At 55.6% G+C, this 57,671-nt stretch carries 46 protein-coding genes and 6 pseudogenes (2 of these 52 running past the window's edge); 38 read left to right on the forward strand and 14 right to left on the reverse strand.

Translation table 11 applies throughout. From position 1 onward, the window contains the following. Window positions 1-968, forward strand: the 3' portion of a protein-coding gene (locus tag LVY71_RS04345) for a phage terminase large subunit family protein (protein WP_235098521.1). 502 nt of this gene lie to the left of the window's left edge; 968 of the gene's 1,470 nt are visible here — the last part of the coding sequence; its start codon lies beyond the left edge, outside the window; its stop codon occupies window positions 966-968. Between the two features lie 62 nt (window positions 969-1,030). Here the strand turns inward: LVY71_RS04345 and LVY71_RS04350 are convergent, their stop codons facing one another. The 4 genes from LVY71_RS04350 to LVY71_RS04365 all read right to left on the reverse strand — a co-directional run bounded on the left by LVY71_RS04350 (window position 1,031) and on the right by LVY71_RS04365 (window position 4,619). Beyond that, entirely contained in the window at window positions 1,031-1,420 is a 390-nt protein-coding gene (locus LVY71_RS04350) for a hypothetical protein (RefSeq protein ID WP_184086141.1), read from the reverse strand. 107 nt (window positions 1,421-1,527) lie between these two features. After that, window positions 1,528-2,256 carry a recombinase family protein gene (locus tag LVY71_RS04355; protein WP_184086139.1) on the reverse strand — a complete coding sequence of 243 codons (729 nt, stop codon included), beginning with the start codon at window positions 2,254-2,256 and terminating at the stop codon, window positions 1,528-1,530. Between the two features lie 135 nt (window positions 2,257-2,391). Beyond that, entirely contained in the window at window positions 2,392-3,375 is a 984-nt protein-coding gene (locus LVY71_RS04360) for a hypothetical protein (RefSeq protein WP_184086137.1), read from the reverse strand. Continuing rightward, a complete protein-coding gene (locus LVY71_RS04365) occupies window positions 3,372-4,619 on the reverse strand; it encodes an MBL fold metallo-hydrolase (RefSeq protein ID WP_184086135.1) in 1,248 nt (415 codons plus the stop codon). The genes LVY71_RS04360 and LVY71_RS04365 overlap by 4 nt, the downstream gene beginning before the upstream one ends. 72 nt (window positions 4,620-4,691) lie before the next feature. On the opposite strand from LVY71_RS04365, the gene LVY71_RS04370 reads away from it, so the two are divergent. The 6 genes from LVY71_RS04370 to LVY71_RS04395 all read left to right on the forward strand — a co-directional run bounded on the left by LVY71_RS04370 (window position 4,692) and on the right by LVY71_RS04395 (window position 10,421). Continuing rightward, a complete protein-coding gene (locus LVY71_RS04370) occupies window positions 4,692-4,952 on the forward strand; it encodes a helix-turn-helix domain-containing protein (RefSeq protein WP_184086132.1) in 261 nt (86 codons plus the stop codon). An 854-nt stretch (window positions 4,953-5,806) separates the two neighbouring features. Beyond that, on the forward strand, window positions 5,807-6,124 hold the full coding sequence (locus LVY71_RS04375; protein WP_184086130.1) for a 2Fe-2S iron-sulfur cluster-binding protein: 318 nt from the start codon (window positions 5,807-5,809) through the stop codon (window positions 6,122-6,124). A gap of 37 nt (window positions 6,125-6,161) precedes the next feature. Continuing rightward, window positions 6,162-7,433 (forward strand): cytochrome P450, encoded by a 1,272-nt coding sequence (locus LVY71_RS04380; RefSeq protein WP_184086128.1) that lies wholly within the window; start codon window positions 6,162-6,164, stop codon window positions 7,431-7,433. Between the two features lie 159 nt (window positions 7,434-7,592). After that, window positions 7,593-8,834 carry an NAD(P)/FAD-dependent oxidoreductase gene (locus LVY71_RS04385; protein WP_235098523.1) on the forward strand — a complete coding sequence of 414 codons (1,242 nt, stop codon included), beginning with the start codon at window positions 7,593-7,595 and terminating at the stop codon, window positions 8,832-8,834. 103 nt (window positions 8,835-8,937) lie between these two features. Beyond that, the gene (locus tag LVY71_RS04390) at window positions 8,938-9,750 is read left to right on the forward strand and encodes a GntR family transcriptional regulator (RefSeq protein WP_235098525.1); all 813 of its coding nucleotides are present in this window, start codon (window positions 8,938-8,940) and stop codon (window positions 9,748-9,750) included. A 170-nt stretch (window positions 9,751-9,920) separates the two neighbouring features. Next, entirely contained in the window at window positions 9,921-10,421 is a 501-nt protein-coding gene (locus tag LVY71_RS04395; protein ID WP_235098527.1) for a transposase, read from the forward strand. A gap of 79 nt (window positions 10,422-10,500) precedes the next feature. Here LVY71_RS04395 and LVY71_RS04400 read toward each other — a convergent pair whose 3' ends face one another. The 3 genes from LVY71_RS04400 to LVY71_RS04410 all read right to left on the reverse strand — a co-directional run bounded on the left by LVY71_RS04400 (window position 10,501) and on the right by LVY71_RS04410 (window position 14,865). Next, the gene (locus tag LVY71_RS04400; protein WP_184086117.1) at window positions 10,501-11,295 is read right to left on the reverse strand and encodes a hypothetical protein; all 795 of its coding nucleotides are present in this window, start codon (window positions 11,293-11,295) and stop codon (window positions 10,501-10,503) included. Between the two features lie 177 nt (window positions 11,296-11,472). After that, a complete protein-coding gene (locus tag LVY71_RS04405; protein WP_184086115.1) occupies window positions 11,473-13,104 on the reverse strand; it encodes a GMC family oxidoreductase in 1,632 nt (543 codons plus the stop codon). 492 nt (window positions 13,105-13,596) lie between these two features. Next, on the reverse strand, window positions 13,597-14,865 hold the full coding sequence (locus LVY71_RS04410; RefSeq protein WP_184086113.1) for a CaiB/BaiF CoA transferase family protein: 1,269 nt from the start codon (window positions 14,863-14,865) through the stop codon (window positions 13,597-13,599). 337 nt (window positions 14,866-15,202) lie between these two features. On the opposite strand from LVY71_RS04410, the gene LVY71_RS04415 reads away from it, so the two are divergent. The 4 genes from LVY71_RS04415 to LVY71_RS04430 are packed head-to-tail and all read left to right on the forward strand — an operon-like array spanning window position 15,203 to window position 19,568. Then, window positions 15,203-16,363, forward strand: a complete 1,161-nt coding sequence (locus LVY71_RS04415; RefSeq protein WP_184086111.1) for an ABC transporter ATP-binding protein — start codon at window positions 15,203-15,205, stop codon at window positions 16,361-16,363. Next, window positions 16,323-17,684: an ABC transporter substrate-binding protein gene (locus tag LVY71_RS04420; protein ID WP_184086109.1), complete on the forward strand. Its 1,362-nt coding sequence runs from the start codon at window positions 16,323-16,325 to the stop codon at window positions 17,682-17,684. The genes LVY71_RS04415 and LVY71_RS04420 overlap by 41 nt, the downstream gene beginning before the upstream one ends. Window positions 17,685-17,712: 28 nt before the next feature. After that, window positions 17,713-18,585, forward strand: a complete 873-nt coding sequence (locus tag LVY71_RS04425; protein ID WP_184086107.1) for a carbohydrate ABC transporter permease — start codon at window positions 17,713-17,715, stop codon at window positions 18,583-18,585. Next, the gene (locus tag LVY71_RS04430) at window positions 18,582-19,568 is read left to right on the forward strand and encodes a carbohydrate ABC transporter permease (RefSeq protein WP_184086105.1); all 987 of its coding nucleotides are present in this window, start codon (window positions 18,582-18,584) and stop codon (window positions 19,566-19,568) included. The genes LVY71_RS04425 and LVY71_RS04430 overlap by 4 nt, the downstream gene beginning before the upstream one ends. A 610-nt stretch (window positions 19,569-20,178) precedes the next feature. Here the strand turns inward: LVY71_RS04430 and LVY71_RS04435 are convergent. Further along, on the reverse strand, window positions 20,179-20,910 hold the full coding sequence (locus LVY71_RS04435) for a FadR/GntR family transcriptional regulator (protein WP_184086103.1): 732 nt from the start codon (window positions 20,908-20,910) through the stop codon (window positions 20,179-20,181). A gap of 267 nt (window positions 20,911-21,177) precedes the next feature. Between LVY71_RS04435 and gor the strand changes: the two genes are divergently transcribed. The 11 genes from gor (at window position 21,178) to LVY71_RS04490 (ending at window position 35,470) form a co-directional block, all read left to right on the forward strand. Then, window positions 21,178-22,563: a glutathione-disulfide reductase gene (gene gor, locus LVY71_RS04440; protein ID WP_184086101.1), complete on the forward strand. Its 1,386-nt coding sequence runs from the start codon at window positions 21,178-21,180 to the stop codon at window positions 22,561-22,563. A 235-nt stretch (window positions 22,564-22,798) separates the two neighbouring features. After that, complete coding sequence (locus LVY71_RS04445) at window positions 22,799-24,340, forward strand: class I adenylate-forming enzyme family protein (protein WP_184086091.1); 1,542 nt, start codon at window positions 22,799-22,801, stop codon at window positions 24,338-24,340. Window positions 24,341-24,386: 46 nt separating this feature from the next. Beyond that, entirely contained in the window at window positions 24,387-25,835 is a 1,449-nt protein-coding gene (locus LVY71_RS04450; RefSeq protein WP_184086090.1) for an NAD-dependent succinate-semialdehyde dehydrogenase, read from the forward strand. 337 nt (window positions 25,836-26,172) lie between these two features. Beyond that, entirely contained in the window at window positions 26,173-27,807 is a 1,635-nt protein-coding gene (locus LVY71_RS04455; RefSeq protein WP_184086089.1) for an FAD-binding oxidoreductase, read from the forward strand. A gap of 51 nt (window positions 27,808-27,858) precedes the next feature. Continuing rightward, the gene (locus LVY71_RS04460) at window positions 27,859-28,158 is read left to right on the forward strand and encodes a glutathione S-transferase N-terminal domain-containing protein (RefSeq protein ID WP_347339977.1); all 300 of its coding nucleotides are present in this window, start codon (window positions 27,859-27,861) and stop codon (window positions 28,156-28,158) included. Between the two features lie 27 nt (window positions 28,159-28,185). Beyond that, complete coding sequence (locus LVY71_RS04465; RefSeq protein WP_184086087.1) at window positions 28,186-28,512, forward strand: NIPSNAP family protein; 327 nt, start codon at window positions 28,186-28,188, stop codon at window positions 28,510-28,512. A 274-nt stretch (window positions 28,513-28,786) separates the two neighbouring features. After that, window positions 28,787-30,229: an FAD-linked oxidase C-terminal domain-containing protein gene (locus LVY71_RS04470; protein ID WP_184086086.1), complete on the forward strand. Its 1,443-nt coding sequence runs from the start codon at window positions 28,787-28,789 to the stop codon at window positions 30,227-30,229. 18 nt (window positions 30,230-30,247) lie between these two features. Then, window positions 30,248-31,435 carry an FAD-binding protein gene (locus tag LVY71_RS04475; RefSeq protein ID WP_184086085.1) on the forward strand — a complete coding sequence of 396 codons (1,188 nt, stop codon included), beginning with the start codon at window positions 30,248-30,250 and terminating at the stop codon, window positions 31,433-31,435. 18 nt (window positions 31,436-31,453) lie between these two features. Then, window positions 31,454-32,755 (forward strand): glycolate oxidase subunit GlcF, encoded by a 1,302-nt coding sequence (gene glcF / locus LVY71_RS04480; RefSeq protein WP_184086084.1) that lies wholly within the window; start codon window positions 31,454-31,456, stop codon window positions 32,753-32,755. Window positions 32,756-33,105: 350 nt separating this feature from the next. Then, window positions 33,106-34,743: an FAD-binding protein gene (locus tag LVY71_RS04485; RefSeq protein WP_184086083.1), complete on the forward strand. Its 1,638-nt coding sequence runs from the start codon at window positions 33,106-33,108 to the stop codon at window positions 34,741-34,743. Window positions 34,744-34,786: 43 nt separating this feature from the next. Next, the gene (locus LVY71_RS04490; RefSeq protein WP_184086082.1) at window positions 34,787-35,470 is read left to right on the forward strand and encodes a glutathione S-transferase N-terminal domain-containing protein; all 684 of its coding nucleotides are present in this window, start codon (window positions 34,787-34,789) and stop codon (window positions 35,468-35,470) included. 569 nt (window positions 35,471-36,039) lie between these two features. Here LVY71_RS04490 and LVY71_RS22940 read toward each other — a convergent pair. Further along, window positions 36,040-36,333: a DDE-type integrase/transposase/recombinase gene (locus LVY71_RS22940; RefSeq protein WP_184086081.1), complete on the reverse strand. Its 294-nt coding sequence runs from the start codon at window positions 36,331-36,333 to the stop codon at window positions 36,040-36,042. A 604-nt stretch (window positions 36,334-36,937) separates the two neighbouring features. On the opposite strand from LVY71_RS22940, the gene LVY71_RS04500 reads away from it, so the two are divergent. The 6 genes and pseudogenes from LVY71_RS04500 to LVY71_RS04525 form a co-directional block, all read left to right on the forward strand. Next, window positions 36,938-37,954, forward strand: coding sequence for an ABC transporter permease subunit (locus tag LVY71_RS04500; RefSeq protein ID WP_235098530.1), 1,017 nt, complete (start codon window positions 36,938-36,940; stop codon window positions 37,952-37,954). Then, window positions 37,954-38,859, forward strand: a complete 906-nt coding sequence (locus LVY71_RS04505) for an ABC transporter permease (RefSeq protein WP_210312041.1) — start codon at window positions 37,954-37,956, stop codon at window positions 38,857-38,859. Before LVY71_RS04500 ends, LVY71_RS04505 begins: the two co-directional genes overlap by 1 nt. A gap of 27 nt (window positions 38,860-38,886) precedes the next feature. Then, window positions 38,887-40,587, forward strand: a complete 1,701-nt coding sequence (locus LVY71_RS04510; RefSeq protein ID WP_184086080.1) for an ABC transporter substrate-binding protein — start codon at window positions 38,887-38,889, stop codon at window positions 40,585-40,587. Between the two features lie 82 nt (window positions 40,588-40,669). Further along, window positions 40,670-41,650, forward strand: a complete 981-nt coding sequence (locus LVY71_RS04515) for an ABC transporter ATP-binding protein (protein ID WP_184086079.1) — start codon at window positions 40,670-40,672, stop codon at window positions 41,648-41,650. Beyond that, window positions 41,643-42,617, forward strand: coding sequence for an ABC transporter ATP-binding protein (locus LVY71_RS04520; protein WP_184086078.1), 975 nt, complete (start codon window positions 41,643-41,645; stop codon window positions 42,615-42,617). Before LVY71_RS04515 ends, LVY71_RS04520 begins: the two co-directional genes overlap by 8 nt. Before the next feature lie 133 nt (window positions 42,618-42,750). Next, window positions 42,751-43,005: pseudogene (locus tag LVY71_RS04525) on the forward strand (transposase); the annotation flags it as partial. A 74-nt stretch (window positions 43,006-43,079) separates the two neighbouring features. On the opposite strand, the pseudogene LVY71_RS04530 reads toward LVY71_RS04525, so the two are convergent. Next, window positions 43,080-43,241, reverse strand: a pseudogene (locus tag LVY71_RS04530) (transposase); the annotation flags it as partial. Window positions 43,242-43,323: 82 nt separating this feature from the next. On the opposite strand from LVY71_RS04530, the pseudogene LVY71_RS04535 reads away from it, so the two are divergent. After that, window positions 43,324-44,004 (forward strand): annotated as a pseudogene (locus tag LVY71_RS04535) (IS3 family transposase); the annotation flags it as partial. Between the two features lie 77 nt (window positions 44,005-44,081). Here the strand turns inward: LVY71_RS04535 and LVY71_RS04540 are convergent. Beyond that, window positions 44,082-45,683 carry a GMC family oxidoreductase gene (locus LVY71_RS04540; RefSeq protein WP_184086077.1) on the reverse strand — a complete coding sequence of 534 codons (1,602 nt, stop codon included), beginning with the start codon at window positions 45,681-45,683 and terminating at the stop codon, window positions 44,082-44,084. A gap of 837 nt (window positions 45,684-46,520) precedes the next feature. Here LVY71_RS04540 and LVY71_RS04545 point away from each other — a divergent pair. Beyond that, window positions 46,521-47,252: a FadR/GntR family transcriptional regulator gene (locus LVY71_RS04545; protein ID WP_235098532.1), complete on the forward strand. Its 732-nt coding sequence runs from the start codon at window positions 46,521-46,523 to the stop codon at window positions 47,250-47,252. Window positions 47,253-47,353: 101 nt separating this feature from the next. After that, a pseudogene (locus LVY71_RS23035) lies at window positions 47,354-47,738 on the forward strand (transposase); the annotation flags it as partial. Here LVY71_RS23035 and LVY71_RS04555 read toward each other — a convergent pair. After that, window positions 47,730-47,945: pseudogene (locus LVY71_RS04555) on the reverse strand (transposase); the annotation flags it as partial. The pseudogenes LVY71_RS23035 and LVY71_RS04555 sit on opposite strands and share 9 nt — an antisense overlap. A gap of 373 nt (window positions 47,946-48,318) precedes the next feature. Between LVY71_RS04555 and LVY71_RS04560 the strand changes: the two are divergent. From LVY71_RS04560 to LVY71_RS04570, 3 genes are all read left to right on the forward strand, one after another. Further along, entirely contained in the window at window positions 48,319-48,714 is a 396-nt protein-coding gene (locus tag LVY71_RS04560) for an oxidoreductase dimerization domain-containing protein (protein ID WP_283814036.1), read from the forward strand. 222 nt (window positions 48,715-48,936) lie between these two features. After that, window positions 48,937-50,484, forward strand: coding sequence for a class I adenylate-forming enzyme family protein (locus tag LVY71_RS04565; protein ID WP_184086074.1), 1,548 nt, complete (start codon window positions 48,937-48,939; stop codon window positions 50,482-50,484). A gap of 84 nt (window positions 50,485-50,568) precedes the next feature. After that, on the forward strand, window positions 50,569-50,850 hold the full coding sequence (locus LVY71_RS04570) for a helix-turn-helix domain-containing protein (protein WP_184086072.1): 282 nt from the start codon (window positions 50,569-50,571) through the stop codon (window positions 50,848-50,850). 28 nt (window positions 50,851-50,878) lie between these two features. Here LVY71_RS04570 and LVY71_RS04575 read toward each other — a convergent pair. After that, window positions 50,879-52,020, reverse strand: a protein-coding gene (locus LVY71_RS04575) for an IS3 family transposase (RefSeq protein ID WP_184086070.1) whose coding sequence is annotated in 2 segments (ribosomal slippage) — window positions 50,879-51,756 and window positions 51,756-52,020 — 1,143 coding nt in all. Because the reading frame shifts where the segments join, the coding sequence is not laid out codon by codon here. Window positions 52,021-52,084: 64 nt separating this feature from the next. On the opposite strand from LVY71_RS04575, the pseudogene LVY71_RS04580 reads away from it, so the two are divergent. The 4 genes and pseudogenes from LVY71_RS04580 to LVY71_RS04595 all read left to right on the forward strand — a co-directional run. Then, a pseudogene (locus LVY71_RS04580) lies at window positions 52,085-52,357 on the forward strand (cysteine hydrolase family protein); the annotation flags it as partial. Window positions 52,358-52,531: 174 nt separating this feature from the next. Next, the gene (locus LVY71_RS04585) at window positions 52,532-54,397 is read left to right on the forward strand and encodes a heavy metal translocating P-type ATPase (protein WP_235098536.1); all 1,866 of its coding nucleotides are present in this window, start codon (window positions 52,532-52,534) and stop codon (window positions 54,395-54,397) included. 334 nt (window positions 54,398-54,731) lie between these two features. Beyond that, the gene (locus LVY71_RS04590; protein WP_235098538.1) at window positions 54,732-55,610 is read left to right on the forward strand and encodes a universal stress protein; all 879 of its coding nucleotides are present in this window, start codon (window positions 54,732-54,734) and stop codon (window positions 55,608-55,610) included. A gap of 190 nt (window positions 55,611-55,800) precedes the next feature. Next, window positions 55,801-56,643, forward strand: a complete 843-nt coding sequence (locus tag LVY71_RS04595) for a universal stress protein (protein WP_184086066.1) — start codon at window positions 55,801-55,803, stop codon at window positions 56,641-56,643. Between the two features lie 468 nt (window positions 56,644-57,111). Here LVY71_RS04595 and LVY71_RS04600 read toward each other — a convergent pair whose 3' ends face one another. Next, window positions 57,112-57,671, reverse strand: partial view of a Crp/Fnr family transcriptional regulator gene (locus LVY71_RS04600; protein ID WP_184086064.1) — the 3' portion only. It continues 163 nt past the right edge of the window; the window shows 560 of its 723 coding nt (coding positions 164-723); its start codon lies off the right edge, out of view; its stop codon occupies window positions 57,112-57,114.

Here is a 57,671-nt window from a genome sequence, read left to right on the forward strand (position 1 = left end):
ACGAAAACTTTGACGCGATGATCGCGTCGCGCCTCGACGACCAAATCAGAGGCGCCATGATCGTGGTCGGCCAGCGTATGCATGAGGATGATCTGTCCGGCAGTCTGCTTCAGAAGGGCGGCTGGAAGCACGTCTGCCTGGCTCTGGTGGCCGAGGAAGACGCGGTTTATTCCTTCGGCAACTCGACCTGGGATCGAAAGACCGGCGAGCCGCTGCTGACAAATCAGTGGCCTGCCGAGGTCATCAAGCGGAAGCGGGAAGAGGTTGGCGAGTCGATCTTTGCTGCCCAGTATCAGCAGAACCCGTCAGCGGCACTAGGTGAGCTGATCCGGCCGGGCCAGATCAAGCATTTTGATGACCTGCCGCCGGACGCGCGGCGGATTACGCTGAGCTGGGACACGGCCGTCAAAACCGGATCGGACAATAGCTACACGGTGTGTCTCGTGATCGCCCGCGATATCCGGCGTCACTATGTCATCGACGTGCTGCGCTCACGTCTCGACCCCGTTCAGATGCGCGATGCCGCTCTCGAACTGATTACGGCCTACAAGCCGGCAAAAATCCTGATTGAGGATGCCAGCTCAGGAAGCGGCCTTTACAGCATGCTGTTCGAGCGTGGTCATCATGCCGAACTTCGCCCGACCGGTGGACGCGGCAAGGAAGAGCGGCTTGAGAGCCAACTCCACGTTTTCGCGCAACACCGGGTTCTGATCAAAAAGAATCAACCCTGGACGGTTGAACTCGAAAGTGAGCTGATGCGTTTCCCATTCGGAAAGCACAACGATCAGGTGGACGCGCTGACGCAGTATCTCGCCTGGGTCGCTGAAAGTCCCATGGCCAACCCTGTGGTGATGGGCACCGGCGGGATGGATGCGCGTATCGAGCGCGCGCTTTCTCGGCGACTTTGGCCCCTCGCAAAGGGCGACAATCCACTCCGTCCACGCGGCAAACCCCTTCGCCGGCGGTAGTGACGATCGGAGGATGCGACCGGAAGGTCTCCATACGGACGTCGAAGGCCTCCTGATTGCCGTCAGAACGGCAGCATGGGTGCCTCGAGGTAGACTTGCCTTTTTTCGACGTCGGCCCAGGACATGTTGAAGTACACCGGCTTCCGCCCAAGGTTCGTAAAGACGTCGGCGACGCAAACGCGGTGACGGACTTCGTTGTTATCGTCGAGCAGGTCCTTCCCAACGACTCCTATTTCGCCGATCTTGAGCAACTTCAGGCCGAGCGCAGCTTGAGGCGCATTCTTGAAGGCATCCTGCAGCATGTCGCGGGTGGTGTTGCTGTTGCATTCGGGAATGCTGGCTGGGCCACCATAGCCGCCTGTTGCAAGGCGTAGCGTGGCGATGACACCTCCGAACAGAGTTGCGAACGCAATACTGGTCATAAGGTTCGATTTTGAAAACGACATTGTCATGGGTGGCTCTTTCTCTGTGGGAGTTTCGAAACGATCAGGTGATGGGCATGAGGCATCGTTCGCCGCCGCCGTTGAAAGGCGTGCGTCGAGGCGTCGAAGAGTGAGTATTATTTTTTCAGGTTGAGGTAGGCCGATGACAAGGGCGCAGCGCCGAGGAGTGCCGTCAGTCGCTGCGCCTGTTCGTACTGATCAATCAACGTGATCTCGAAGGCGGTGACAAAATCGCTGTCGAACATCGGATTGTAGCGATCAATCACAGCGGCGCAGCGCGCATCCAGCCGGTCGAGCGAAAATGCGGTCGGTGTCGTCGATAAGGGCTGTTCGGAGGCAGAGCCAGTCTCGTCAGCGATGGTCGGATTTGGTGTTATGAATTTCGAAGTCAGGCCGATCGTCCTGACCGTGATGGTACGAATGGCCGCATCTGTGCCATTGCACAGATAGACCGGCATGGTCTTCGGGCTGCGGAAGTCCGGAAAATACAGAGTGAGGCTGGCCGGCGCTTTCTCAGGTGCCGGGGTGACATAGCCGCGCTCCCGCGATGGCTCCGGCGCGAACGCTACCGGAATGCTTGAAATCCGCGGCGAAAACTCCGACCCGCTGCCGATGGCCTCGGTACGCGCGATCAGCAGGGTGGCGCCGGACTGTTTGCTGTCCTCCATGGCTTGCCGCAATTGCGGGCGCGCGAAGCCGTCAGTCTCGGGCTCAATGTATTCAGCCTGGACAGCTGCCTGATGGGCTTCGATCCAGGTTTTGACGGCCTCACGTTGTTCTTGCAGTGCAATATCAGAGTATGCGGGTTCACTCGATCGGATGCGGTAATAGGCAATAACCTTCATGTAGAATCCCAGATTAAAGGCACGGACAGCCCGTGCCCCTTAGATTCAAATGAGGCCCCGAGGAATTGCGGGGTTTTGCAAAGAAAGACCGAGTGTCTCCCGAAAGCCGCATTTCAGGGCGCGGGCACTGCGACATCAGAAGAATTCACCCGCCGACCGGGTGCTTCCGATCGCTTTGATTTTAAGAGCTGGCTGGTGCTCCCGCAGGCGCTTGGCGTCTCGTTCCCAGCGCCCATCGCGCTGATCGCCATCGAAACCGAACACAATCAGCCGGGGATCAGGATCAATCTCGGCCTTGACTTGGCCTGAGGCGATGGCGGCGATCAGGGGATCAGGTTCGAGTGGCAATCTGCTTGAGGGAAGGGCAGTGCGGGCCGCAGTTTGCATGGTGTGGAGACGGACCAGCGCCTGACAGACAGCGACGTAGCGCTGTCGCAGTGTTGCATCATGCTGTCTGAGCGTTGCCTGGTAACGCACGATCTGAGCCAAAACGGCAGGCTCACCTTTGGCCCTCAAGGCCGGATTGCTGAAATGCTTGGCCTCATGGAAAACGATGAACGGCTTGCCGCCGCGGTTCTCTACGGTGACGACATCCAGCCGGTCCTGAGACCGATCAATCGGCGGGGCGTCCGCTGAATGGGCATCAGTGTCTGCCAGACTTTCGTCTATGGAAGAGTTTGCCCGCAGCAGCGACAGTTCGACGTCGATCACTTTTGAACTGCCGACGATCAGCGGATGCAATCCGCTCTTTTCAGCTCCAGCAAGATCGGTGGCCGAGCGGATCATGTCGGAGAGTGTCGATGGGCCAGCGTATTGCGACCAACCGATATCGGATGGTTGAAAGTGTCCATCGTGATGAAGCTGAGCCAGCACCTGCTGCTGACGGATCAGGTATTTAGTATGGGTCCAGGGAATAAGTCGGCCGTTTCCGCCATCGTCGATCCGGAAGATCGAGGCACCCCGGTGGTAGACATTGAGTGAGTTTGCTCGCACCGCAATGAACACGTCGTCCCGTAGCAAAACGTCGCGCCACCACGATGGCTTCTGAGCGAGATTGTCGAGCGCATCGAGGAACGCCTTACTCACACCGTAGCTTGAGGACGTCTGCTGAATGGTCATGTTGCAACGTCCCACCATTCGCCATCATTCTTGAGACTGACAGCCTGGAAATGCGCTGGAAACTGCTCCGGCTCATAGGTATGGATCGGCACCAGCATCTTCGGCTGGATCGCCTCCGCCAATCGCTTCAGATCGGGGATGCTGGCGTGGCCGGAGGTATGGGCGTGATCGAGCGGGATGCCTCGTGCTTCGAGCTCGGCGAGGAGGGCGAGGCCGCGCTCCTGTTTGAGATAGCCGTCCCATTGCGACCAGATGGCGCGTGCGCCGGACAGGCAGCCGGCATGATCGAGATCGCGCAGCATAGCCGGTCGAAAGAGCATCGCCGCCCGAGGAGCCAGGTCCTCAAGTCGCTCCACGAAAACGCGGTTGGTCTTGTGAGGATCGAGCAGGTCAAAGCGGCCGCCGCGCTTGATCTGGATGCGCTGATACTGCGGGACGTACACCGCAATATGTGGCCAGTCCGATTGAGGGATACTGGCGTTCTCCGTCGCGCGAAGAATCTCGGCGGCATAGAGATCGATGATCAGCGTTCTGCCGGTGCGCTTGCAGGCCCGATACAGGCTGACCATGCGATCGATGTTTTGCGCCGAGGCTGCGACCAGCGCTAGGCCGTCCGTTGCCTCAAACAGGTCAACGAAGCGCTGTTCAACTTCGGCCTCGGCCGGAAAGACGTGATCAGAGCTGAGGCGGCCAAAACTCGATCCTTCCATCAGCATCACGTCGATGGATCGTGGAGGATGGGTCACAAGGCGCTCGAACAGTGCAGCTTTGCGGCCGTGCGCCCGGATATCGCCAGAATAGAACAGGCGCTTGCCGTCAGCTTCCACCTCAAGGGCGTAAGCATCATAGGCGGAATGATCGACCAGATGTGGCGTTACCCGGAACGGGCCGAACTGCAGCGCCGTGCCACTTGAGAACTCGATTGGTCTTACCGGCACGTATGGCTTGGGCACGAACGGGGCTGCGGCCTTCAGAATGCGGTGGGTTGCAGCGCCCAGCGCAACCGGCAGATCAGCGCCCGCGAGGTGGGCCAGCCCCCAATGATCGACATGACCATGGGACAGAACCAGAGCCAGCAAATCCCCGCCGCCTGCAAGTCCGTCTACTGACGGATGGACGCTGACCTCGTCCGCATCGCCGTTCAGAGGCAGTCCTAAATCCAGCAGAATTCGGCCACCCTCGGCGGCCAGTTCGATGCAGGTCCCGCCAATTTCCTTAGTCCCGCGATGAATGCGAATGCGCACAACTGCCCCAAATCAGTAATAGGGACATTATAGTGCGTGTTTTAATGGGCCGCCAAGTCGTTTGTTTCGCTTATGAAAGCGACAGCGCTCGTGGCCTGGAATGTCCGAAAACTGCGGGTTAAGCGCGGCCTGTCGCAGGAAGCGCTGGCGGTCGATGCCGGTGTGGACAGGTCGTACGTCGGGCGAATTGAGCGTGGGGTCGAGAATCCTACCGCCGAGACATTAGAGAGATTGGCCGCGGCCTTGGACGTCCCTGTCGCTGACCTTCTGATTGTCCCAAAAGCAAACGAAAAGCCGCCGGCTACGCTTCGGAAGGGGCGGAAGAAGCGATAGGTCGGCTTTGTTCTACGATAATAAAGTTCTGCTTGAACCCACCGCCGCATCTTCGGAATTGCTGATGCATTCACAGCAGCTCTGTCGAGTTGCCGCGTCCTACCGACGAGGCTTAGGTAATAGTGGGAATGCAGATAAGGGTTGCGTAAAAGAAGAAATCGACTCGCGGACCGCGCACTAGGCGCTTGCCTTGCCCGAGACGAGTACCTCGTGAATGAGGGGCTCCTAGCGCAAAGGCGATCTGCTGATCACTGAACTTCGACTTCTTCATCGGCCAGGCTCCCTTCGATATTAGACTAACCGGAAAACTCTCATTCAGATCGGTCCAAACTTCTCAATGCAGACCACTTCGATCAATGGGCATTCGTGATCGACCGACGTCGCGGCGTTCACCTGGCAAAACGCATTTGCTGAACGACTGATCGGTTCCATCCGACGGGAGTGTCTTGACCATGTGGGTGTGTTCGGCGAGCGCATCTCCGTCATGTGCTGCTGTCGTATATGAATTACTATAATGAAACGCGCACGCACCTTTCCTTAGATAAGGATACGCCGGTATCGCGCGCCGTCAATCGCGCCGGGCGCATTCTTTGTCGCTCAATCCTCGGCGGACTGCATCACCAATATGTTCGGAGTTGATTTACGACAGGCACAGGAAGGAGCCGTGGAAAGTATTGGCGCGCGATGTGTCGAGCGCTCGTCACCCCTGCCGTCAACGAAGATTCTCGCAGGGCATAACCGTGCCGCTGTAGGTAAGGGACGCTCAAGTTGATCCAGATTTGTTTATTATTGACATACTTATAATTTTTTACTAATATACATTATTAGGCAAGGCAGCAAGCGAAGGGAATCTCATGTCGAAATTGGTCTTCATATTGCCTGACGGTACAACGCAGACGGTAGCCGCCGTCCCTGACGCAAGTGCAATGAGGCATGCTGTCGATAACGGGGTTCCTCTCGATGCGGATTGCGGCGGCGAATGCATGTGCGCCACCTGTCATGTCCACGTTGATCCGAGATGGTTCAGCAAGCTTGAGCCAGCCGAAGAACAGGAAATCGATATGTTGGGTATCGTAGATGACCCGAGCCCAACTTCACGCCTGTCGTGCCGAATCCGAATGACCGAAAGGCTTGACGGTCTTGTACTGCATCTGCCTCCGACGCACCGCTGACCGCGCCGTCCGACGTCAACTGACGGGGAGATCTTTTATGAGTGTTGTGACCACCGAAGTCGTTCGTAACTTAGTCGCTGAGCACGAGCGTTTGGCCTATGCAATGCCTATCGAGGACATTGTCGTGGCAGACTCCGCGCTGTTTCAGCAGGGGGTATGGATGCCGTATTTTCAACGTCTGCGGCACGAGGATCCCGTTCACTTTACGCCCAAGAGCCGCTTTGGCGCGCATTGGTCAATCACGAAATTCAAGGACATCCAAACCGTTGACTCAAACTGGCGCGTGTTCTCATCCGATACTGACCGCGGTGGAGTGCATATAGGCGACAAGCCGCCGGAGAAACGCATACGTAGCTTCATCGCGTCGGATCCGCCGAGGCAAGCAGAGCAGCGGAAAGCCATCCAGCCAATTGTATCCGCCGGTAGCCTTGCAGAGATTGAGACACTCATACGGCAACGAACTGGAGCTCTTCTTGATCGATTGCCGCGTAATGAGACGTTCGATTGGGTAGCTCGCGCTTCCATCGAGCTAACGTCGATGACTCTCGCAACTATCTTTGATTTTCCGATCGAGGATCGGCGCCTACTTGCCCATTGGTCGGATGCCTCAATTGTCGATCTGTTGGCTGGTGGCCCTATAGATAGCGAGGAGAAACGAGGTGTAGAACTCGCAAAATGTTTGGATGCGTTCAAACTGCTTCGGGAGGAAAAACTTAAGCGTCAACCGGAGAACAATCTCATCTCCATGATCGCTCACAGCCCGGCTTATCAGGGCATTTCTGAGAGGGAATTTCTCGGCAATCTACTGCTGCTCATAATCGGTGGTAATGAGACAACGCGAAACTCTATGAGTGCAAGCGTTTTGCTCCTTAATGAAAATCCCAACGAGCAATGCAAACTACGTGAAAATCCTGAATTAATTGAGAGCATGGTAAGTGAGGTTATTCGCTTCCAATCACCAATTCTCGCGTTCCGGCGAACCGCGACTCAGGATACGCAGTTGGCTAATAAAATCATTCGCGAAGGCGAGAGAGTGGTAATGTGGTATATTTCGGGAAATCGGGACGAAGACGAGTTCGAAGAGCCTCACCGTTTTCTGTTGGGTCGCGACAACTATCGCAAGCACATCGCATATGGTTTCGGAGTGCACCGTTGCGTTGGGAATCGGCTAGCAGAGATGCAGTTGCGCGTACTTTGGGAAGAGATCCTCGCTCGCGACCTCAAGATTGAGGTAGTGGGTCCGCCTAAGCGGCAGTATTCGACCTTCGTGCATGGCATCATGGAATTGCCAGTGATCATCCGGCCGTAAGCAGAAAAAATTGCAGCGTTTGCGGACGATCTGTCACGCTGCATCTTGCAGGATACCCGCGAGCGCACGCAGTCTTTCGGAAACGTGCAATTCAAGCGGTCGTCACTCAGGCTGCGCAGTTTGCCCTATTAGCTGCATTATCTTTGGGAGCGCGATGACTTGGCACTCGATCCTATCGTTATCATCGGCGCCTCTCATGCGGGAGTACAGATGGCAGCTTCGGCTCGTGACGCGGGTTGGGAGAATGAAATCGTTCTCTTAGCGGAAGATGCGCTCCTACCTTATCATCGCCCACCTCTATCCAAAGGTCTCCTTACGGGAAAAATCTCCGTTGCGGAAATCCCTCTGCGTGGAGAGTCTTGGTACGAAAAGAACAATATAGTTCGCCTGACCGGACGCCGAGTCACTGCGGTCGATAGACAGCGCCATCGAGTAATTCTTCAAGGTGGCGAGCAAATTCCATACTCTCGTCTCGGACTTGCAACAGGCGCCCGTGTGCGACGTCTTTCCTTACCGGGAGGTAAACTAGACGGCATATTGTATCTAAGAGATTTCGCAGACGTCGAGAAATTGAAGTCGCAGCTTAGACATACACACTCGGTTGTTGTTATCGGAGGTGGTTTCATAGGATTAGAGGTGGCATCTAGCCTCTGCAAAATGGGCAAGAAAGTGACCGTGCTTGAAACGTTTCAGCGCCTTATGCCCCGCGCGGTAAGCTCGGTGATTTCCGGCTGGTTTGGCCGTCGCCATACAGAACGAGGCGTCAATCTAATTTTCAATGCACGAGTTGAAATGATTTTGAATGACGGCCGCGGACGCGCGGCGGGAGTGCTCCTCAGTAACGGGCAAAAAATAGCCGCCGATTTGATCGTCGCGGGGATAGGGGTTACGCCCGCTGTTGAACTTGCCAAGGCGGCGGACCTTACCTGTAGCGATGGGATCGTTGTTGATTCATTAACTCGTACAAGTGATCCCTTTATTTTCGCCGCTGGGGATGTAACCAATCATCCGTCTGTATTTTCCGGTGGGCAACTGAGACTCGAGTCGGTCCAGAACGCAACCGATCAGGCCAAAGTAGCGGGACAGATGTTGGCCGGAATAGCCTCTATCCCTTATGACGGTGTGCCTTGGTTTTGGTCCGATCAGCACGACGTGCCATTGCAGATAGTCGGCCTAGCAAGCAGCGCGGACAACTGCGTGGTACGCGGTGATTATGCTGGTGGCAAATTCTCGGTTTTCTCTTTCTCCGGGAGGAAGTTGGTGTGTATAGAAAGCGTCGATAGCTCCCGCGATCACGTCGCGGGACGCAAGCTTTTGGCTCTAACGAACGCACGATTGACCCCCGAGGAGGCCGCAGATCCCCAGTTTGATTTACTCGCAGCCGCCCGTGAAAGAAGCTGAATCTCGGCAGAAGAGGAACATAATCCAGGCGACGATGGCCCAGATTGTCGATACCCGCTAGGCAACGGCGGTACTTGAATGCGATCTGCATTGAATGCTAAAATTGCGTCTGGAACTCGTCGATATGATAGATGACGCGCAAATACCCCGTAAAGGACCTCAACGCTCTGGATCGGCGCGGAGTGTCGATAGCGCTTCGCGCGTTGTCGCTTCAAAAGTGAAATTTACGGGCTTGGGTGCTGATCTGATCAACCACGAAGTAGATTATGGACCGGAGCCGGAGCTCAATCTAGCCGATAGCGCCTACCGCGCGATCGAGGAGATGATTTGCACCCTAGAACTGCAGCCAGGAGCTCGAGTTTCGGAAAGTTCTCTCGCAAAGCGTTTAGGAATCGGGCGCACGCCGGTGCGAGAGGCCTTGCAGCTGCTGTCACGCGATGGCCTTGTTGTTGTCTTGCGAAGACATGGGGTCCTCGTTAGCGAGATTGATGTCCGCACTCAGCTGCGAATTATCGAGGTTCGGCGGGCTTTAGAATCGCTCATGGTGCGCTTGGCTGCAGAACGAGCCACTGAGGAAGAAATTGCGCAATTCGCCAAAATCGCTGCCGCTATTTATGCCGCCGTTGATGCTAACGACGATCTTGCCTTCGTTCGGCTTGATTCGCAGCTAAATGAGCTACTCGCCCGCGCCTGCGGGAACCGTTTTGCTAGTGGCTCAATGAGTTTGATGACCCCGCTTTCGCGGCGTTTCTGGTATCGGAATTACAAATCTGCCGGTGACATGATGCTGGGTGCTCGTCTCCACGCTGAGATCGCTGACGCGATCGCCCGCAGGAAACCCGATGAAGCGGAGCAGGCAGTGAAGCGCTTGCTCGATTATATCGAAGATTTCTCTCGCAAAACACTGGATCGCTAGGGTTCGGACCCAAAACCGGGTAGCGCGACCGGGATTCCAAAAGGCTGGCGAGTCGGATTCCGTTCTCCCAAGGAGGACGGCGATGGGAGATTACGTCTGGTTTCCGGATGCGTAGTGGGCTCGGATTGAGCCGCTTTTGCCGAAGGATGTGCGCGGTAAAATGCGTAAGGATGAACGGCGGATTCCGAGCGGGATTGTCCACGCGCTCAAATGCGGTGGACGGCTGGGCCGACTGCACCGATGTCTACGGACCGAGAAGACGCACTACAATCGCTAATTGCTTTGTGCGCTGGTTTGAGCGCGGTATCTGGGGAGACATTTGCAGTACGCTGGCAGAGGTCGAGGGTGTGCTGGACCGGATATCTATCGACAGTTCCTGCATCAAGGTCCATCGTTGTGCGGGCAGCGGAAAGAGGGCCTTGGCTCATGATATCGGCCGCACGAAAGGCGGACGCAACACCAAGCTCCAGGCTATCTGCTACGAGAAAAGCCGCCCTTGGGTCCTGCTCCTGACGCTCCGAAACGTTAATGATTGCAAGGTTGCGCAGCTTTGCATCGCGGCCGCGCCGCCATCTGCCGAACTCGTCGCCAACAAGGGCTATGACAGCCAGGCGTTGTGCGAACGGCTTGAGGCGCGCCTGCGGCCGACATTGTCGCTCTCGCCGATATAGGCGATACAGAAATCAGACATCGCCGACTCGATCGCGTTCGCGGTACACCTCATAAGTATGTCAGCACCGGGAGCATGCCTCATACAGCTTGAGGTCGAGGCTGGTAGATCGCAATATGCTGGCAATGGGCGACAGGAGTCCGGCCGTTAGCAACGATGAGGGCGTCCAATTCCACAAACAAATGGCCCTTCTTTTCGTAGTTGCCCGTGATCCGTGCACGTGCGGTCAGTTGGTCGCTGTCGATAGCGGCTGATATCAGTTGCATGCGGCTGCCGATATGAATCCATGGCCCGAGAAGGGCATTTTCCATGAGCACCCTATTCATGATCTGTTGCAATACGCCAGGATGGACGAGGCCTTCGCGCGCATAGATTGGGTCGGTCTCGCGCACTCCGGCGCGGTATTCTGCACCAGCCTTACCCTGCCAGGAGCGCGGAGCAGTGCCGAGCCATTTGCCGATTCGATAAGTGTCAGCGTCGATGGGCTTCCGCGTCGCAACCGGTTCGGTCTCCGGAAAATCGGCGAGCGAGAATACCGGCGCTGTTACCGCCAACGAGGCATGTCCTGTGGCTTTGGCCTCGCCGTGTTCGACGGTTAGCGAGAGTCCTTCGCTGGACTCCTCCGCTTGAACCAGTAGGGCTTCACCATCATAGATCGGCTTAATGAACCGCGCCTCGATCAATCCTCGTTCGAGGAATGCTCGACTCCAGTTCGCAACTGGAACGTGGATCATGTAGGCGAGAATATCGATCCCCGGCACCAGACCACCTCTGAAACCGTACTTCAGGGCCACGGAATCATCGTGCATCTTATTTTCGGATAGTTTGGCGGTGTTGTAAGCCTCTACACGATACGGTTCGAGCCGCTCAGTCATGATCCATCCTTATGATTGCGGGAGACGACGGTGTTGCTTCGCGAATTACCGCAGCCTAAAGTCACGGTCTGGCATTTACCCCACGCAGTGGTCCATCAACGAAATGGGTTACTCAGTGGTTCCGAAATATTCGGACCCGATGAGTGACATGTACTCCCGCATCAAGCTGGCTGGCTTCTAGGGGCACCCGGCGCCCGGCAAGAACTGCCTTGTCTCATTACCCTCCGTAATCAACTCGGCAGCTTTTTCCGCCATAGCCATGATCGGCAGATTGGTATTTCCACTGATCACTGTCGGCATGATCGAACCATCGATGACTCTGAGATTGTCGATTCCTCGGACCCGCAACTGACCGTCGACAACAGCGTTGCTGTCTTCGCCCATGCGACAGGTGCCAACAGGATGGTAGATCGTTTCGGCGCGCTCCCGTATCCATTTTTTGCGGGAGTCCACACTGGTAAACGCATCGATGTCGATCCTTCGTTTCACGAATTTACTCAGACCCGGTTGATCGATAATCTCAGACAGTTGTCTGACACCTTCTTGCATGCTGACGAAATCCGAATCATCAGAGAGAAAACGAGGATCGATAGCGGGAGTGTCAGATGGGTCCGCCGATCGCAATCGCAGTGTTCCACGGCTCTTGGGCCGAAGTTGGCAAACGCGAATCGCGAAACCGTGAGCGATGCGTTCGTTGGGTGGCGGGTTTCGGAGCGCGACGATGAGATGAGCTTGCCACTCCGGCAGTGACGAATTTTTGTCAGGCCCCCAGAAGGCGCCAGCTTCGACGCCTTGAGACGTTGCGGGACCCGTGCCTCGGAGAATGTATTGTGCGCCCGCGAGGCCGCCCTTGATCAAGCCGAGATACGGCGTCAGCGTAACTGGCTGAGATGCCTCTAGGCGAATAGCGCAGTCCAGATGGTCGTGCAGGTTGTCTCCGACGCCAGCGGAATCGAGAACGGGCTTGATGCCAAGCGATTGCAGGTGATCCGCCGGCCCGATCCCCGACAGCATCAGCAGTTGCGGTGAGCCGATGGCTCCAGATGTCAGCAACACCTCGCGCTCTGCCGAGATGGTTACCTCGCGTCCTCCCTTCTCTATTACTACGCCGCGCGCGCACGTCCCTTCCATGGCGATCCGGCGAACTCTGCAGTTGGCCATAACGGTGAGATTGCTTCGTCCCTTCGCTCGATCAAGATATTTGAAGGCTCCGGATCGCTTCCCTTCCGCGATGGTGAGTTCGTAGAATCCGGCACCAACCTGGGACGGGCCGTTGAAGCCATTGTTCTCCGGCAAACCTGCTGACACCGCGCTTTCAATGAACGCCTTTGAAATGGGATGCTGCAGGGTGCCATAGGACAGACGAATAGGGCCGGAGTATCCCCTGTCCTGATCGCGCTTCCTTGTGACCAGGGTGGCGTCCTCGATTTTTCTGAGGTAAGGGCGCAGGTTTTCATAGCTCCATGACGGGAGGCCCTGGGCGGCCCACGAGTCGTAGTCCCAAGCGTTGCCTCGAATCGCAATCATTGAGTTAATGGAGGACGATCCACCCACAACCCGGCCACGCGGGATGTAAATCTTTCGATTATTGAGTTGAGCTTGGGGCTCGGTCCAGAACTGCCAGTTATACTTAGGACTTGTGTAGAGCACGCGAATGCCGGCCGGCATGTGGACGAAGACAGACGCGGAGGGGGCTCCGGCCTCAAGCAGCAGGACGTTAACATTTGGATCTTCGCTCAGTCGCGAAGCCAGCACGCATCCCGCCGATCCCGCGCCGACGATGATGTAGTCATATCCGGATAGTTTCATTTTCGAATCCCTCTTGGGAATGCCGGCGGCTAGTTAGCGTGTCTGGTGTAGCATGAAGCGAGTAGCCGCCGGACAAGATCCATTCCGATACGGGTGTCGTACATCGCCGTTGTATTTGAGCCGCTTTGGAATATCATTTTGGTATGTCCAAATGTATTGGCTGCGGTTCTGGCGTCAACAGAGAGATGTTTCGATGATCAGTCGCGTGTTGACTGCGGCGCTTGTGGTGTTGGCCTTCGTTGTTCTTCTTTGGGGACCGAAAGGCCCACAGCATTGGGATGCGAATATGTCCCCCCAGGAGAGGGCGGTATTTGAAAAGACAGTCTGGGCCCTCGGCCATTAGTTGAGACGGTATTCGTCAGAGCCCCGCCCGCTACGCATCAGCAACTCCGTCGTCAGATCTACGGGCAAACGGGAATATCGTCACGGGTGCTGCCACTGTGATTATCTCGGCCGTTCTCACTTCGTGGGTGCGAGTAGTGCACCTTGAACTTATTCGAGCCGGCTTGGTGAAGCCCGCCGCGGATGCGTGCCGGTATCGACGACCCGGCTGGCGTTCAGGCGCTGAATCTGCGCCTCGTCAAATTTGAGAACAGTCTTGAGGACATATTCGGTGTCCTCGCCCCGTAGCGGCGGGCTCTTCGAGTATTCGATCTTCGTTCGCGAAAACTTGATAGGGTTGCCGACGAGAGGTGAAATGGCACCGGAGGAATGAGGCAGATTGATCTGCAGCTCTCTATGGATCACCTGCGGATGGGCAAATACTTGGTCCAGCCGGTTGATCGGCGCGCAAGGAACTCCGACTGGCTCAAGCACTGATATCCACTGGTGCGTCGTTTGCGTTGCTAAATGCACATCCAGAAGTGGAATGAGCAGGTCGCGATTGTGAAGCCGATCGGTGTTCGTGAGAAAGCGGATGTCGGCTGCCAATTCCGTCAATCCCGCCGCTGCACAGAATTTCCTGAATTGTTGGTCGTTTCCGACAGCCAGCACAAACGAGCCGTCCATTGTCTTGAACACCTGATACGGGACGATATTCGGATGCGCATTACCGGACCGTTTGGGTGGAGTTCCCGTCGTGAGATAGTTCATGTTCTGGTTGGCAAGTACCGAAACTTGGACATCGAGCAGTGCCATGTCGATGTGTTGGCCCTCGCCGGTACGCTCGCGATGCAGCAACGCCGAAATAACGCCCGTCGCGCTGTACATACCGGTGAGAATATCGACGATCGGAACGCCAACTTTCTGCGGGCCGCCACCCGGCATATCGTCGCTTTCGCCCGTGATGCTCATCAGGCCGCCGATGGCCTGAATAGCCATGTCGTATCCTGCAGCATCCTTCATTGGGCCGGTTTGACCGTAACCCGTGATGGAGCAGTAAATGGTATCCGGCTTCAGTCTTCGCAGTGACTCGTAGTCCAGCCCGTATCGGGCCATGTCGCCGACTTTGTAATTTTCGATCACGATGTCAGCTTGTTGCGCTAGTGCGCGCACGATCGCGCTGCCTTCGTCAGTTGCTATGTCGATGCAGATTGAATGTTTGCCGCGGTTAGCGCTGAGAAAATACGCGCTCTCGGTTGTGTCATTCGATTCGCCATCTTTCAGGAATGGGGGACCCCATTGTCGTGTGTCGTCGCCGGTGCCGGGGCGTTCGATTTTCCAGACCTCGGCTCCGAGATCGGAAAGAAGTTGGCCCAACCACGGTCCTGCGAGAATTCTTGAAAGATCGAGTACTCGGTAGCCCACCAGAGGTCCAGCCATGACATTTCCTTGCTATTGGCGCGATCCGTTCCTGGTAAATCGTACGCCTGTTATAAGCGCACTATAATAGGATAAACCAAATTGGACAAACCAATAATAGCTTTTGGTTGATCGTCGAGTTGGTTTTGAGGCGAGATTCTGGAACGGAGGGTCTTCTCGAAAGTGCTTGTCGGGTTTTGATTCGCGAGCATCGCACTGCGCGAGTTGCTTGACAGCAAGTATATGGAGACATACGGTCAGCCAAAATGGTCTATCCAAAACGGATGGCGACTGTGCGGCTTTAAGCTTGATGCATGGTGACAATAGCTAGAGGCAACGCGAAGCGAGGTTTTGCTGTATGGCGCGAGTAACTCTCCAGAATGTATCGAAATCCTTTGGCGGAGATCGTGGGCCATGGGCAGTGCAGGATTTCTCATTGGATATTACCGACGGAGAACTGGTCGTTTTTGTCGGGCCGTCCGGCTGCGGGAAGTCGACCACGTTGCGCATGCTTGCCGGCCTCGATGATGTGACATCGGGCAAGATCATGATCGGCGGGCGGGATGTGACCGCACTCCCGCCGAAAGATCGCAATATTGCGATGGTGTTCCAGAACTACGCGCTCTATCCGCAGAAGACCGTATACGACAATATGGCATTTGGTCTTCGCGTGCGCGGAGAACCGAAAGACGAGATTGATCGTCGCGTGCGCAGCGCGGCGTCGAGCCTCGGCCTTGATCCTTTGCTCGAGCGGAAGCCGCGGCAGCTGTCGGGAGGTCAGATGCAGCGGGTTGCGCTTGGTCGTGCGCTCGTCCGAGACCCCGATGTCTTTCTGCTCGATGAGCCTCTTTCCAACCTCGACGCCAAGCTGCGCGTGAAGACTCGCGAAGAAATCGCGACGCTGCATGCCCGGCTCGGAGCCACGATGATCTTCGTGACTCACGACCAGGTCGAAGCCATGACGCTCGGTGACCGGATTGTCATCATGCGCGATGGCTGGATCCAGCAGGCCGGACGGCCGCTGGATCTTTACGACCGGCCGATGAATGTCTTTGTGGCCGCCTTCATCGGTTCGCCCGAGATGAACCTGGTTGAGGGCGATCTGCTCCGTGACGGTGATGGTCTGAAGGTTCGTTCTGGCGAACTGCAGCTCGGATTGCCGGACGGCGAGTTTGTCGAGACCGAGAAGAGCGTCACTATCGGCATCAGACCAGAGCATATCATTCGTGCTGAAGCAGCATCCGACATCGAGATGATCGTTAGCCTGGTCGAGCAAATCGGCGCCCAGACCTATGTGCTGGGGACGATATTCGGCCATAAATTTCGCGCGGTGTTTGCGCGCGACGATGTGCTCGTGGCCGGGGATAAAATCCCCGTCGTTCTGCCCGCGCAGCGGCTGCATCTATTTTCACGTGAGAGTGGAAAGGCGTTGAGGCAATCAAAATCAGTAAGTGAAATTAATATAGGGAGGGAAAATCATGACCGTGCGCAAGTCGAACCAATGGAATTCCAAGGGTAAATCATTCGGCTTTAGCCGACGGGGCTTCCTCAAAACGTCCGCGGGAGCAGTGGTTGGAGCGACAAGCTCCCTGGCGGCTCCGTACGTGAATGCTCAAGCCGGAGTGACGCTCCGATTTCTGAACAATGAAACTGCGGCCGACAGCCAGGCCGTGCTGCGACGCGCATGCGGCGCGTACGAGAGCAAGTTCGGTGTTAAGATCATCGTCGATTCGACGCCGATCAGCGGCGCATATGCGAAGACGATGGCGGCGATCAATGCCGGCACGCCGTATGACATCTCCACTCAAGGCTATATCGCCCATATTCTGCAGTACGCCCGCGGCGGTCATCTTCTTCCGATGACCGATCTTGTGAAGCAGCATTCCTGGGGGCAGATGGGCGCCTGGAAGTATCAGGGAGAGAACTGGTTCTATCCTTACGACTACAATCTGGTGACCTGTTACTATCGGAAGGATCTGTATGCCGAGAAGGGCCTTAAGATTCCTAATACATGGTCGGAATATCTCGACAACTGCCGGGCGCTGACTGTCTCAAAGGACGGCAATATCGAACGTGGCGGCTGCGTAATGCCGCTGGCGAGCGACAGTGCGACCAACTGGGCGAGCTTCGGAAACCTGTTTGCGGAAGCTCCGCAATTCTATGACGACAAATGGAATGTCGTTCTGGATGCACCTGAGAATGCGGATCGGACAGCGCGTTTCCTCGATCTTTACGGCGAACTCTACAAGACTATGCCCCCCGGATTGAACACGGTGGGTTATGCCGAGCTCATGAGTCTGTTTGTCACTGGAAAGGTCGCGCATACCCTGTATTCCGGGCGTGTGGTCGAGGCGCTCGAGGCGCGAAATCCGGATCTCGCGAGCAAGTATGGCATCTTTGCCGCACCAGACAGTGCGGGCAAGCAGAAAGCGCTGCCGTTCTCCTTCGACGGATTTGTTGCATTCAAGACCAAGCAAAGCGAGGAGACGCTCAAGTTCCTCAAATGGTTTATCGATGAGCACTACGTCGACTGGCTGCATTCGGCTTGGATGAACTTCCAGCCGGTGCGATTAGACATTTACGAGGATCCGCGCTGGAAGAAGCACCCGATGATTCAGAAGCATTGGGCAACAATGATGCAGATGAAGTCGTTCATCGATCCGGACAGCAAGGTGAGGCTCTCGTCGGTCGACTTGATCGGCCCATCGATTGATCTGCTGCCGAGCAAGGTCTTCGATGCGAACGTCATGCCTGAGATGTTGCAAAATAAGGTGCTTAAGAACATGTCATCGGCCGATTGCGTGAAAACAGCGGCCAATCGCATCCGGAAGCTTGGTTGAATTATTCGGACAAGAAGGTAGGTACCTTATGAGGCAGGATTGGCGGATCATCAGCTTGTTCGTTGGCGGCGTTTTGATACTCGGCGCCATCGTTGGCGGGCCACTCCTGTACTCTATCAAGCTCTCGTTCTACGCGGCGGAGTCCTTTATCGCTCCGCCGCGATGGGTGGGACTTGGGAATTATCTGGCCGTCCTGGAGGACAGGAATTTTTGGGACGCGTTGCTAAACGGGATAGTAATTTCTATTTCCGCGATCGTGTTGCAGGTCATGCTCGGCGTGACCATTGCGCTCGTTCTGAATCGTCAGTTCGTGGGACAAACGGTCGTTCGCGCGCTGTCGATCGTTCCTTATTTTCTTCCGACGGTAGTTGCGTGCCTTATTGCGCAATGGATGCTCGATCCGAATTACGGATTGATTAAAAGTATCTTGGCGTCGTTTGGATCCAGCATGTTTGATTGGGGCGCCAACTCGGCAACCGCAAAAGGAACGATTGTTCTCGTTAGTGTGTGGATATGGACACCATTTGTGGTGACGTGCGTGCTGGCCGGCCTGCAAACAATTCCGGCCCAGCTTTACGAAGCAGCTAGGGTCGACGGCGCCGGTGCCTGGAAGCAGTTCTGGCACATCACTCTGCCGGGCCTCAGACCTGTACTGATCGTGGTCATTCTGCTGAGAGGCATCTGGATGTTCAACAAGTTTGACGTGATCTGGTTGTTGACCAAGGGGGGGCCGCTGAATCAGACGGAGACGCTCCCGACGCTTGCTTATCGAAGAGCTTTTCTGGAGTTCGATCTCGGAGGGGGGGCGGCGGTAGCGACAATCTCGTTTGCGATTCTGGCAACCATTATGCTGATTTATCTGCGGTTTTTCCCGATCGATGAAGCAAAGCAAGGCCGATAACAGTGACACAACAGAACTCGCACTTTTCCATCGTTGCTGCTGTTGCTGACCCGCGGCAGGAGCGACTCCTTCGCAGCACGTCCCAGTTCGATCGTTTGCCGCAGGAAGCTTCAACACCTGCATCAGAACAGAAGTTGTTCGGCATTGTGGGCAAGCCAATCAAGCAGATTGCCGGGCGTATCGGTCTCTACGCGGCTGTTCTCGTGATCTGCATCTACTCGTTCTTTCCAATTTACTGGATGATTGTATCTAGTCTTCGGCCCGCGCAGCGGTTGTTTCTGGACACGTCGTTGGTGTTCTGGCCGCCAGATCTCGCTTCCTACAGATCCCTACTGGAGCTTACGAATTACACGACCAATTTTTTCAACAGCGCCCTGATGGCGATGGCAACGATCATCGTTGCTACAACGCTTTCGGCGTTCATTGCCTACGGCGCGACGCGGCTGCGGTTCCGCGGCAAGACAACATTAGTCGCGTCCATGTTGTTTGCCTATATGTTCCCGCCGTTGATGCTGGTCATTCCAATGTCAGCTTTGTTCCGCATGGTCGGGCTTTCCGACAGCCTGTGGGGTCTGCTGATTGCTCATCTCGCAATATCACTCCCGTTGGGCGTCTGGCTTCTGTGGGGCTTTTTCAAGTCGGTGCCATTTGACCTGGAAGAAGCAGCAATGGTCGATGGGTGCTCGCAGTTCAGTGCGTTCCTCAAGGTTGTCTTGCCGCTTTCCGCACCGGGTCTGATTACGGTCGGTATCTTCTCGTTCCTGCTTTCCTGGGCCGACTACGTGTTCGCTCTCATCCTGATCATGAGCGATCAGAACAAGACGCTTCCTGTCGCCTTGGCGTCGATGTTGGGGGCACAGGATCTGCGTTGGGGCGAGATCCTTGCCGGCGCATCGCTCATAGCGCTGCCGCTGTTTGTCATCTTTACGTTCTGCTACCGCTACTTCGTCGCAGGACTTACGGCAGGCGCCCTTAAAGGGTAGGTGGTATTCTAGGCCCAGGACACATATATTTTCTCGCGGATTGAAAGGATAACTGGTTCATTAGCGGCGCGCGGAGGCGTTGCAATGACTGTTTTTTGTTGTCGAAGGCGCAGATGCGCAGGATCCGCAGAAGACGATCTACAACAAGGCGCGAATGCTGGTTATCACTGCGCTAGCAAACAAATAGGCGCGCACGGTGTGAGCATTGTTCGCGCTTAACGAAGTTTACCGAGCTCCCGCCGAGGCCGCCGCATAAGCAGCGTCGCAACGCGAGGTTGTCGATGGAGTAAAGGGCGAAGGCAGGTACGGCGCAACAGTCGATGAGACGGGATCGGCATAACCCGATAGACTCACCCGGCTTCCAAGCACGCAGCTCTGATATGGAGTCGGTCCGCGAGCTCTCATACGGGCTTGCGGCATCTTATGGTCGCATCATGAGGTAGGATAGATGACAGCGCCCGACTAAAGCGCGAATGTCAAAATCCCTATTGTTTCTCCGGGGAGTCCGCAGATGAGCCTAGATGCCGCCCTGGCAAGGGATCAGTTCTGTATCCGGCCGCGCCACGAAGGATTCGAGCGGTTCGCTCGGATGGGATCTTTTGACGAGAGCCTATCGTCTTGCGAGTATTTTTGGCTCTCCCAACAGCGTCTCCCAAGTTTCTATGGTCTGGGACAGGTGCTCATTCATTTTCTGTTCTGCCTGACCGACGCGACGCCCCTCAATGGCATCAAGAATCTTGCAGTGATCTTCATAGGAGCTGCGACCGCGGTTGCGATCGGAAAAATAGATGCGGCGGCGTTGTCTGGATAGTTCATAGAATGATTTTACGACGCGGAGCAGGATATCATTTTTGGTGGCGGCAAAGATGGCCAGGTGAAATGCTTCATCTTCAAGCTCGATCGTCTGCTTTCTGGAGAGGCGCTTCTCGGTGTCGTTCAGAATGGTGCGAAGATCGCAGATGTTGGCAGATGTCCTACGAGTGCAGGCCAATCTGGCGGCCTGCACTTCGAGCATGCGTCGCACCTCGAAGACATCGGCGATTTCGTTTGACTGGAAAAGAAGGCCTGACTCGGCATAAAGGACGAGAGCCTCGATGCTGCTTTCGTTTGAATTTCGCAGGTATATGCCAGAGTTTGGCCGTCTCTCGATGACACGCATGGCTTCGAGAGCAGCCAGCGCCTCACGGACAGCGCCGCGACTTGTGTCGAACTTCTCTGCGAAGTCTCGTTCGGACGGTAGACGTTCAGCGGGCTGATAGTGGCGCTCGCGGATGAACGAGAGGATTTTTCCGATGGTGTTCGAGGGAGGCTCAGGATTGTTGGTTCGATTTCGTTCTGTCATTGCGTTTACTCTTTCTAGCCTGCGTCCAGGGAAGCCCGTCTGCTAAGCCGCCGCGCACCCGGGTGCCTGCAGATAGCCACCAATCTGAGTGATGTTCACTCTAGTCGATAGTTGATGATGTTGCAGTTACTTTGCGCGAATCCCGATCCGCAGGATAATAACGCTCTGCTAATTACGTCTTCGCACGGTCGATCGCTTGATTCCGGCGTACTGGTTATATAAGATTGGTATACCAAATAGGTACGACCGAAAAGAGCGCGCACTGGTATGTCTGATTTTGATGTCGATCTGTTTGTGATCGGCGGCGGTTCGGGTGGCGTTCGCGCCGCGCGGATCGCGGCCAGTTACGGTGCCAAGGTTATGCTTGCCGAAGAGTATCGCATGGGCGGCACCTGCGTGATCCGCGGTTGCGTGCCGAAGAAGCTGTTCGTCTACGCCTCGCACGTCCGTGAGGAAATCAGCGACGCTGCGGGTTTCGGATGGAGCATCCCCTCCGCGACGTTCGACTGGCCGGTGCTGGTCGCCAACAAGGATAAGGAAATCGCACGATTGGAGGCCGCCTATACGGCCAATGCCGAGAAGGCCGGGGCGCGGGTCGTCAAGGCTCGTGCGGTGTTCGAGGATGCGTATACGCTGCGCCTTTCGACCGGCGAAACGGTGCGGGCGAGATACATCCTGGTCGCCACCGGAAGCGCGCCGAGCCACGGCGCGGCCATTCCGGGCATCGAGCACGTCATCTCGTCGAACGAGGTCTTCCACCTGCCGACATTCCCGAAACGCATCGTGATCCAGGGTGGCGGCTACATCGCGCTGGAGTGTGCCTGCATCTTCGCCGGCCTCGGCTCCGACGTGACGCTGGTCTATCGCGGCGACAACATTCTGCGGGGGTTCGACGAGGACGTCCGCGCGCATGTGCGCGGAGAGGTCGAGAAGGCGGGTATCACCATTCTCACCGGCTGCACGGTGAGCAAGATCGAGAAGCACGGCGAGGTCTTCACCGCGTATCTGTCGGAAGGATCGCGCATCGCGGCCGATCAGGTGCTGTTCGCCATCGGCCGTCATCCGAACGTCAAGGGTCTCGGGCTCGAGAAGGCCGGCGTGGCGCTCGGTCCGACCAATGGCGGCATCGCCGTCGACAGCTTCTCACAAAGCAATGTGTCGCACATCTATGCGGTGGGCGACGTCACCAACCGGATCAATCTCACGCCGGTTGCGATCCGCGAAGGACATGCCTTCGCCGATACGGTGTTTGGCAAGCGTCCAGTACGCGTCGATCATCTCGATATTTCGACTGCGGTGTTCTCACAGCCGCAGGTAGGAACGGTCGGGCTGACCGAAGCCGAGGCGAGGGCGCGGTTCACTCACGTGGACATCTACAAGACCGATTTCAGGCCGATCAAGGCAACACTGTCGGGTAGCGGAGCTCGCGTCCTGATGAAGCTGATCGTGGATGGAACATCCGATCGCGTTATCGGGTGTCACATTGTCGGGCCGGAAGCCGCCGAGATCGTTCAGGCTGTTGCCATCGCTGTTAAGATGAAGGCGACCAAGGCTGATTTCGACGCCACCATGGCGCTGCACCCCACCTCTGCGGAGGAACTCGTGACCATGCGCACGCCGACGCAGCGTCACGTTCGCCAAGCGGCGGAATAGGCAGCTCAGAACTGTCTTTCCGCCCTGACATACCGGACGTCAGAAATCTGCGGATCGGCGCGGACTTGTCAAATACGGGTTGACAGGACTTAGTTAAATATACCAAATTGGTATTACCAATACGGCGAATAATTTCAATGATGGCGAACGCGCATCCCGCTATGACGAATTTTCATCGCGACGCGGATGCCGGTTGTTGAGTTTCAGCCCTGACCGGGAAGATGGATCGGCGAAAATGGATTTGATATCAAACCTGCCGCCCCGCATTCACGAGATACTTGATGAGGGTGCAAGGGGGGACGTTTCTCGCGTTGCGTTTACCGACGAACATGGTGTCGTATGGTCTTATCGCCGTCTGATCGACACGGTCGAGCTTGTTGCCATTGAAATGAGCCGGCTCGGTATTCGTCCGGGCGATCGAGTCATGATCGTGTGTGAAAATTCAATCGCGGCAATCGTATTGCTGTATGCGTTGAGTCGAATCGACGCATGGGCGGTCGTCACAAACGCGCGGCTCAGTCAGCATGAGTTGGACTTGATCGAGAACGACTGCCAACCGCGGCGTGTGTTCTATACTCATGCTATTTCACCTGAGGCAGATGCTCATGCATGTCGCCGGCGTGCCGATATCGAGTCGTTCATCGGGATAGGTGAGATGAAAATCGGAAGGCTTGATGCAGATTCTGTCGCGGAAAGGGTTCATCGGGATTCCTCACGGCAGGTTGCCGTTGTTATCTATAAGACGGGCACCACCGGGCGCCCAAAAGGAGTGATGCTTAGTCATCGCAGCCTTGCGTTTGTCGCGTGCCGCGGCAAAAGAACCGATACAATTCGTTCGGACGACGTCTCGCTGTGCGTGATGCCGATTTCCCATTCGTATGGGCTTACGCTCTTGCAGGGCATGCTTTTTGCGGGTGCGCATCTGAGAATCATGCCAAGATTCGCACTTGCGCAGGCGATCGATGCCATCGCCGACGGGGCGCTTACGATTTTTGCCACCGTACCAGCGTTGCTGTCGCGTATCGTCGCTCACGTCGATCAAGCTGGCCTTCAGCTCACACCGAACAGGCTCCGATATGTTTATAGTGGTACCGCTCCGCTGGACCTTTCATTGCGCCAGAACGTCGAACGTGTGTTCGGGGTGGTTCTCCACAATGGTTATGGTCTCACCGAAACGTCGCCCACGATCAGCCGGACGCAGTACGCAATGGGCAGAGACGAAGTCAACATTGGTCCCCCCATCCCAGGAGTCGAGATCAAGATTGTCGGAGCGGACGGTCATGAGGTTGAAGAGGGTTTGCCGGGAGAACTTCTCGTGCGAGGACCAAATGTCATGCTTGGCTATTATGGCCAGCCGGAGCTTACCGCAGAGGTTATCGATGAGCAGGGCTATTTGAAGACCGGCGATATTGTCAGCCGCAATACGAGCGGCGAATTGATCGTCCAAGGCCGATCAAAGGAATTGATCATTCGCTCGGGGTTCAATGTGTACCCGCCTGAGATCGAAGCGGTTCTCAACACGCATCCGACGGTTCTCAACTCTGCCGTCGTTGGACGATCGGTTGAGGGCAATGAGGAGATCATAGCCTTTGTGCAGCCGGTTCCTGGAGGTTCCGTCGAGACCAACGACCTGTTCACGTTCATCGAGGGACAGTTGGCCAGATACAAGAAGCCTCAGCAGATCATCGTGATGCAGCAGCTGCCGGTCGCGCCAAACGGCAAGATCAGAAAGCATGATTTGAAGAAGTACGCTGAAGCGTCGGCGCTTTCGGTCTAGTCATTCCAAATCGTTTAATCCCCATCGAAGGCCAATGGACATCGCCATGAAGCAGGAACGGACCTATCCGGACGTCAAAATGTTCATCGACGGGGCCTGGTGCGACGGGTCGCAAGGCAAAACTGGGGCCGTGCTGAATCCAGCGACCGGGCTTGCGATTGGGTGTGTTCCGCACGCTTCTATTGACGACCTTGATCGCGCGTTGGATGCCGCATCACGCGGCTTCAGTATATGGCGCAAGACGTCGGCGTTCGACCGCTACAAGCTCATGCGGTCGGCTGCCGAAAAGCTGCGCGAGCGGTCCGGTGAAATCGCTCGCATTCTTACGCTCGAGCAGGGAAAGCCCCTGGCGGAAGCGAAGCTGGAGGTGCTGCTCGGCGCGGACATCATCGACTGGTTTGCCGAGGAAGCTCGTCGATCCTACGGCCGCGCTATTCCTTCGCGTTCTGAGGGGGTGCAGCAATTCGTGATCAAGGAGCCGGTCGGGCCGGTGGCGGCGTTCACGCCGTGGAATTTTCCGATCAATCAGGCCGTCCGCAAGATCTCTGCTGCAATCGCGGCTGGTTGCTCCGTGATTCTCAAGGGGCCAGAGGAGACACCGGCCAGTTGCGCTGCTCTGGTGCAGGCCTACGCCGATGCCGGTCTGCCACCCGGCGTGCTCAATCTGGTTTTCGGCGTGCCCGCTGAGGTATCTTCCTATCTGATCGCTCACCCGCTCATTCGCAAGATTTCCTTCACCGGCTCGACCCAGGTCGGCAAGCAGCTTGCCGCTCTGGCGGGAAGCCATATGAAGCGTGTGACGATGGAATTGGGAGGCCATGCGCCGGCGCTCGTGTTCGGCGATGCGGACGTGAAGGAGTCAGCCAGACTGCTGTCTGCAGCGAAGTTCAGGAACGCCGGCCAAGTTTGCGTCTCGCCCACGCGTTTCATCGTGCACAAAAGCGTCTACGAGGAGTTCGTCGATCACTTCACGTCGGCTGCGAAGAATCTGGTCGTTGGCGACGGTCTTGATGCAGCGAGCCAGATGGGTCCGCTGGCCAATCATCGCCGCATAGAGGCGATGGAGGCCTTTATCGCCGACGCTATCTCGCGCGGCGGACGCGTCAGAGCGGGCGGAAAGAGAATCAGAAACGAGGGATTCTTCTTCGAGCCGACAGTTCTTACGGATGTCTCGCTGAACGCGCGCATCATGAACGAAGAGCCCTTCGGCCCCGTCGCCCCGATCAGCGCCTTCTCTGATCTGGATGAGGCCATAGCGGAGGCAAATCGTCTTCCATTTGGCCTCGCTGCCTATGCCTACACCAAATCGGCTTCCGTCATTGCTGCCATCAGCACGGGAGTCGAAAGCGGAATGATGTCGGTGAACCATCATGGCCTTGCGCTACCTGAAACGCCGTTTGGGGGCATCAAGGACTCCGGTTATGGCTCGGAGGGAGGGATCGAAGCCATGGAGGCCTACTTGAACACCAAGTTCATAACTCAAATGAACGGTTAGCCTCACGCCGGCAATCGCTTGGCCTCGAAAGAGGCGCGAGATTCCCTCGCGAAATCAAACTCTGAAGATGTTCAGAAACCTGAATCTGCGGGCTCGCTTGGCTGTGTCCGCATCAACGAAACGCGGGCCCAGCCACTGCAATGGTGGTCTACGGCGATGATGAAATCGAGCAGCCATTGAGTATGCGCTTGACAAAAAGCATCGTTTGGGTCTTTTTGGTAAGACCAATTTGGAAGGATCGGTAGGCTACCGTAGGTTTCTTTCCCGAGTGTCGGGAAGATGAATCAGTTCGGGTGGCTTTCTAGTTTAACACGAGCGAGAAGCAAGGAGCGAAGCAATGAATGCACCGATAAGCGCGCCAAAGGGGCGCAGGAAGTTCTGGAGCTGGGGCTACGAAGGCCAGGATATCCCGCAGTCTGAAGTCGATTCGATGCACGAGCGGGTTGCGAAGCGCCTCGGGATGACCGACTTCACGATTCTCACAGATCCGACTCTTGACGAAATTGAGCTTCGTGCTCCGCGGATTCAGCCACCCGCCTCTTTGGCGAGTTTTTGCACAACCGAAAAATGGGATCGCGTTGCTCACACGTACGGCAAGAGCTTCCGCGACCTGGCAATGATCTACAAGCGCAAGTATCCGAATCCGCCGGACATCGTGGCGTATCCTCGCGACGAAAAGGATATTGCGGCCGTTCTCGACTGGTGCGGCGAAAATGGGTACGCGGCCGTGCCTTTCGGTGGCGGATCGAGTGTCACAGGCGGTATCAATCCGCCGGATGACGGTCGCTACAAAGGAATCGTGACGATTGACCTTGAGAATTTTAACCAGGTGCTTGAGGTGGATCCGATTTCACGCGCCGCTCGCATTCAAGGCGGCACGTTCGGTCCGTCGCTTGAGGCGCAGTTGAAGCCGCACGGGTTCACGTTACGCCATATTCCCCAATCTTGGGAGTTTTCGACCCTCGGCGGTTGGATCGCCACGCGCTCCTCCGGGCATTATGCGACCCACCTGACGCACATCGACGATATGGTGGAAAGTCTGCGCGTTGTGACGCCGACCGGCACCATTGAGAACCGCCGTTTGCCGGGATCCGGCGCCGGCCCGAATCCTGACCGCGCCTTTATTGGTTCGGAAGGAACCCTCGGTATCATCACAGAGGCGTGGATGCGTCTGCAGGGTCGGGTGGTCTTTCGTGCCAATGCTTCTGTCTCCTTCAAGACCTTTTACGAGGGGGCAAAGGCCGTTCGCCAGATCACCCAGGCAGGTCTCTATCCTGCAAACTGCAGGTACCTGGATGAGAAGGATGCTTTCTTCTATGGAGCTGGCGATGGCACCGAGTCTATGCTCTTGATCGGTTATGAGTCGGCGGATCATCCGGTCGATGCGTGGTTGGAACGGTCTCTAGAGATTTGCCGAGACTTTGGTGGCACGGTGAAGCAAAAGGCCGGATCCGGTGGCGAGGCCCTCGAAACCAGTCGCTCGGGTGCGCAGGGGAGTTGGCGCAATCAGTTCCGATATCTTCCGTATCTCATGCATGTGCGTGCGGCGATGGGTATCGTCAGCTTCACCTTCGAGACGGCCTATACTTGGGACAAGTTCGAATCGCTCGATACCGAGATTATGCGTCGAGTGGCTGAAGCTCAGAAAAGAATCTGTGGCGGGGGCATTGTTTGCCGGCGCTTCTCGTTCCTTTATCCAGATGGACCCGCGCCGTATTACTCAATTATGGCTCCGTCTTCCCATGAGAAGAACCTCGAACATTATGCGGCGCTGAACAAGGTCGCTTCGGACGCCCTGCTGGAGCTTGGTGCCACCATCACGCACCATCATGCCGTCGGACGCAGCTTCCGGCCTTGGTACGACAAGGAAATCGATCCGGGCTTCATCCGCATGATGAAGGCGAGCAAGCGGGAGGTCGATCCGAACTGGGTGCTCAACCCTGGCATTCTTTTCGACAGACCGGCGTCGTAATCTACCTGTCATGTCATTCGGATCAATCAAATGAAGTTGCCGCTATAATCGATCTTTGACTTCTGGACCACGCCGAATGGATACAAGGTCACGATAATGCTGGCCGAACTCGGCCTGCATTATTGTGTTCTGCTGATTGACATCACTAAGGACGATCAATTTCGTCCGGAATTTCCGAAAATCAGCCCGAACAATAGGATACCAGCCATCATCGATCATGATGGACCTGTAAGACGAGGGTTTCCGATTTTTGAAACGGGGGCGATCCTTCACTACCTTGCGGAAAAGACCGGCAAGCTGCTTCCTGGAGGCAGGACGATGACGATTGAGGTCGGAACAGATCGATCATAACGATACTGAAGAAAGAGGAGCATTCGCTTGATTTACGAGATGCGCGTCTATCGCTGTGTACCAGGGCGTTTGCCTGAGTTGCTCAAGCGTTTCGAGACCACTACGCTTAAGCTGTGGGAGAAGCATGGCATCAGGCCGGCGGGGTTTTTTACCACGCTAGTCGGAACATCGAATCAAGAACTGACCTATTTCCTGGCATGGGGTTCGATGGCTGAACGTGAGAAGAAGTGGACGGCTTTCGCCACCGATCCCGTATGGGCCTCAGCTCGAGCCGAGAGTGAGAAGGACGGTCAGATCGTCGACAACATCGTCAATCAGTTCCTGCAGCCCACGGCGTTCTCTTCTGTGAAATAGTCGCCCGTTGCACCCTTGCGCTCGCTCGCAATGGCTTGGTCGTTGGTCGCCAAGGCAGCGTGCGGATTGGATTTCATCATCCTCGGCGAATTCGGCTACCTCGATGTGCCAAAACCTAAGTTTCAGGAGAGGCTTGCTGTCATTGCTGTGGATGGCACCTGCCTAACGAACGCGGCGGACCGCTAAGATCATGAACGTTACCTTAGGCGAGGCCAACGTTTCCCACGCTGAAGATTGAAGCCTCATCGGAAATGTCGCGATGTAAGAGGTGTTTATGAGTGCTATCGCATTTTCTGAACCAGACAAAACAGTTCTCAAACGTCGCGATGAAATCGTCGAGCGTTTGGCAAGTTTGGTTTCGTCCGATGGCCTTATCACGGATAGAGATGAATGTAGGGCGTATGAGACCGACGCGCTCGCGGCCTATCGTAAGATGCCACTAGCCGTTGTATTGCCGATCTCGACGGATGAAGTACGCTCCGTTCTCAAGTTTTGCCACGACAATGACGTGAAGGTCGTGCCACGCGGTGCAGGCACCTCCCTTGCGGGAGGGGCTATTCCGACGGAGGACGCGATCGTGCTTGGGCTCTCAAGAATGAGCCGCGTGCTCGAGATCAACTACGATGATCGCTTTATTCGGGTCGAAGCGGGCGTTACCAACCTAAGCATAACGTCCGCAGTGGCGGACAGAGGCTTTTTCTACGCGCCAGACCCGTCATCCCAGCTTGCTTGTACCATTGGCGGCAATATCGCCAATAACTCGGGCGGTGCGCATTGCCTGAAATACGGCGTTACGACAAACAATCTTCTCAGCGTCAGAATGGTTCTGATCGATGGAACGATCATCGATCTAGGTGGAAATGGTCTCGATAGCGGTGGCCTGGATCTACTGGGTGTTGTGGTGGGGTCTGAAGGTCAACTCGGGATCGTGACCGAGGCTACCGTCCGGATACTGAGATCGGCCGAAGCCGCACGTCCCGTTCTGTTTGGATTCCCCTCATGCGAGGGAGCCGCCAACACAGTTGCAGAAATTATCGCCGCCGGAATCATTCCGGTTGCAATCGAATACATGGACAGAGCTGCGATCGAGATATGCGAGGCTTTTTCCAAGACCGGGTATCCTCTCGACGCGGAAGCTCTTCTGATCATCGAAGTGGAGGGCTCGAAAGCAGAAATGGACGCGACGCTTGACCGTATTATTTCCATTGCGCGAGCCAATGGCGTGCAGACGATACGGGAGAGCAAATCCGCGATTGAAACCGCGGCGATCTGGAAGGGGCGGAAGTCAGCGTTTGGTGCGACTGGGCGCGTTGCGGACTACTTGTGCATGGACGGAACCGTGCCGACGGGCAAGTTATCCTACGTGCTCGCACAGATCACCGAGATCGTGAAGCGCTATGGATTGCGTGTAGCCAATGTCTTCCATGCCGGCGATGGAAACATGCATCCTCTCATTCTCTATAACGCGAACGATCCGGCGGAGCAGTCGAAAGCAGAGGCCGCGGGCAACGATATCCTCAAGCTTTGCGTTGAAGTCGGTGGTTGTCTCACCGGCGAACACGGCGTCGGTCTTGAGAAGCGCGATTTAATGCGTCACCAATTCAGTGAGATCGATCTTACCCAACAAATACGCGTGCGTGCAGCGTTCGATTCAAAATGGCTGCTCAACACGGAAAAGGTGTTTCCCATTGACTGCCGAAACAAAAATCAAATGTAACGCTGGACGAGATGGGCAATGTCAGGAGATCTGAAGCCGCGCGACGAAAAGAACCTGTCTCAATCGATCAGGATGGCAGCGACGGAAAAAATGCCGTTGATTGTCAGCGGTGCGGGTAGCAAGTCGGGTATCGGCCGGCCGAATGGGTATGCAATGTCTGTTACAACGCAGCGCATGCAGGGAGTATCGATGTATGAGCCGACGGAGTTGGTGATCGGAGCTCTTCCTGGAACACGGTTGTCCGAGATCAACGAGGCACTTGCAACGCAGAATCAAATGCTGCCGTTCGAGCCGATGGACTATCGGCTGCTTCTCGGTGGGAGCAATGAGCCGACGATCGGCGGAATTGCAGCGGGAAACGTTTCTGGCCCGCGACGTATCATGGCAGGAGCCTGCCGTGACAGTTTGATTGGTATCCGGCTGGTAAATGGCCGCGGCGATATCGTGAAATCGGGTGGACGGGTCATGAAGAACGTCACCGGTCTCGATCTTGTAAAGCTCAGTTGTGGGGCGTGGGGTACGCTCGGTGTGTTCAGCGAGGTTACTTTCAAGGTTTTGCCAAAACCGGAAATCGCGTCCTCGCTGGTGCTGTGCGGGTTGAGTGATGCGACGGCAATCGCCGCATTGACGACGGCTCTGGGATCTCCATTTTCCGTTTCCGCTGCAGCGCATCTGCCGAAGGGCGTGGTGTTGGACCCCATGACCATTGTCCGCATCGAGGGGTTCGCGCCTTCCGTGGCGTATCGTTGCGGCGAGATCGCCAAGCTTTGGCGGCCATATGGAAAGGTAGATGTGCTGGAAGGGGAGGTGGGCACAGATATTTGGTCTGATGTGCGGGATGCGCGATGGCTGGCGGATCCTGAAGACAGTGCCATATGGCGGCTCTCGCTGGCCCCGTCGAAAGCAGCCGGTATTGTTGCCTGTATCAAGCGGATACTCGATGTGCGTCATTTCTATGACTGGGGCGGCGGCTTAGTTTGGCTCGCTGTTAACGCGTCAGAGGATGCGGGCTCCAAGGTGATCCGGGATGCAATGCGAGGCCTCGGCGGCCACGCGACGCTTTTGCGCGCAACGCCGGAGATTCGAAATAAGGTGGATATATTTGAGCCGCTTCCACCTTCGCTCGCAGAACTGACTCGAAGGATCAAGTTTGCGTTTGATCCTGACCGTATCCTTAATTTCGGAAGAATGTACTCGGGCATTTGAAGCGAAGATCGGAATCCCATGCAAACGAACTTCTCGCTGACGGCGCTCGCCGAGCCGCACATGAACGAGTCGGAGAAGATTCTTCGCGCCTGCGTCCATTGCGGTTTTTGTATTGCCACATGCCCGACCTACCTGCTGCTGGGAGACGAACTCGACAGTCCGCGCGGGCGAATCTACCTCATCAAGAATATGTTCGAGAATGAGAAGCCGGCGAGCGAGAAGGTCGTCAAACATGTGGATCGCTGCCTGTCCTGTCTCTCCTGCATGACCACATGTCCGTCCGGGGTGCACTATATGCATCTGGTGGATCATGCGCGGGCCCACATTGCGAAGACCTACAAGCGCCCTTTGGTCGATCGTGTTCTGCGGGGCATGCTGGCGGCGGTGCTGCCGAATCCGAAACGACTGAGATTGGCGCTATTGTCGGCGGCCGCGGTCAGGCCGATGAGGAAATGGCTCGCTGGGCTTCCGGGCGGCGCGCAGTTCTCCGCCATGCTCGATCTTGCTCCGGCTCTAAAACCACGGAGGTCCGCTCCCCAGGAATTGGTCGCGCAAGATAGGCGCGGCAGGGTCGCAATATTGACGGGCTGCGCCCAGCAGGTCATCGACCCGAACATCAACGACGCTGCGATCCGGCTGCTGAATCGTCATGGCATCGAGGTGACAAGCCCGCGCGATGAGGGATGTTGTGGGGCTCTCGTACATCATATGGGTTACGAGGAATCGGCGCTGGAGGCAGCCCGGCGCAACGTCGATGCCTGGACACGGGAGCTTGACGAGAGCGGGCTCGATGCCATCATTATCACAGCGTCAGGCTGCGGAACGACCATCAAAGATTATGGATACATGCTTCGCGAGGACAAGGCATACGCCCGTAAGGCTGCGCGCATTTCCGCACTCGCGCAGGATATCTCGGAGTATCTCCATAAACTTCAGCTCCAGGAGCCCGTTAGGACTACGGGGCAGATCGTCGCGTATCATTCGGCGTGCTCGATGCAGCACGGTCAGCGCATCGCGGATCAGCCGAAGTCCCTTCTGACGCAGATGGGATTTGTCGTGAAGGACGTTTCTGAAAGCCATATCTGTTGCGGTTCGGCGGGGACCTACAATATTCTGCAGCCCGAGATTGCAAACCGACTCCGGTCACGCAAGGTAGCGAACATCGAAAAGATAAGGCCGCAGATCATCGCGAGCGGGAATCTTGGGTGCATGACACAGATCGGTGCCGGGACGGCTATTCCGATAGTTCACACCGTGGAGTTGCTTGATTGGGCTACTGGCGGTCCCTTGCCCGGTGCCATGAAGGACCGCTTCAGCTAAGGGGCGTGATCTGCGTTGATAAGTTTAGACCAAGCTGAATAAATTTTCCGGTTAGGCTGATACTGAAGGGAGTCCGACTGATGAAGAACTCTAAGTTTAGTGATCAGCAGGTCGCCTTTACGTTGCAAGCCTTTTTGCGCGGATGAAGGTTCTTCCAATGATAGCCACATCAAGGTCGGAAATTGTCGATTAATACCGAAAGTGCTCTTGACAGTCAGCCTCGCTACTTTATGGTGGTAGTACCAATTTGGAAGGCGAGCGCAGAGAACAGTCAAGCCTTTCGCGAGCCCTGCTCGTAAGTAAACGCAAAAAGTTGCTGCCAGCAGCTTATGAATTGAGGAGAAGCGAACGTGAACGTACCCATAAGTGCACCCAAGGGACAACGCAGGAAATTCTGGGGGTGGGGTTACGAAGGCCAGGATATCCCGCAGTCTGAAGTTCTTGCCATGCAGCAGCGAGTTGCAAAACGGTTAGGAATGACCGATTTCACGATTCTCACCGATCCGACTCTTGACGAAATTGAGCTTCGTGCTCCGCGGATTCAGCCACCCGCCTCTTTGGCGAGTTTTTGCACAACCGAAAAATGGGAGCGCGTTGCTCACACGTACGGCAAGAGCTTTCACGATCTGGCGATGGTCTACAAGCGGCGATTTCCGAACCCGCCGGACATCGTTGCGTATCCTCGCGACGAAAAGGATATTGCGGCCGTTCTCGACTGGTGCGGCGAAAATGGGTACGCGGCCGTGCCTTTCGGTGGCGGATCAAGCGTCACGGGCGGTATCACTCCCCCAGATGACAGTCGTTACAAGGGTGTAGTCACTATCGATCTTGAGAATCTAAACCAGGTGCTTGAGGTGGATCCGATTTCACGGGCCGCTCGCATTCAAGGCGGCACGTTCGGTCCGTCGCTTGAAGCGCAGTTGAAGCCACACGGGCTCACGTTGCGCCATGTTCCGCAATCCTGGGAGTTCTCGACCCTCGGCGGTTGGATCGCCACGCGCTCCTCGGGGCATTATGCGACCCACTTGACCCACATCGACGATATGGTGGAAAGTCTGCGCGTTGTAACGCCGACCGGCACCATTGAGAACCGCCGTTTGCCGGGATCCGGCGCCGGCCCGAATCCTGACCGCGCCTTTATTGGTTCGGAAGGAACCCTCGGTATCATCACAGAGGCGTGGATGCGTCTGCAGGGTCGGGTGGTCTTTCGTGCCAATGCTTCTGTCTCCTTCAAGACCTTTTATGAGGGGGCAAAGGCCGTTCGCCAGATCACCCAGGCGGGGCTGTATCCTGCAAACTGCCGTTATCTCGATGAGCAGGATTCTCTCTTCTACGGAGCTGGCGATGGCACCGAGTCAATGCTCTTGATCGGTTATGAGTCGGCGGATCATCCGGTCGATGCGTGGCTGGAACGGTCTCTAGAAATTTGCCGAGACTTTGGCGGCACGGTGAAGCAAAAGGCCGGATCCGGTGGCGAGGCACTCGAAACCAGTCGTTCGGGTGCACAGGGGAGTTGGCGCAATCAGTTCCGATACCTTCCGTATTTGATGCACACCCGCATGGCGATGGGGATTGTCGGTTTCACCTTCGAGACGGCCTATACTTGGGACAAGTTCGAAGCGCTCGATACCGAAATATTGCGTCGAGTGGCTGAAGCTCAGAAAAGAATCTGTGGCGGGGGCATTGTTTGCCGGCGCTTCTCGTTTCTCTATCCAGATGGACCTGCGCCGTATTACTCGGTCATGGCTCCGTCTAGCCATGAAAAGAACATTGATCATTATCAAGCCCTGTCCAAGGTTGCTTCAGATACTCTGATTGAGTTTGGCGCGACGATTACTCACCACCATTCCGTGGGCCGTAGTTTCCGTCCTTGGTACGACAAGGAGATCGATCCGGGCTTCATTCGCATGATGAAGGCGAGCAAGCGGGAGGTCGATCCGAACTGGGTGCTCAACCCCGGCATTCTCTTCGACAGGCCTAATGCCTAATCCGCACAACGCTATCCATTCGATTGTTTCACAGGAAGTTCGTATGATTGATCTCTATTTCTGGACGACGCCGAATGGATACAAGGTCACGATAATGCTGGCCGAACTTGGCCTGCATTATCGTGTTCTGCCGATCGACATCACTAAGGGCGATCAGTTCGGCGCGGAGTTCCTCAAGATCAGCCCGAACAACAAGATTCCAGCCATCATCGATCATGATGGACCTGGAGGACAAGCGCTTCCGATTTTCGAAACGGGGGCGATCCTTCTCTATCTTGCCGAAAAGACCGGCAAGCTGCTTCCTGCAGAGCCGCGAGCACGAATGGAAGTGGTTCAATGGTTGATGTTTCAGATGGGTGGTGTCGGGCCGATGCTCGGTCAAGCACATCATTTTCGGCGCTATGCGCCGGAGCAAATACCGTATGCGGTCGAGCGTTACACGAAAGAGGCCGCCAGACTGTACGGCGTGATTGATCGTCGCTTGGCCGATCGTGAATATCTCGCCGGCGACTACTCGATCGCGGATATTGCGACTTTTCCTTGGATTCGTCCCTACCGGTGGCAGGGGCAGGAGCTGGACTCCTATCCTAATCTCAAGCGGTGGTTCGATGCCATAAAGGTGCGTCCTGCGGTGCAGGAGGGGCTCGCTGTTATGTCCGACACGAAGAAGTGGGATGCAAAACCGGGCACGGAATCTTGGAAAAACATGTTCGGTCAAAAAGTCTGACAACCTGCTGTCGCACAGGTGAGCAGCGGATAGGGTGTCCTCGTCGCTTTTAGGCTTGGGTTACGAATGCGATGTAGGGGCCCCAAGTTGAGTCCCTAGACGACTAAACCAGCAACGCTACGATGGTTTATGTGAACCTTCCAAACTGAGCTTGCCGAAAATAACGGCTGGCTCATTTTTTTGGTTAAACGTCGGTCATGAATGGCGATGCTCAGCTTGCATCGGAAGGATTGGTTCAAATAAGGCTAATGTTCCCAACGCTCGGTGTCGCCATCAGTGACGATTTACCGCCGTGATGTTTCAGGTCGATCGCGCGCTCCCGCATGTGTATGAGCTGTTTCCGGCTATCTGAACAGAAGCTCCGCATCGACAAGTGGAGTCTCTGCCGACGTTAGGCTGCCGTGCGGAGCAGCGGCGGAATGAAGTCGGCTTAATCCGGCGTACTACCGCGGCTGTTAGTCGAGATAGTGGCCGATCGAGTTAAGCGTCTCGCTGACGCTGCGTAGGCTCACAATATGCCCCTCGTACTCGAGGCCGCACCACAGCCGTTCGACAAACACATTATCCGGCTAAGCCCTCTTACCGTCCATGCTGGTGCCAACGCCGTTGCTGGCCAGCACACCGGTGAAGGTCGCACCTGCGAACCCTGGTCGATGTTTGAATATTTCCGGCCTGCCATGACGCTCCAAAGCATTCTCTAGAATCTCGACGTAGAATGCCGATTCCATCGTGATCGATAGCCGCCGCGCAAGAACCCGACGGGTTGCCCAGTCAAGCAACGACAGCGAGATACATGAAGCCACGCGCCATCGGATATAGGTGACGTCCATCGCCCAAACTTGGTTTGGACGCGTGATCACCATGCTGCGTAGCAAATATGGATAGATCTTGTGGCGGGGCTCAGGCTTCGTGGGGGACGGACGGTGGTAGAGCGCTTCTGTCCCCATTGTCTAAATCAGCATTTTGACGTGCCGGCGGGCGATCTTGCCCCCCGCCCTTGGCGACTGGCAGGCCTTGAAACATCCGCGAGCCCGCGGTTGGAAATTTCTAATGCAATTGGGCAAGGCGCCGCATGGTCGCGAAGTTGGTCCAAGACGCGGGGCTGGCAGATAATAAACGTTACTACGGCTCATCTTTAAAACTTCCGCCTGCCGGGTTAGCTGCAAGCAACGCAGTTGACATAGCAATCAATCGTGCACATTATTGGTCGTTCCAAAGTGGAGATACCAATCGGAGTGAGCCAAATTTGCATGGCGCATGCTATTCATGACTGGCTATCGAGTGCCCACCAACAGGTGTGATGGTTTTGGATGCGCATGCACCAGCATGCGCATAAGAGGGTGGAGTTTAGATGCGACAGCTGCCCGTTGGCTATGGGAGATACGACATGCGGGCCCGAAAAACTGTTTCAGGCTATCGAAGCGTTCCATTGGTTGCTGATTTTGCAGTCTGGAGGCTTACTGGAGCGTGCGCGGCCATTTGTCACTCAAGTTTCTTGCTTTCCAAACTTGCAGAGGTGCAGTTGTGATAGGGGGATATGTCGCGCGTCGCATTCTCGCTCTTATTCCCACGCTCTTCTTTGCCAGCCTGATTGTCTTCTTCACTATTAGGCTCATACCTGGAAGCGTCATTGATCTGATGTTGTCGCAAAATGACGGGAGTGCGTCCGGATTACCACGCGCTCAATTGGAAGCGGCGCTTGGTCTCGATCAGCCAATATACATTCAATACTTTCGCTGGCTCGGCTCGCTTCTGTTGCACGGGAACTTGGGAAACTCGCTCTGGACCGGTGCGCCCGTTATGGACGAAGTCGTCCATCGCCTTCCGGTTACGTTTGAATTAGGCGCCATGGCGCTCATCATTTCGTTGTCAATTGGCGTCCCGATTGGGGTTTACGCGGCGTTGCGTCAGAACACGATCGGCGATTACATTTTCCGTAGCGTTTCAATCTTGGCACTCGCTATTCCGGGCTTTTGGATTGGTACGCTGGTGGCGGTACTCCCTGCTTTGTGGTGGGGTTGGTCGCCAGCAATCAGCTATGTCTCACTATTACAAGATCCCGTTGCACACTTGGTGCAGTTGTTGGTCCCGGCTCTGATTCTAGCAATGGCGTCATCCGCGCTCATCATGCGGCTGACCCGAACAATGATGCTGGAGGTATTGCGGCAGGACTATATCCGTACTGCTTACGCCAAAGGTTTGCCGGTTAGGACGATCATGGTGCGCCATGCACTGCGCAATGCATTGATTCCGGTCATAACTCTCATCGGTCTTTTGGCTCCCTTACTGTTTGGTGGCACAATCATTATGGAGCAGATTTTCGCAATTCCCGGCATGGGACTCCTTTTGCTGGAGGCTGTTGGCAACAGGGATTATCCAATGATTACCGGTGTTTTTCTGATAACCGGCGTTGCTGTCATAATCATCAATTTGTTGGTCGATTTGAGCTACGGATGGTTTGATCCGAAGGTGCGGACACGCTGATGACCGAAATCACTTATCGTTCGAACTCCTCCGGTACACAGTTTATGCGCAAGCTCAGCACGTTTCGATCTTTTGTGGTTCGCTTATTCCGTGAAAACCCGTTGGGTGCGATCGGCGCCGTTGTCTGCCTAATTTTCCTGTTCGCTGCTATCTTCGCTGACCTGTTAGCGCCATATGGCTTCAACCAGATTATGCCGAGCAATCGGATGAAGCCGCCCAGCTGGCAGTTCTGGTTCGGTACCGACCATCTCGGCCGCGACGTATTTTCTCGCGTTCTTTATGGCGCGAGGCTGTCGATCATTGTTGGGCTATCCGCATCAATGCTTGCGACCATCATCTCTGTCGTCATTGGCATCATAACCGGCTACCTTGGTGGCAAGATCGATATGATTGCTCAGCGCTTCGTCGATGCATGGATGAGCTTTCCCGACATCGTCATTCTGATCGTCGTAGTGGCGGTCGTCGGCCCCGGCATGCTCCAAATCATCCTTGTACTTGGTTGTCTGTATGGGGTGGCAGGCTCACGCATCATTCGCAGCGCGGTTTTATCAGTCCGCGAGCAGAGCTTTATTCATGCCGCTCAGTCAATCGGTGGATCGAATACACGTGTGATTTGGCGTCATATTCTGCCGAACGTCATGCCTCCGATTATTGTGTTGTTCACGATGCGTGTTGGCGCGGTGATACTCGTAGAGTCCGCATTGTCTTTTTTAGGGCTGGGCGTTCCGCCTCCTACGCCGACGTGGGGCGGTATGCTCACGGGAAGTGCTCGCAACTACATGCATCTTGCGCCATGGATGGCGATAGCGCCGGGCATATGCCTGACGATTGTGGTCTTTAGCGTCAATATGTTTGGTGACGCACTACGCGATCTGCTGGACCCGCGGATGAGTGGAACTCGTTAACGATATTAGAAACTTAAGGAGGAAAAAATGCGAAACCAAGTGTGGCGTAAGCAGGTTGGCGCAGGGCTAACTGGCTTACTTCTCTTTGCAAACACAGCTATCGCTCAAACGATGGAAACTCCGAAATACGGCGGTACCCTGGAAGTCGCAAGCGTCTGGACTGCGCTTCCGGCTCTTTCCTGGGACAATTACGACTGGCAATGGAAACATAATCACGACACCGGCCAGATCTACGAGCAGCTCTTTGCGGCTGATATATCTCAGGCGAGGAGTCGCGGTGGAAAGGACTCATTGGTCCTTGATGCCTTCATTTCAAATAAAAGCATGCGTGGAGAGCTTGCGGAGAAATGGGAGTGGGAGAATCCTCTTACGCTCAAAATCACCTTGCGTAAGGGAGTGATGTTCCCGGATAAGCCTGGTGTTATGGCCTCGCGCGAACTCACCGCTGATGACATCCAATACACCTTCAATCGGCAAAATTCGAGTCCGAAGAAGATGGACGGAATTTATGACTATGTGACGAGCGTGAAAGCGACGGACAAGTACACTGTCATTTTCAATTTGAAAGAATACAACGCTGAGTGGGCTTACCGGTTCGGGTACGGATACTATTCAGCTATCATCCCTAAGGAGGTGGTTGATGCAGGTGCCGCTAACTGGAAAAACGTTAATGGTAGTGGCCCATTTACGCTGACAGATTATCTGTCCGGAAGCTCCACTACTTACGCGAAGAACCCGATCTATTGGGATGCCGAGACGATAAACGGAAAGCAGTTCAAACTCCCTTACGTTGACAAACTCGTATTGCGATCCATCAAGGATACGGTGACTCAAACAACAGCACTGCGGACCGGTAAACTCGACATACTTGAGGCTATTGGTTGGGAGGACGCCGAAAGTTTGAAGAAGAGCACCCCGAGTCTCAAATGGAATCGATGGCTAGCTACCAGCGGAACATTCTTGGCAATGCGTGTTGATACCAAGCCGTTCGACGATGTCCGTGTTCGCCGAGCGATGAACATGGCGATCAACAAGGAAGAGATTATCAAGGCTTACTACCAAGGCAATGCCGAGATGCTGGGTTTCCCGCAATATAAGGAGTTTGGTGAATACTACGAAGGTCTCGATAAGCAGCCGGTGAGTGTGCAGGAGCTATTCAAGTTTAATCCCGCGAAGGCCAAAAAGCTGTTGGCTGAAGCGGGGTATCCGAATGGCTTCACGTTCAAAACGCAGGTGTGCTCCTGCACTTCCAGTCACATGGAGCTGTTGCCGCTGATCGCGGGCTATCTGGAACAGATCGGTGTGAAGATGGAAATCCAACCGATGGAATACGCGGCGTTCCTATCGGCAATGACGTCGCGGACTAATGCAGCCGGGTACTTTATGAGCAACGGTCGGTCCAATCCTACGCGAACGTTGCACAGGAGCTTCGTCGCCGGTCAGGTCTGGAACCCCTCACAATGGAACGATCCCGCCTTCAACGTTAAGATGGATGAGGTTTACCGTGAGAGGGACGAGAGTAAGCGCATCGTGATGGTCCGCGAAATGACGACGGATATTCTCGACAAGGCACCATACATCTGGCTGCCAACGCCTTACGTGTTCACAGCCTGGTGGCCGTGGGTAAAGGGCTATGAGGGCGAGCTACGTGCGGGCGCCGAGCGTCCAGGTCCAATCTATGCGCGCATCTGGCTTGACCAGGATTTGAAGAAGAAGATGGGCCACTAAATGCAGTTCGTGTTGAAGGTGGGCAGAGGCTAATATTGACAGCAGTGCTTGAGGCACTGCTGTCGTATCTAGGAGTAAAGATTTGGCGAGTACACCTCTTCTTCAGGTTCGCAACCTCACAACTCAATTTGGAAGTGGTGCAGGGGCGTTCACCGCTGTCAACGATATCACATTTGATGTCAGCGCCGGCGAAACGGTCGCAATCGTGGGTGAGAGCGGATCTGGCAAAAGCATCACTGCGCTGTCAATTCTTCGCCTCGTGCCTAACCCCCCGGGTCATATCGTCGCTGGAGAGGTTGTGTTTGAAGGCATTGACCTTCTAAAGCTCAGCGACGCGGAGATGCGAGCGGTGCGCGGCAATCGTATAGCCATGATTTTTCAGGAACCCATGACGTCGTTGAATCCATCTCTAACCATTGGCCTGCAGATAGCGGAGCCCGTCAATTTACACAAAAGAATGCCGTGGAATATGGCCTACAAGAAAGCAAAGGAGTTGCTAGAACGAGTACGAATGCCTGATGCGCAAGGCCGACTTAACACCAATCCGCATCAGTTTAGCGGCGGCATGCGCCAGCGGATCATGATTGCGATGGCGTTGGCATGCCAGCCGAAGTTGATCATCGCTGACGAGCCGACTACTGCGCTGGACGTTACGGTGCAAGCACAGATTCTTGGACTTCTGAAGGAACTCGTACACGAAACCGGGGCGGCATTAATCCTGATCACGCACGATCTCGGCGTAGTCGCGAGGTATGCAGACCGTGTCTGTGTAATGTACGGCGGCAAGATCGTCGAAACCGCCAATGCAGGCGATCTCTATGAACAGCCGATGCATCCCTATACACGTGGCCTAATGGCCTCGATCCCGCGGCTTGATCAGCCTGCCGGCATGCGGCTTGTGCCGATAATCGGACAGCCACCCAATCTAGCACAATTACCGTCGGGGTGCGCATTCAATCCGCGTTGCAGCGAGGCGGCTGAGCGTTGCCGGCGCGACATCCCAAATCTTATGAAGGTCGGCGATGATCATTCACACGCGTGCTGGATGGTGCCCCATGGTTGACAACATTCTTGAAGTCGAGGCGTTAAAGGTCCACTTCCCTGCCCGTGGCGGATTTCTACAGCGTGAAGCCGACCCGGTGAGGGCAGTAGATGGCGTTTCGTTTTTCGTGCGAGAAGGCGAAACGCTTGGGCTCGTTGGGGAGAGCGGCTGCGGAAAATCCACGACGGGTTTAGCGGTACTGCGGATGTTGCCAGTCATGAGCGGCAAGATCACCTTCGAGGGTATCGATATAACGAACTTCGACCAGCATGAGATGCGGCCGATTCGGCGCCGTATGCAGATGGTTTATCAAGACCCCTTCGGATCGCTTGATCCACGAATGTCGATCGGCGATATCGTTAGTGAGCCGCTTGAGATCCATCGTCTGCATAACAACAAAGCCGATCGACGCGACCGCGTCCTTGAGCTGTTGCTGATGGTTGGGATTCGGCTTGACATGATCGAACGCTACCCACATCAACTTTCCGGCGGTCAGCGCCAGCGTGTAAGCATTGCGCGCGCGCTGGCGGTTGAACCACGACTCTTGATCTGCGATGAGCCAGTTTCCGCTTTAGATGTGTCGATCCAAGCGCAGGTCGTCAATCTGTTCCAGGAGTTGCAAGAAAAGCTAGGTCTTTCTACCATTTTTGTAGCACATGATCTCGCGGTGGTCCGCCATGTTAGTCAGAGGGTCGCAGTGATGTATCTCGGTATGATTGTGGAGATCGCATCTAGGGATGAGCTGTATGCAAGCCCGAAGCATCCTTATACCAAGGCATTAATGGCGGCAATTCCAGTGCCGAATCCTGTTCTTGAAGCGAGCCGAGTACACCAGACGATCGACGGCGAAATACCTAGTGCGCAGAGGCCACCAACCGGTTGTCGTTTCCACACCCGATGCATCCACGTGATGCCGATCTGCAGCGAGATAGCGCCGGAGCTACGCAGCGAAGGAAACAGCAGCGTTGCTTGTCACCTCTACTCCTGAGCAATGCAGCACTTGTTCCTACGCATAAATTTGCTCGTGCCAAAATGAGTTTCATGCGATGAAGAGTCGCTCTGAGCTGCTGCCGGTTTGATGGACATCAGGTTTTGGTGTTTCATGAAGCTGAAAACGGGTCATGCGGAGACGAAGATTCCGCCGAGGGTTCAAGCTTGAGCCGATCAGGCTAGTCAGGGAGCGCGAGGTATCGGTAGCACAAGCTGCCCGCGACCTGGACGTTCATGAGAATGTCCCGCGCAAATGGGTAGGGAAGTTCGACTCCGATCCGGTTCAGGCGTTTCCGGGCCATGGACAGATGAATCCGGAGCAGCAGGGGATTGAGCGACTGCGGCTCGAAGTTAACAAGCTAAAGGCTGAGCGGGATATCCTAAAAAATCCTTGGTGGATTCAACCGGTGAACGCAACACCTTGCGCGAGCTTAGCGCCGGGCGTGATGACGCCATGTGGTTTCATCTCCGAGGGCACGAGCCCGGCGTACTTCTTGCGCCAGTTGTAGAAGGTTGCTTCGCTGATCCCCGCCTTGCGACAGACCTCGGCAACGGCTGCGCCATCTTCTGTCTGCTTCAAAACAAATGCGATCTGCGCTTCTGAAAACTTCGATGCCTTCATGGAACTCTCCTTGTCCCCGTCCGGGGATCATAAGTGGAAAATTCCAGTTCAAACTGGCCTAATTTGGCGGGGGCACGTCAGCCTGGCGGCCAGTCGGGTGCGCCACGGCTATCGGCGTCTCCACATCCTTCTGCTGCGGGAAGGCTATCGTTTGAACCACAAGCGAACCTACCGGCTGTATCGCGAAGAAGGGCTCTCCATCAGGTCGAAAATACCGAAGCGGAAGCGAGCCTGGCGCTATCGCTCGGGTCGGCCAGAGATCGCCAGCGTGAACCAATGCTGGGCGATGGACTTCATGTCGTATGCGCTGTTCGACGGCCGCCCGTTCCGGCTTTTGACCATTGTCGATTGCCACACGCGAGAATCACTTGCGATCGTTCCGAGAACGAATTTTAGAGCCCCCCAGGTCGTCGATGTTCTCGACCAACTGGAGAAGGAGCGCGGCAAACCCCAGACTGTCCGCTGCGACAATGGCCCGGAGTTTGCCGGCAGAATGCTGGATCAATGGGCACATCTTAGCGGCGTGGAGATCGACTTCTCCAGACCTGGAAAGCCAACGGATAACGCATTTTGCGAGGCCTTCAATGGGCGGCTACGCGCAGAATGTCTCAACGCATCATGGTTCCTGTCGATGGCTGATGCCATCGATCGACTCGACGAATGGAGGCGCCACTATAACAACGACAGACCACATACCTCGCTCGGCAACTTGACGCCGAACGAGTTCGCGCGACAAACTCAAACAGCCCGAGAAATTGCCTAGAACCTGGACCACAAAACGGGGCAGCTCTAATAAGTGGAAAATTCCAGTTCAAACTGGACTAATTTGGCGGGGGCACGTCACGCGGAGTCGCCGTTGAGAATGATATCTGCAGCCTTTTCCGCTATAGCCATAATTGGCAAGTTTGTGTTCCCGCTGATCACAGTTGGCAGTATGGAGGCGTCGATAACCCTAAGGTTATCGATGCCTCGGACTCTCAACTGGGGATCAACAACAGCTTCATTGTCTTTACCCATGCGGCAAGTACCGACTGGGTGATAAATCGTTTCTGCGCGCTCACGTATCCATTTCTTAAGGGATGCCTGACCAGAAAACGCGTCGCAGTCCAGCTTGCGTTTGATATGTTGCTTCAGCGCCGATTGCTCAGCGATTTCGCACATACTCTCGATCCCGCTCTGCATGCTAACAAGGTCTGATTCCTCAGAAAGGAATCGCGGATCAATTGCAGGAGCGTCTGACGGATCCGCTGTTCGAAGTTTGAGCGTTCCTCGGCTCTTGGGACGAAGCTGGCAGACGCGGACAGCGAAACCATGAGCAATTTGCTCGCCGGACGGGGGGCTTCGCAACGCTAGGATAAGGTGGGCCTGCCATTCGGGCAGGGAAGAACTACTGTCAGGGCCCCAGAATGCGCCGGCCTCGACCCCCTGAGATGCGGCGGGACCGTTTCCGCGAAGCATGTATTGTGCACCCGCCAGACCTCCTTTTAACAGCCCAAGATAAGGAGTAAGTGTAATTGGTTGGGACGCTTCGAAACGAAGCGGGCAGTCGAGATGATCTTGCAAATTTTCTCCCACGCCGACAGAATCTAGAGTGGGTTTTATGCCGACTGATTTAAGATGATCAGCTGGACCTATCCCCGACAACATGAGGAGTTGTGGCGACCCGAGCGCTCCGGCGGCTAGTAGCACTTCGCGCTCTGCCGTGATTGTCATTTCCCGACCGCCCCTTTCGATCACCACGCCTCGCGCGCGCGACCCTTCGATCGCTAGTTGCCGGACCGCGCAATCGGTCATGATCGTGAGGTTTCTTCGATCTTTCCCCAGGTCAAGATATTTGTAAGCCCCAGATCGCTTGCCATTCGCGATGGTGAGTTCATAGAAGCCTGCACCAATCTGGGAGGTGCCGTTAAAGCCATCGTTCCTTGGCAAGCCAGCGGATACGGCGCTTTCAATGAATGCTTTAGAGATTGCATGCTGTAGCGTGCCATATGAGAGCTGAATAGGTCCTGAGTACCCTCGGTCAGGATCACAATCGTCTGCGACCGACCTAGCATCTTCAATTTTTCGAAAATATGGTCGCATAGACTCGTGACTCCAGGACGGCAGTCCTTGGGCGGCCCACGAGTCGTAGTCCCACGGATTGCCACGGATCGCGATCATGGAATTGATCGAGGACGATCCTCCGACGACCCGACCGCGAGGTATGTATATATTCCGATTGTTCAGATGGGTTTGAGGCTCAGTCCAAAAGCGCCAGTTGTACTTTTTGCTCGTGTAGAGAACACGAATGCCCGCCGGCATATGAACGAATACGGAGGATGCGGGCGATCCTGCTTCGATGAGCAAAACTTTGATCTTAGGATCCTCGCTTAACCGCGAAGCCAATACGCATCCAGCCGAACCTGCGCCAACAACGACGTAATCATATGCAAGGGATTTCATTTCCAGGTCCTCTTGAGCAAAAAGTGAGCACTCGCGGGAGAGTGTCAGCCAAACGTCACGGTAACTATTTCAATCCCGCTCGGCGTCCAAAACTTAGTCGCTCGACTTCAATTGTTGGATGGGTCTACCATATTGGTAGACCAAAATAGCTCGCCGTGGGCTCGACGTCAACCGATAGGGGGATTGTTTGGTCGCCGAGCATTGATGATCATGCTTGTTACCGCGTCCTTTCTGATCATACTGATGAAGAAAGCCGGTGACGCGCCACTGGGTCGCTTATCCAAAAAAAGAGCGAGAAGATCGTAAAATCTCTAGACCGTTAGCACTCAAATTCTGCTACGAGTAGTGATCGTACATAAAATGCGTCTGCATTCGGGGACCGCGCGTAAGCGCCCAATTCTGCGCCGATGACAAAGATCGAGCCATGTCGGTCCGAGCTGCGATATGCCCTCAAGAGGGTCGGCAACGGACTTTGTACGCCACGCCGAAGGCCGCGTTACTTGAATATCGTTCAGGGCCAGATCGGGCCTACCAATTTAGTGCACCGCAACTATATCCGTGAAGTGGGCAAAATCGAGCAGAACTGCGTCAGATTCGAATAATTTCACTTTCCATTCAATGGCCACGCTGCTGTCGATAATGCCTCGCACCCGTCTGTAGACGCTGGCTTATTCAGTGTGATCCTCCTCTAACCGAGAACACAACCTTTCAAATACACCTACTTATCGATTAAAGTGACGCATTGCAGATTTGGGCATTCTCGCGGTTGCTTGGAACGCGATCCCTATAATCGCAACCACGTGTCTTGCAGGACCAAACAACAAAGAGTGCAAAACAATGACCGAGCGCGATCGAGCTGATCAATTTATGGTACCTTCAAATGCCGTGGGAAAAATTCTCTCATTCATCCGCGAACGTCGCTACCAACCTTCGGAGCGCCTTCCGTCTGAACGCGATTTCGCTGAGAAATTTGACACCAGCCGTGGTGCTGTTCGTGAGGCATTGGCAACTTTGGAAGCGATGCGCGTTGTTGAAAGGCGCCCCAACTCCGGCATATATCTTCGAAATTCCGACGACAGTAGTATCGAAGCGCTCGTCCTTCACGCCGAATCCGGACTTCCATTCCAAGCCGATGAGATCGCCGATGTATTCGAGGTGCGGCGTATGCTTGAAGTGCAAGCTGTCAGGCTGGCTTGCAGCCGCAGAACAGCTGATAACATTCGTGATCTGCATACGATTCTAACAAACACTGCGAAGCGCATCGCAAAAAAGCAGACGATTGAGTTCGAAGATGAGGCTTTTCACCTTGGGATTTTTATTGCGACCAAAAACGACATTCTGCTTCGTGTTGTAAAATCCTTTTATGAAATGTCCCGACAGCGGCGGCGCGTCTACTTTACGGATCAAGGGCGAGGACGTCGCTCGTATGAAGATCATTGCAAGATTCTTGAAGCGATCGAAAATCGTCGCGTCGGTCAAGCCGAACAAGTGATGAGCGACCATCTATCCCAAACGATAGAGAATTGGCAGCGCTTGCTTGGCGAGCCAAATTTGCCCAAGAAACGGTAGGCGCTCCTGAAACTTCCGAGGCTCGGCCACCGATGCGGAGATTCTGTTCAGACTGACCTGCCACTGTCGATTTCCTCCACGGAGAGTTAGAGTCCGGCCTTGTGAAGGGTGGACAAAAGCGAGCCAAGTTTACGGAAGAGCAGATTATCGAGGTTTTGCGAGAACACGAGGCGCGCGCGAAGACAGCGGATCTCGCCGCGCAAGCACGGCGTCTCGGAGGCGACGCTATTATTGGAAGCCAAATATGGTGGCATGGATGTTACCGAGGCCAAGCGACTGAAGCGGCACGAGGACAAGAATGCCAAGCTGAAGAAAATTTTGGCGGAGCAGATGCTGGATGCAGCCGCACTCCGCGAGCTTCTGGTAAAAAATGGTAGGGCCCTCGCCGCCAAGCGCGAAGGTGTCGCGCATCTGCAGGCCGCATTGGGCCTCTCAGAACGTCGGGCCTGCAACGTCGTCGATGCCGATCGCAAGATGATCCGCCACCACCCGCTTCAGCTTCGCGTTCTCGTCTTCAAGCTGTTTCAGCCGACGGATCTCGGCGACGCCCATGCCGGCGTAAACTTTCTTCCACCGGTAGAACGTCGGCTCTGAGACCCCCATCTTGCGGCAGATCTCCTCGATCGTCGTGCCGCTGTCAGCCTGCCTCAGCGCAAAGGCAATCTGCTCCTCCGAAAACCGCTTCCGCTTCATGGCATCCTCCCTCCGTGGGGTTCAGAATGCCGATCCCGAAGAGAAGCGCGGCTCCTGCGAGTTACATTTTACGTCGGATTGGTGGGAAAGGCTTGAAAGTGTTTGACCTCGATTGGCCAATTAGAGAAGTCTCTATCCCGCTGGTCCAAAATATCCGTCAGGTCATGGCGTCGCGCTCATTCCCTCAATGGTGAGATATCAGTCAGGAATTAGTTCTAGATATACTTGTCACATATCAATGTCGTGCTGACGTAACCCATCGCATCAATCTTACGCTCGTTGCGATCCGTGAGAGCCAAGCGCGTATTCGGCTATCACTCACGACGGATCGACCACAACGATATGTTGACTGTGGCATTTCCCAGCTTTAGGTCTGCACGGTAGGGCTGACCGAAGCGGAAGCCGGCGCGCAGTTCATTCGCGCCGGTATCTACAAAACCAATTTCAAGCCGATCATGGCGACGATGTAGGCAACACAAGTCGCATTTTCATGAAGCTCATTGTCGATGTTTCGACCAGTCACGTGCTTATCGGTCACACCACATCACCTGACGCCGCCGAGACTATCCAGATTGTCGGTGATGTAATCAGGATGCAAACGACTAAGGCAGATTTCGACGTCACCATCGCGGTGAATCAATCCTCGGCGAAAGAGCTTATGACCATGCGCGTGCCCACGCAGCATTACGTCGCGCGAGTGCCGGAATGGGCGGATCAGAAATATTCTCCGAACACGATGTTCCGTGCGGCCTTCCATCTCTTACGCTGATTCAGCCCGCTGAACGACGCACGGCAACTGAGGATACCTGTCAAATCTCCATTCTTGACATGGCAAAAAAATGGAACTACCAGATTGGTAGTATCAGTAGTCCAGCATCTTCTTGGGTGTGATCAACCAGTGTCGCAAGATAACATTTGGCTCCGTGTACTGAGCGGTTGTTGTGTTCTTGAGAATGTTCCCAAAGATATACATTGTGGAGAAAGATGATCGATGATTCCGGATCTATTGTCGAATTTGCCACCTAGAATCCACATGATATTGGAGGAGGGTGCAAAGGAGGGGGCGTCCCGAATTGCATTCACTGATGAAAATGGTGCGGAGTGGAGCTATCGGCGTCTGATCGACACTGTTGCCGATGTTGCTGGGAAAATGGCAGAATTGGGTGTTCGTCCTGGCGACCGTGTTATGGTGGTTTGTGAGAATTCGATCGCCGCAATTGTCCTGATGTACGCTGCAAGTCGATTGGACGCGTGGAGCGTGATGACTAGCGCTCGTCTCAGCTCACGCGAGATTGATTTAATCAAGGAAGACAGCAGTCCCCGCCGTGTATTCTACACCCACATCATTTCTTCGGAAGCGGACGCTCACGCACGGCGCCATGGCGCAACTCTGGAGCTATTTGACGAGATCGGTAGGGTGAAAGTTGGAAGCCTCGATGCGGGAACCATGGCCGAAAAGGTTGAAGGTGATCCCGCAAAGCAGGTTGCTACGCTGATCTACACAACGGGAACGACAGGCCGCCCCAAGGGGGTGATGCTGAGCCATCGTAATCTTGCATTTGTTGCCTGCCGTGGAAAAGTAACGAAGACCATTTTCGCGGATGATGTTTCGTTATGCCTCATGCCCATCTCGCATTCGTACGGGCTTGCTCTGATGCAAGGACTGCTCTTTGCGGGAGGCCATTCGCGAATTATGTCGCGCTTTTCTCTCGCGCAGACAATCGAAGTCATTCAAAATGGTACGCTGACATTTTTCGCAGCCGTGCCAGCTTTATTTGCCCGCCTCGTTGCTCATGCTGACCAAACTGATCTTCAACTCATGCCAAATCGGTTGCGGTACGCCTACACTGGGACGGCGCCGCTCGATCTATCGCTTCGCCAAAATGTCGAGCGGGTGCTCGGCGTGGTACTTCACAACGGTTATGGCCTAACTGAGACGTCGCCTACTATTAGCCGCACTCTGTATGAGATGGGAAGCAATGAGGTCAACATAGGTACTCCAATTCCTGGAGTTGAGATCAAGGTTGTTGGGTCCGATGGCTGCGAGATTATGGATGGCTCTCCGGGTGAGCTGCATGTGCGTGGACCTAACGTGATGCTTGGCTATTTCCGTCAGCCAGAGCTTACGGAGGCGGTAATTGATAAGGATGGATACTTGAATACTGGCGATGTTGTGAGCGTTAATTCAAAGCAAGAGCTGGTAGTGCAGGGGCGCACTAAAGAATTGATCATTCGTTCAGGCTTCAACGTTTATCCTCCGGAGATTGAGGCGGCGCTCAATACGCATCCAGCAGTTTTGAATTCTGCCGTCGTTGGGCGGTCAATCGAAGGTAATGAGGAAATTATCGCCTTTGTTGAGCCGGTTCCCGGCTGCCATATAGAGATAGACGCACTGTTTGCGTTGCTGGATGAGCACCTCGCTCGGTACAAAAAACCTCAGAAGATAATCGTGATGCCACAGCTTCCAATTGCTCCGAACGGCAAGATCAGAAAGAATGACTTGAAGAAGTACGCTGAAACGCTGCCTTCTTTCGCCTAGTAGGTATCTTCAAAGCTTGTAGGAATGTACGGACTTGCGAGACATCCTTTAACCTAAGCCTCAACGGCAGGAAGGATGATCAGGATGTACAAATTCAGGCGCGATGTGGACCACAAGCTGCGGGTGCTCCAACACGCTGACAAGATTGGTGATGTCGGCAAGGCGTGTCGGTATTTTGGCGTCGGCAGAGCCAGCTTCTATCGCTGGCGGACGGCTTTTCGGCAGCACGGCCTGGCAGGCCTCGAGAACTGCAAAACAGCGCCGAAGAATCCCGCCAATGGCACGTCTCCGGAGATCGTCGAGAAGGTCCTGCACCTTCGTAAGACCTATCGTCTCGGGCCCATACGGATCGTCTGGTTGACCTGACGGATATTTTGGAGCAGCGGGATAGAGATTACTGCATTGCTGCGCTCCGATCCAGATGCGTCGGTGGGGCTGATGTTTGGGGCGCCGGTGGTCGATAATTCAGGGAAGAGTGCGGTCTGATCGCGTTGTAGTGCTTGCGCCATTGCTCGAGGACGACGGTAGCCTCCTTCAGACTGAAGAATATTTCGCCGTTCAGGCATTCATCGCGCAGTTTCCCGTTGAAGGACTCGCAGTAGCCATTCTCCCATGGGCTGCCGGGCGCTATGTAGAGCGTCTTCGATCCCAGCTTTGCAAACCAGCTGCGCACAATCTTTGCCGTCATCTCCGCGCCGTTGTCAGAACGCACGTGTTCCGGCACACCGCGCTCGATCATCACGTCGGCCATGGTCTCGATAACGCCAAAGCCAAAGCTGTTGATGCGACGGGCCACCCTGATCGCCAGGCATTCCCGCGTGAACTCGTCGATCAAAGTCATCAACCGGAGTTTGCGCCCATCGTGGGTTTGCGCTTCCACAAAATCGTAGCTCCAAACATGATTGCGATGCTGCGGTCGCAACCGGATGCAGGATCCGTCGTTGAGCCACAGCCGGCCGCGCGGTCGCTGCTTCCTGGGTACCTTCAGCCCCTCACGGCGCCAGATTCGCTGAACTCGATCACAACCCACTTGCCAGCCTGCGTCGACCAGCAGAGATGTGATCCGGCGATAGCCATATCGTCCGTATTGCGATGCTAGAGAGACAATCGCTCTCGTCAGCGCATCTTCATCGGCCCGAACGATGCTGGTGTATCGCTGTGTCCCGCGAGGCTGGCTGACGATCCGGCAGGCATGGCGTTCGGAGATACCATACTTCCCTCGAATGCCCTCTACCGCCTGCCGGCGCCGCTCAGGGCTTATAAGTTTCCCGAGGCAACGTCCTTGAGCACCTGCTTCTCAAGCGACAGATCGGCGACGAGACGCTTGAGGCGGACATTCTCCCGCTCCAGGTCCTTCATCCGCTTCGCCTGATCGAGCTCAAGGCCACCGTATTCCTTTCGCCAGCGATAATAACTCTGTTGCGAAATCCCGGCTTCCCGGTACGTCACTGGCGCACCCTTACCCTGCGACATCAACACTTCGATCTGACGGAGCAACACCACGATCTGCTCCGCGCTGAACCTCTTCTTCGGCATACCAAAGCTCCTTTCCAAGCTGACTTTCTCACAAAGCTTGGTCCAAGAAACCCAGGTCAGGTCACTGCAGAATCTTGGTGTGACCCATCTCATTCTTCGCGGTATCACGACCGATGTCTGCGTGCACACGATCATGCGGCAGGCTAACGATCTCGGATATTGGTGCCTGTTGCTCAAGGACAGCGTCGGCGCGACCGATGTGGGCAACCACGATGCGGCAATCAAAATGGTAAAGATGCAGGGTGGCGTTTTCGGCTGGGTCTCGGATACCTTTCGTTTGCGTGAGGGGTTGAAAAGGGGCGAATCTGATTACGCAGTAGAGGCGCTTCAGCATTAAAGCACTTGCGATCGGCTCGAGGCAGCTCGGTCTGGAAACCTCAGGCAGGTTCAGAATGCTCGAAAAAATTGCGCTCAACATGGAACAGTTGGTGGTCAGGATCATAGCAGTATCGGCATGCCAGGCGCTGGCATGCATATTTGAGAATGTGCATGATCATAAGAATGCTCGACATTGACCGTCTTCGATAGAGTTGAATCTGCAGTGCGCCGCGTCGGCTATCGGCGCTACGGCTCCCGTCTGCTGGTTTTCGTCGCGCTGCTTGGCCTGGCGGTGGGCGGCTGGTTCTGGTGGCATGGCGATGCTGATCGGTCCCATCTCACTTGGGCGCTTGGGACGATTCCCGTTCTGCTCGCATTGTTCGTGCAGATTATCGGATCGCTGCGCCGGGGCGATATTGGGCTCGACGTCGTTGCGGCGCTTTCCATGTCGGCGGCGCTTGTTTTCGGGGAAACTCTTGCCGGCAATGTCGTAGCGTTGATGTATGCTGGCGGCCAATTGCTGGAGAGTTTTGCCGAAGGACAGGCACGGCGCGAAATGACAGCGCTTCTCGGTCGCGTCGCGTTCACTGCGATGCGCTATCGCGATCATGCCCTTGAAGAAGTTCCGATCGTGACGATCCGGCAAGGAGACCGCCTGCTCATTCGGCAGGGCGAGGTTCTACCGGTGGATGGTCACATCGTCGACGGCGTAGCTGTGCTTGACCTCTCGGCCTTAACCGGAGAATCAATACCCAAAAGTCTCACGCGCGGTGGCGAGGTGCTGAGCGGGTCCACCCTTGTCGGCGCGCCCTTCGATCTAATCGCGAGCAGGCCAGCCTCCGAAAGCACCTATGCGCGAATTGTCCGCCTCGTCGAGGCGGCTCAGGCGAGCAAATCGCCGATGGCGCGCTTGGCCGACCGCTATGCCATTGGCTTTCTGGTGCTGACCGTATCCATCGCCGCCATCGCCTGGGCCGTTAGCAACGATCCGATCCGCGCTTTGGCCGTGCTGGTGGTGGCGACGCCTTGCCCTTTGATCCTCGCCGTTCCCGTGGCGATTATCTCCGGCATGTCGCGAGCCGCGAAATCCGGGGCGTTGGTCAAAGACGGCGCAGCGCTGGAAGCGCTGGCCCGCGTGCAGACGGCTATTCTTGATAAAACCGGGACGCTCACTGAGGGACGCCCCGCGATCACGGAAATCAGGACGCGCTATGGCTTTTCCGATAACGACGTGCTCGGGCTGGCCGCAAGTTTAGATCAGGCATCGGCGCACGTCGTGGCGACGACGCTCATCCAGGCGGCCACTGAGGCGGGGCTGACGCTCTTGCCGCCCTCCGATATCACGGAAGTTCCCGGCAAGGGGATCGAGGGTACGGTCGGCGGTCGACGTGTTGCGATCGGCGGCGATACCTATGTGCGCAACCGCAGCAGTGGCGACGGCCAAATGGTTGGCGGACTCGACCCGCCCCCTGGCGTGATGTCGGTTGCGGTTGCGGTGGATGGCGTGGTCGCGGGCGTCATCCTGCTTCAGGACCAATTGCGGGAGGATGCGCGCTCCACGCTCGATGCGCTGAGGGCGGCCGGAATCGAACGGATCGTGCTGGCTTCCGGCGATATGGATCACATTGCGCAGGCGGTGGGCCAATCCCTCGGCGTCGACGAAATCCAGGGAGATTTGACGCCCGAAGGTAAAGTCGCTGCCGTTCGACGTGAAGCAGCAACGCGCCAAGTGATGATGGTGGGTGACGGCGTCAACGATGCGCCGGCTCTGGCCGCAGCCGATGTCGGGGTGGCGATGGGCGCGCGAGGCGCGGCTGCTTCTTCGGAGGCCGCGGGCGTGGTTCTGCTTGTCGATCAGCTGCTGCCGCTCGCCAGAGCGCTCGATATTGCGCGGCGGACTCGTGGCATTGCGCTGCAAAGCGTATTCGTCGGGCTGGGCCTATCCGTCTCCGGCATGGTGGTCGCGGCATTCGGCTATCTACCGCCCGTGCAGGGTGCGCTTATGCAGGAAGCGATCGACGTTGTTGTCATCCTCAATGCGCTGCGGGCGCTGCGATAGCACGGCCGTTCAGTGAATCGGCCGAGCCTTCGCGCATGCTTTTCGATCGAGGTCGAGGATCACGTGACGCCGGACGCGGCCAGCCAGCCGCTGCACGCCGTGACCGATTGGGGCCGCTATACGGAAGCTCTTTCCTACGATGATCAAACGTAAAATGTTGAGCCTGGATAACGTCTGACTTATTTCGTCTGCTAGCTTATCATTGCTTCAATTATCGTTCGGGCAGTCAACAGCATTTTCGTCGGTGCATCGGCAGTTCCGAGAACGGTCCCGATGACCACATAAAGCTGTGATGGAGGAGTATGATGATTATGATTTCGGGAGTGCCTCAAAGATGAAGATGATTCTGGCCGCTCTCGATCTGGAGATTCGAAGCGATGCGGTGCTGGCCCGAGCGGTCCAGTTGGCTGTGACACATGCTGCCCAGCTCGTGCTGCTCCATGTCATCGAAAGGGAGACGTTGTCCTATGTTGCCGGCGTATCGGGTCGCAGCGAAACCGATCTGCAGGATGAACTTAAACAGCAAATGCTCACGAGGCTTGAGGCTTTATTGAGCGAAACCGGGCGCACTCGGCGTAGCGTCTGCCGCGTTGAATTTGGATCGCCACACGAAGTCATTACTCGAGTGGCGCGTGAGATTTCCGCAGGTCTGATCGTAATCGGGCCGGGCAAAACACAATCGTTGAAGGAGAAGATTCTAGGCTCGACAGCTGACCGGGTGATCAGGACGGCGCCCACGCCGGTTCTTGTGGTCAGGCGCCAGCCAGTAAAGCCTTATATACAAGTAGCTGTCGCGGTTGATTTCTCGCCTCAATCGGCAGCTGCCGCTAGGGAAGCGCATAAACTGGCTCCGGATGGTAAAATCACGCTGATTCATGTTGACGATATTCCGCTAACCGTCGAGCAGGTCATGTTACGCGCTGGGACATCACAGGCGGCGATGGAAGAATACCGCTCGGCCAGAATCACCAAGGCTAGTCACGATCTTGCCGGATTCGCGCTTGAAGTGGCGGGCCCTAGCAAAACACAGAAGCGCAATCTGCAAGGCGTTCCTGGCGTCGTCCTCGGCCGTCTCTCACGCAGCAGCCGCGTCGATCTGCTGGCCCTCGGACCGCATGGCCGCAACGTGATTCTCCCGACCCTTCTTGGCAGCGTCACGCAACGGGTACTCAAGGAAGCAGCCTGCGACGTTCTGGTCGCCGGCCCCCGCTAACGCCCCTTGTACGCAAAGATAAAATATAACCTGATGTGGTCGTCATCGGCGGCGCGGGCATGGCCTCCTGCCGTAGTCCCTGCTCTGTAGCGTCGCGCAGGAATTTCGTCGGAAGCCAGCCGGTGATGTTCTGATTGTGGTTGATTCTCCGGACACAGCCAGGCGTTGCCAAAAAGGAGAGAGCTTCAAGATGTCGTTTAAGAAGATTCTTGTTCCGTTAGCCGATGTTGATAGTGACGCAGAAGCAATTGATGCTGCGCTCCACCTCGGTCGCGAGTTCGGAGCTCAGATCGTGGCGCTTTACGCCAAGATGGCAAACGGCAATCCATCGACCAATCGGACCAAACTTGCGGGCTCTGTCGAACGCGAGAATGGGTTCACAGATGAAACGGAGGTGGAGCGCGCCCGCACGCTGTTTCGGAATTGCTGCGCATCCCATCGCATCAACTGGCCCGGTGACATAGCGACTGAGGGGCTGTCGGCAAAGTTTCTAGAATTGCAAGGGATCGAAGCCGACTTAATTGCTCAGCATGGTCGCGTCTCCGATCTAACCGTATTCACGCATCCAAATTCACACGAATTCGACTGGCCAAACATTTCTATCCAGACCGCGCTGCGGGAGACATCTCGGCCTGTTCTGCTCGTACCAAGAACGATTACGCGAGTTGGCCAACGAAGTATAATTGCCTGGAATGGGTCATTAGAGAGTGCCCGCGCCATCGCATTTGCGATCCCTATTCTTCTGCGAAGCGCAGACACTCTCGTAGTCACAGTCGGCAACTACGACGTCCAACCCTCTGGAGAAGATGTCGTTGACTATTTAAAATGTCACGGAATCTTCGCGAAGAGCATGGTTGTTCCCATTGAACAAGAATCGGAGAGCTTAACGTTGCTTGCCGCCGCTTCGAATTTCGATGCGGATCTGACCATTCTCGGCGCATATACCCGCCATCGTAGCGGGCATCCTGTATTTGGCTCCATGACGATCGAAATGATCGAACAAAAGCAGATCGCAGTATTTATGTCTCACTAGAAATCGCTGCACTTGCCGTGGGCCTTCACCGTCAGGCTTGAATGCGTCATTGGAACGCTCTGACGGTCGTCGCTCGCGTCTAATGCGACAAGAACACTGGAATTTTGAGATTCGCACCGAAGATATCTATCGTCGCGCTACCGAACATGAGCGTTCGTTCAAATCCGTGAGCGTGTCCTCCCATTACAAGTAAATTCGCGTCTGCGCGTCTCGCATGTGTTAGGAGACTCATGCCGACGGTGAGATTCTCCCGATTGATAGTCTTGAATTTGGCATCAATGTTTCAGCGTGAGAGATAATGGCGGAGCCCGCTTTCCGAATCGGCTACCGAAAAGGTCTTGTCATCGATCACAGACACGATGTCTTCGGGAAAGTCGACTGGCGGATTGATGATGGGGGCTCGCGACCAACGGCACCATGTTTCTTCCGACGGTACGTCGGTCAACCATGGGCCTCCAGATACTGAAATCAGGGACCGGGCGTGCCGGGCCGGTCGTCTTTGTTACCTTCGGCAAGGCTGTGGAGCCGCTGCGAGTCGCGCAGGACGATTCGCTGCCGCCCGCCTTCGACCAGCCCCTGGCCTTCCCAAGCGCTGAGGATCCGGCTGACCGTGTGCAGCGTGGTGCCGGTCATCTCGGCGACGTCCTGACGGCTGATCGGGAAATCGATCTCGACCCCGGCCTCAACCTTGCGGCCGGCTTGTTTCGCAAGACGGAGGAGCGTGTGCGCGATCCGCTGTTCGACCTGTTCGTTCGAGATTTCGATCACGCGGGTCTGGGTATCCTGTAGGCGGCTACCGACGGTTTGCAGCGCGCTGCTGGAAAGGCTCGGGAATTTGGCGATCAGGCGCTGCCAAGACGATGATGGCCAAGCGAGGGCGATGCTATCGACCGCGGCCACTGCCGTCGCAGGGTAGTGTGACAGGTTCATGGCCTGTGCGACGCCGAACAGTTCGCCTGCGGACACGTAGCGAACAACGGTCTGCTGGCCTTGCGGCGTCGTCTTCTCGACGCGGAGATGGCCGTGGA

This window comes from Bradyrhizobium sp. G127, from assembly GCF_021502575.1.
GTDB lineage: Bacteria > Pseudomonadota > Alphaproteobacteria > Rhizobiales > Xanthobacteraceae > Afipia.

Excerpts from the sequence above, each read along its gene's own strand:
- LVY71_RS04350 (WP_184086141.1), bottom strand. The coding sequence starts at position 1,420 with ATGACAATGTCGTTTTCAAAATCGAACCTTATGACCAGTATTGCGTTC.
- LVY71_RS04355 (WP_184086139.1), bottom strand. The coding sequence starts at position 2,256 with ATGAAGGTTATTGCCTATTACCGCATCCGATCGAGTGAACCCGCATAC.
- LVY71_RS04360 (WP_184086137.1), bottom strand. The coding sequence starts at position 3,375 with ATGACCATTCAGCAGACGTCCTCAAGCTACGGTGTGAGTAAGGCGTTC.
- LVY71_RS04370 (WP_184086132.1), top strand. The coding sequence starts at position 4,692 with ATGAAAGCGACAGCGCTCGTGGCCTGGAATGTCCGAAAACTGCGGGTT.
- LVY71_RS04375 (WP_184086130.1), top strand. The coding sequence starts at position 5,807 with ATGTCGAAATTGGTCTTCATATTGCCTGACGGTACAACGCAGACGGTA.
- LVY71_RS04380 (WP_184086128.1), top strand. The coding sequence starts at position 6,162 with ATGAGTGTTGTGACCACCGAAGTCGTTCGTAACTTAGTCGCTGAGCAC.
- LVY71_RS04395 (WP_235098527.1), top strand. The coding sequence starts at position 9,921 with ATGAACGGCGGATTCCGAGCGGGATTGTCCACGCGCTCAAATGCGGTG.
- LVY71_RS04400 (WP_184086117.1), bottom strand. The coding sequence starts at position 11,295 with ATGACTGAGCGGCTCGAACCGTATCGTGTAGAGGCTTACAACACCGCC.
- LVY71_RS04405 (WP_184086115.1), bottom strand. The coding sequence starts at position 13,104 with ATGAAACTATCCGGATATGACTACATCATCGTCGGCGCGGGATCGGCG.
- LVY71_RS04410 (WP_184086113.1), bottom strand. The coding sequence starts at position 14,865 with ATGGCTGGACCTCTGGTGGGCTACCGAGTACTCGATCTTTCAAGAATT.
- LVY71_RS04415 (WP_184086111.1), top strand. The coding sequence starts at position 15,203 with ATGGCGCGAGTAACTCTCCAGAATGTATCGAAATCCTTTGGCGGAGAT.
- LVY71_RS04420 (WP_184086109.1), top strand. The coding sequence starts at position 16,323 with ATGACCGTGCGCAAGTCGAACCAATGGAATTCCAAGGGTAAATCATTC.
- LVY71_RS04425 (WP_184086107.1), top strand. The coding sequence starts at position 17,713 with ATGAGGCAGGATTGGCGGATCATCAGCTTGTTCGTTGGCGGCGTTTTG.
- LVY71_RS04435 (WP_184086103.1), bottom strand. The coding sequence starts at position 20,910 with ATGACAGAACGAAATCGAACCAACAATCCTGAGCCTCCCTCGAACACC.
- gor (WP_184086101.1), top strand. The coding sequence starts at position 21,178 with ATGTCTGATTTTGATGTCGATCTGTTTGTGATCGGCGGCGGTTCGGGT.
- LVY71_RS04445 (WP_184086091.1), top strand. The coding sequence starts at position 22,799 with ATGGATTTGATATCAAACCTGCCGCCCCGCATTCACGAGATACTTGAT.
- LVY71_RS04450 (WP_184086090.1), top strand. The coding sequence starts at position 24,387 with ATGAAGCAGGAACGGACCTATCCGGACGTCAAAATGTTCATCGACGGG.
- LVY71_RS04455 (WP_184086089.1), top strand. The coding sequence starts at position 26,173 with ATGAATGCACCGATAAGCGCGCCAAAGGGGCGCAGGAAGTTCTGGAGC.
- LVY71_RS04470 (WP_184086086.1), top strand. The coding sequence starts at position 28,787 with ATGAGTGCTATCGCATTTTCTGAACCAGACAAAACAGTTCTCAAACGT.
- LVY71_RS04475 (WP_184086085.1), top strand. The coding sequence starts at position 30,248 with ATGTCAGGAGATCTGAAGCCGCGCGACGAAAAGAACCTGTCTCAATCG.
- glcF (WP_184086084.1), top strand. The coding sequence starts at position 31,454 with ATGCAAACGAACTTCTCGCTGACGGCGCTCGCCGAGCCGCACATGAAC.
- LVY71_RS04490 (WP_184086082.1), top strand. The coding sequence starts at position 34,787 with ATGATTGATCTCTATTTCTGGACGACGCCGAATGGATACAAGGTCACG.
- LVY71_RS22940 (WP_184086081.1), bottom strand. The coding sequence starts at position 36,333 with ATGGTGATCACGCGTCCAAACCAAGTTTGGGCGATGGACGTCACCTAT.
- LVY71_RS04505 (WP_210312041.1), top strand. The coding sequence starts at position 37,954 with ATGACCGAAATCACTTATCGTTCGAACTCCTCCGGTACACAGTTTATG.
- LVY71_RS04510 (WP_184086080.1), top strand. The coding sequence starts at position 38,887 with ATGCGAAACCAAGTGTGGCGTAAGCAGGTTGGCGCAGGGCTAACTGGC.
- LVY71_RS04520 (WP_184086078.1), top strand. The coding sequence starts at position 41,643 with ATGGTTGACAACATTCTTGAAGTCGAGGCGTTAAAGGTCCACTTCCCT.
- LVY71_RS04540 (WP_184086077.1), bottom strand. The coding sequence starts at position 45,683 with ATGAAATCCCTTGCATATGATTACGTCGTTGTTGGCGCAGGTTCGGCT.
- LVY71_RS04545 (WP_235098532.1), top strand. The coding sequence starts at position 46,521 with ATGACCGAGCGCGATCGAGCTGATCAATTTATGGTACCTTCAAATGCC.
- LVY71_RS04565 (WP_184086074.1), top strand. The coding sequence starts at position 48,937 with ATGATTCCGGATCTATTGTCGAATTTGCCACCTAGAATCCACATGATA.
- LVY71_RS04570 (WP_184086072.1), top strand. The coding sequence starts at position 50,569 with ATGTACAAATTCAGGCGCGATGTGGACCACAAGCTGCGGGTGCTCCAA.
- LVY71_RS04590 (WP_235098538.1), top strand. The coding sequence starts at position 54,732 with ATGAAGATGATTCTGGCCGCTCTCGATCTGGAGATTCGAAGCGATGCG.
- LVY71_RS04595 (WP_184086066.1), top strand. The coding sequence starts at position 55,801 with ATGTCGTTTAAGAAGATTCTTGTTCCGTTAGCCGATGTTGATAGTGAC.